This window comes from Leeuwenhoekiella sp. ZYFB001 (genome assembly GCF_011784865.1).
GTDB classification, from domain to species: domain Bacteria; phylum Bacteroidota; class Bacteroidia; order Flavobacteriales; family Flavobacteriaceae; genus Leeuwenhoekiella; species Leeuwenhoekiella palythoae.
Map to the genome: position 1 here is coordinate 957,501 of NZ_CP050460.1, position 57,671 is coordinate 1,015,171.

The following is a 57,671-nucleotide window of genomic DNA, read 5'->3' on the forward strand; positions in this document are numbered from 1 at the left end:
CGCGACAAAAACTCTAAAAGTATTTGAAATAAGAGTCCGGCCATAATGAATAGCCCCACATGCTTAGAACCCGAAGCATACAATTCAGGTAGAAATTCAAAAATGGTTATCGATAGCAAGAAGGCCCCGCTAAAGGCTAAAAGCAGTTTAATTGCAGCATTCACTTTTGGTTTAAACCACAAAGCAATCAGGAAACCCAGCACAACTGCTGCAATTGGTAAAATAAATATCATAGATGATTTGACTAGAATTCGTTAGTCGCAATAAGCCGGTAAAATTAACCTATTTTTGCAATCTAAAATTTTGTGATGGCAGAGAACTTTAAAATGCTGGCAAAAACCTTATTTGGTTTTGAAGATTTATTGGCAAGAGAATTACGTGAATTAGGTGCAGGAGATATAGAGATAGGTACACGCAGCGTTGGCTTCTCAGGAGATACAGGATTTATGTATAAGGCAAACTTATGCTGTAGAACGGCTATTAAAATTTTAAAGCCGTTACGCTCTTTTGTAGTAAAAGATGAGAATGCGCTTTATGCTGCTGTAAAAAGTATAGATTGGAGCCAATATATGCGTGTGAATGATACATTTGCGATCAATGCGACTTTGAGTGGCGAGCAGTTCACACACTCTTTATTTGTGGCTCAGAAGGCTAAAGATGCGGTTGTAGATCAATTTAGAGAAGCGACTGGAGAACGCCCTGATGTAGATTTGAAATTTCCAGATTTAAGTATTGATATACACATACGTCACAATAGGTGTACTATTTCTTTAGATAGTAGTGGGGTATCGCTGCATCAGCGTGGATATCGCCTCAATACTAACGTAGCTCCCATTAATGAAGTGCTTGCTGCAGGGTGTTTGATGCTTTCAGGATGGAAAGGTCACAGTGATTTTCTTGACCCAATGTGCGGTAGTGGAACGATGCTGATCGAAGCTGCGATGATCGCTTGTAATATTCCGCCTAATTTGAACCGAAAGCAATTTGGTTTTGAGAATTGGCACGATTGGGATCCTGATTTGTTTGATATTATTGAAGCTTCTGCCTTAAAGAAAATTAGAGAATTTCATTTTACAATTCAAGGCTATGACAAGGATCCTTCGGTGATCGAAAAGGCCAAAGAGAATATTAAAAATGCTGAACTCAGTGAATTTATTTCAATAAAGGAAGCTGATTTTTTTAAGACTGAAAAAGAGCGCGAGCGTCATTTGCAAATGGTTTTCAATCCGCCCTACGGCGAAAGAATTCCTGTAGAGATGGAAACATTTTATAAGAATATAGGAGATACTTTGAAACAAAATTATAAAGATACCGAAGCTTGGTTTATCACTTCAAACCTTGAATCTTTAAAACACGTAGGTTTACGCACCAGCCGAAAAATTAAACTTTATAATGGTTCTTTAGAATCCCGGTTAGTGAAATATGATATTTATGCTGGCTCCAAGAAAGCGAAATATCAGAATAACGATTAAAAGAACGGTTTATAATACTAAAAACGCGAGAAGATTTTTTCTCGCGTTTTTTTTATATAATCCTTTTTATAACTCTTAGCTTATGGGTGTGGGTGCGGCGTTCTGCGTTGTAAATTCCTGTGTGGTCTATACGATCTATGCGCACTTCACCGTGGCAATGTATAATGTAATTGTCTTGGAGCATAATACCCACGTGCACAATAGCGCCTTCATCATTATCAAAAAAAGCAAGATCCCCAGGCTCGCTTTCTTCAATAAAACTAAGCGGTTCACCTTGAGTAGCTTGTTGTGAGGCATCTCTAAATAGTGCATGTCCATTGAGGCGATAAACCATTTGGGTAAAGCCGCTACAATCTAAACCAAAGGGCGTTCGGCCACCCCATAAATACGGACTTTTCAAATACAATAATGCGGTATTGATAAAGGTTGCTTTTTCCTTTTTCTCTGCTACCGAATTGCCTTCGTAATGATCTCCCGTCAATGCTAAATTAGCCAGCTGCGCCCCTAATGGAATGCTCAGCACATGTTCATCAGAAGATGTTGCCATTTGCAAAAGATCACTCGCCAGAATAGGAGTACGCTTTTCGGCATCATCATAATCTTCTGCGGTAATCTCTTTGTATTGCTTATTGTCAATCCAGCCCTCATATTTATCGTGAGCAAGACGAATGCGGCTCCATTTTTTACGAATTTCGAGCACTTTAAAATGCTCACCATAAAGTACTTGGTTTATCATCTCGGCTGCATCAGCAGGCTCTAAACGCATAGGTACAATACTTAATGGGCAAATGCCGTAATTCATCAGGCGGTTTTGAAATTTTGGTAAAAGTAATTCAAATGATTTTTACGCACCAAAATGATTATTAACAAGACGTGTATAACTTCTAAAATACTTATCTCGAGATCACCATTGCCGATGCGCCACCACCACCATTACAGATTGCCGCTGCTCCCAGCTTGGCGTTATTCTGTTTTAAGACATTGATAAGTGTGATGAGTATACGCACACCACTGCACCCTAAAGGATGGCCTAATGAAACAGCTCCACCATTGACATTTACTTTATCTGTAGATAAGCCCAAAATTTTCATATTAGCAAGACCCACAACAGAAAAGGCTTCATTAAACTCAAAATACTCAATCTCACCTTGACCTACACCGGCTTTTGCGAGCGCTTTAGGTAACGCTTTAGAAGGAGCGGTGGTAAACCATTCAGGGTCTGTGGCAGCATCAGCATAACCTTTAATACTGCATAAAATGTCTAGGTTAAGTTCTTCAGCTTTTTCTCTGGTCATGAGGATCACTGCTCCGGCGCCGTCATTAATAGTCGAAGCATTTGCTGCGGTAACCGTACCATCTTTGGAAAACGCAGGTCTTAAGCTGCTTATTTTTTCCATACGAACATTTTTAAATTCTTCGTCTTCACTAACCACAACCGGCTCTCCGCGACGCTGAGGAACTTCTACAGGAATTACTTCGTCTGCAAACTTCCCACTTTCCCAGGCAGCAGCTGAGCGTTTGTAACTCTCAATTGCAAAAGCATCTTGATCTTCGCGTGAAAAATTATACTTGGTAGCACAAGCATCGGCGCAAACACCCATCGCATTCCCATCATAAGCATCTACCAGTCCGTCTTTTTGCATACCATCTATAAGAGTGGTAGGACCAAATTTCTGCCCGTTGCGCATATGTATATAATGCGGGATTTGGCTCATACTTTCCATTCCGCCGGCAACGACAATGTCATTGTCTCCGAGTGCGATAGATTGAGCCGCAAACATCACGGCTTTCATACCTGAAGCGCATACTTTATTTACCGTTGTACACGGCACATTTTTAGGAATACCGGCACCCAAGGCAGCTTGGCGCGCAGGAGCTTGTCCTACACCGGCCTGAACTACATTACCCATAAATACTTCGTCAACAAGCGAAGGGTCTAAATTAATTTTAGTTAAAGCGCCTTTTATAGCAGCCACGCCAAGGTCAACAGCAGTTAGTGAAGATAAACTTCCTAAAAAACTACCTATTGGGGTACGTACTGCAGAAACGATTACAATATCTTTTTTCATCTTTATTTGTGTGTTTTTTGATAGAATTCAAAAATAACAAATAGCTAACGAAAACGTTATCATTTGGCCTATACTTAACACCTCAAGCTTCCCGTTTTATTTTAGTACTTTTACTTTCATGTCAAGGATTAAAAATGAATTTCCTTGAAAAAGGTCAAGACTATTTTTAATGGGTAAGTCTTCGATTTTTGAAGCCTCACAAGAGTTATATGAGTAGTATTTTAAACCGATTTTATAAAAATCAAGGTGCGCTTTATAAGGTATTGCTGTGTATTGCAAGCACCATTCTTATCGTTTATCTTTTTCCTAAAAGTGGAAAATTTCAATTTGATTTTCAGCAGAATAAGCCTTGGCAGTATGATAATTTATACGCACCGGTAGACTTTGCCATTTTAAAGAGTGAGGATCAATTAGAGCAGGAGCGTGCCGAAGCAGAAAACTCTATAATTCCTTATTTTAATTACGATCAAGATATTGCTAACGAGGCAAAGGCAGCTTACGAAAACCAATTTTCTTCGGTTTTTACAGATTCAATTTTTAGAGATCGTCAGAGCGAACTGAAGAAATTTGGCTCTCAAATTTTAGAGGATATTTATAAATATGGGGTGATTAGCGATTTGGCCGCCTTTCAAGAAGGCCGAAAAATATATTTGCGTCGCGGAAATGAGATCGAAGAAACTTCCATAGAAAATCTGAATACTACAGATGAAATTAGCGCTTTGATCAACCGTCGACTTGTAAACGGACCATACGTACAGGCGGTCAACCGTTTTAAGGAGCTGTTTTATGATGTGGTGCAACCTAACGTTACCTATGATGAAAAGCTCACCAATAAGGAATTAAATGCTGAGTTGAGCAAGATCGCTCCTACCAAAGGCGTGGTGAATAAAGGAGGCCGAATTGTCGCAAAAGGTGAAATTGTTGAGCAAAGTACGTATCAGATACTGAAGTCTCTACAAGCCGAATATGAGTCGCAATCCTGGACTGCCAGTAAATATAATTGGGTTGTTTTTGGTTATGTTTTACTCGTTTCGGTGGCACTGACGATGTTGTTGCTTTTTATAAAAACGTATCGCGAGCACGTTTTTGAAAATAATACGATGGTGACGTTTATTTTCTTCAATATCATTTTAATGGTATTGTTCACCACACTTATCGTGAAATATGATGCAAATTATGTTTATGTGGTTCCGCTCTGTATTTTGCCGCTTGTGATAAAAGCCTTTTTTGATTCTAGATTGGGTTTGTTCACACACGTGATCACGCTACTCTTATTGGGGTTCATTGTGCCTAATACTTCAGAATATATGTTTCTGCAAGTGATTGCGGGGATTGTGACAATTTTGACCGTTTCAGAACTGTATAAGCGAGCCAATCTGTTTATTTCGGTAGGGCAGATCACTTTTATGTATATCATAGGGTATTTTGCTTTTCACATTATCCACGAGGGAACCATAGACAATTTGCAATGGGAAACCTTCAGTCTTTTTATAATTACCGGTTTAGCGACGCTTTTTGTGCAGCCGCTTATCTATGCCTATGAAAAGATCTTTGGTCTTGTAAGTGATCTTTCACTTCTAGAGCTTACGGACACAAATTCTAAGTTACTTAAGAATCTTGCTAATAAAGCACCGGGAACTTTTCATCACAGTTTAAATGTGGCAAATTTGGCCGAAGCAGCAGCTAACGAGATTGGAGCAAATGCGATGCTTACTAGGGTAGGAGCACTGTATCATGATATTGGCAAGATGTTGAATCCTACTGATTTTACTGAAAATCAATCTACCGGAATCAATACACACGAAGACCTTTCACCTAAAGAAAGCGCTAGAATTATTATTGATCACGTTATTAATGGAATCGAGGTCGCCCGGAAAAACAACCTGCCAGATCGCGTTATTGACTTTATACGCACGCACCACGGGACAAGTACGGTATACTATTTCTATAAAAAAGCGCAAGAACAAGATGAGGATGTCAATATTGACGACTTTAGATATCCAGGGCCCTTACCGTTTAGCAAAGAGACTGCGATCTTAATGATGGCTGATAGTGTAGAGGCGGCGAGTAAAAGTTTGAAATCACCAACTTCGGTATTGATCGATTCTTTTGTAGAAAAAATCATCAATAAGCAAATGGAGGAAAATCAGTTTTTAAATGCTACGATTACTTTTAAGGAAATACAGATAATTAAGAAGGTTTTGAAGTCAAAACTGAATAACATCTACCATTTGCGCATAGAATATCCGGAATAGTGATTTTCTGAAAATCTTGTTTTCAGGGAGTTAAAAAAAGATTCAAAAAAAGTTATAGAAATTCTCTAAAAAGCTTTGGTTGATCAAAAACTTAGATATATATTTGCACCCGCGTTTTGAGAGAGACGCCAACGTTCTTAGGAGAGGTGCCAGAGTGGTAATGGAGCAGATTGCTAATCTGTCGACGGGTAACCGTCGCCAGGGTTCGAATCCCTGTCTCTCCGCAACTTTTTTAAGAAAACACCTCGGGGTGTAGCGTAGCCCGGTCATCGCGCCTGCTTTGGGAGCAGGAGGTCGCAGGTTCGAATCCTGCCACCCCGACACTTTTTTAAAGCCTTGCATTTTTGCAAGGCTTTTTTATTTTCTGTCTTTTCCGATATTCAACTAGCGCTTAAAGTACTATTCTACAAGTACTTTTACTATTTATCTACACTAAACTACCATTCGTCTATACTTCGTATTGCGTTCACCGCTTTTAAATATATTTTTTAGGCATTATTGAGACTTTTGTACAGATCATTAATTTTCAGAGTTATGCTTTGGAATTTTTTAGAAGTAAAATGTTTTAGGTCTAGTGAACCTAAAGGGTTTTTCTTGTAAAATAAAATTAATAGGTAATTACCCAATTCAAACAAGATTGAAATGAAAGGAAGAGTCTTAACCATTTTGTTAATCGAAGATGACCGTATTGAGATTATGAAACTCAAACGCGTGCTCGCGCAGAGTGCCCTGAAGCATCATTTGATAGAAGCAAAAAATGGCGAAGAAGCATTGCAAATTTTAGAAGATAAAAGCGCCTTACCAGATATAATTCTACTTGACCTCAATATGCCTAAGATTAATGGGATCGAGTTCTTAAAGATCTTGAAAGCGGATGCTATGCTTAAATATATTCCTACGATCATTTTGACCACTTCTAGCAATCATAATGATGTAAAGCAATGTTATGAAATAGGAATCGCGGGTTATGTGCTTAAACCTTTAAAATATGAAGATTATGTGAGTAAAATCACTAATCTACTTAATTACTGGAGTCTTAACGAATTAATTCATATGTGATGAAAGGTGTTGTGTTTACTGAGTTTTTAGAGCTTGTAGAAGATAAATTTGGTCTTGAGATGGTAGATGCGATCATTCAGGCGTCTGATCTTGAATCTGGCGGAGCTTACACTGCGGTAGGCACTTATAAATTCGTCGAGATGGTGAGCTTATTAACCGCTTTAAGTGAACGCACACAGCTGAGTATAGACGAACTCTTATATGTTTATGCACAGCATTTTTTTAAAGTCATCGAGACGAGCTATGCAGTGCTTTTAAACAGTTACACAGATCCTTTAGAATTATTGGCTTCTATTGAAGATCACATTCACGTAGAAGTACGCAAAATTTATCCGGACTCCCAGTTACCCACCTTTAAAACCATAAATAAAACAAACCAATCTTTAATTTTAGACTACCATTCTAGTAGAGCTATGTATAGCTTTGGTCTTGGCCTTATGCACGAGACCTTTACTTATTTTGGTTTTGATTCTAAAGTGCGTTTTCAAAAGTTAAAATCAGATGGTACGCACGTACGGTTTTTTATAGAAAAAGGTCATGGAAACAGAAAACGTAGCGCTATATAAAAGACTTATCGCTCGCGAGCGCAGTGCACGTAAAGCTGCAGAGGCTATTTTAGAGCAAAAGTCTACTGAGCTCTACGCGCTTTCTGAAGAATTAAAAAAATCTAATGATCAACTTCAATCATTAATTTATCAGAAAAATTCTGAGTTACAAGGCGTTTTTGAAAATCTGGCTGATGCCTATGTCGTCATTGATATTGATGGTCGGGTATTAAAGATGAACGATGCTGCCGTTACATTAATGGGCTATGATGCCACCAAAGAACCCGTTTTTTTACCCTATTTAGTATTAGAGGAAGAACAAAAATCTGTTGAAACGGCCTTTAAAAAATTGCTTATACAAGGCAGTATCACAGATTTTAAAGTGAGTATACGCACCAAATCTGGTGAGATCAGGCGTGTTCATATAAATGCCAGTACCATTCTTGATGAGAATAATAAAGCAATTGTCGCGCAGGGCATTGTGCGCGATATAACTTTAGAAGAGAGCAAAGCCACAATCATTGAGGAGCAAAAACAACAGCTTGAATTTATTGTAAACAACTCTCCATTAGGGATAGCGCTTGCCATAAATGGTAAGATTCAAAAGTGTAACACAAGCTTTAAAAATATTCTCGCTTTTACCGAGGATCAAATCTTAGGAAAAGACCTAAAAGCCCTAACCTTTGCTGCTGAAAAATCGGATTATAAAGAGCAGCTAGAGGCTTTGCAAGAAGGAGCGGTAAATGCTTTTGTAAGTACACAAAAGTACATCACAAAAAGCGGCCAGATCATTACTACAAAGATCAATGGGACAGCTATAAAAAATCCTGAAAACGGGATGCAGATTCAAGAAGTGATCACTGTTGAAGATGTGACTAAAGAACTGCTGGCGCGCGAGCAATTGGTAGAATCTGAAAACCGACTTTCTGCCCTTATTTCCCGACTGCAAAACGGAATTTTACTAGAAGATGAGCAGCGCGACATTGTACTTACCAATCAGATGTTTTGCGATATGTTTGGTATTTCGGCAAAGCCGGAAGCATTAAAAGGCCTAAGCTGTATTAATGCGACGGAAGAAAATAAACCACTATTTAAAGATCCTGAAGCATTTGTGGCGCGTATAAAGGAGATCATTTCTGCGCGCGAACTCGTTACCGGTGATGAGCTTGAACTCAAGGATGGCCGCATTCTAGAGCGGGATTTCGTGCCTATTTTTACTAACGGAAATTATAAAGGACATCTGTGGAGCTACACAGATGTTACGCTTCAACGCCGTTATAAGAATGATTTACAGCAGCAGAAAGAGAAATACAGCAGTATTATCGCTAATATGAATTTAGGCTTGCTCGAAGTAGATAATGAGGATCGTATTCTACTAGCCAATCAGAGTTTTTGTGAAATTAGTGGCTTCAGTAAAGAAGAGCTTATAGGTAAAAAGGCTGCAGCGCTTTTTATGAAGCCTAAAAGTCAAGAGATCATTCACAGCAAGACTAAAGTTAGAGCACGAGGAGTATCTGATTCTTACGAAGTTGAGGTGCTCAACAAAGCCGGGCAGAAGCGTAATTGGTTAATTAGTGGAGCTCCCAATTTTGACATCAATGGAAAGCTTGTTGGTTCTATAGGAATCCATCTGGATATTACCGAAATTAAAAATCTAGAAGCTCAAAAAGATTTGCTTTTTGCCAATCTAGAAAAGAGTAATCGCGAACTTCAAGAATACGCACACGTGGTTTCTCACGATTTAAAAAGTCCGTTGAGAAGTATCAATGCTTTGGCCAATTGGATCAAGGAAGATAATTTGCAGCATCTTGACGATCAAAGTCTTGAGAATTTTGAAAATCTAGAAAATACCTTAGAAAAGATGGAGGCTTTAATCACAGGTATTTTAAATTACAGCAGTATTCAGCGCGATCATACTCAGGATGACGCTACGGATATAGGTAGTGTGATAGATGGCGTTACAGAGCTTATTCACATTCCTGATCATATTAAAGTTAAGAAAGGCCCTATGCCTGTTATACCTATTGACCGTATACGCATTCAGCAGGTGTTTCAGAATTTGATTAGCAACGCAGTGCGCTATTGTGATAAAGCAGAAGGCTGGGTGGAGATCAGGTATACCGAAGAAGCGCATCGCCACGTTTTTGCTGTTGAAGATAATGGTATGGGGATCGAACCGGCATATCACAATAAAATATTTAAAATCTTTCAGTCTTTGACTGATCACGAAGATTCTACAGGTATTGGTTTATCAATTGTAAAGAAAATAATTGATCTTTATCATGGCGATATTTGGTTAGAGAGTACGCCGGGTGATGGAACAACGTTTTATTTCAGTCTAAAAAAGTAAAAAAATGAAAATACAACAAGGCACACGCGATGCATCGGGCAAGTGGCAACATACTGATGTAGCAACGTCTCTCAAAGCCCCGCTTGTACTGGTGTTTTCAAACCGGTTTTTACTTGAAGATGAATCGATTTTCACACAATTGAGAGCGCAGTTTCCTGACGGGCATCTTGTTTTAGGATCAACTGCTGGTGAAATTACAGGGACTAATGTGCTTAGTGATGGTTTGGCGTATACCGCTATAGAATTTGAAAAGTCTGCTTTTGAGATCGTAAGCGCATCCATTTTAGAACAGAATAAAGAAAGTTTTGCTACCGGAAAAGTTCTTGCAGAGCGTATTAATAAAAACGGACTTAAACATGTTTTTGTTCTTTCTGAAGGAAGTTTTGTAAACGGGAGCGAACTCATTAACGGCTTGTCATCGGTTTTAGACGCTGATATTGCAATTACTGGAGGTTTATGCGGAGATGATGCTCGTTTTGAGAAAACCCTTTGTGGTTATAATCAGCCGGCTAAGGAAGGAGAAGTAGTGCTTATAGGCCTTTATGGCGACTCGCTAGAGATCAGTTTTGCCAATTATGGGGGTTGGTTTTCTTTTGGCCCAGAGCGGCTTATAACAAAATCTTCGGGTAATGTGTTGTACGAGCTTGATCATAGACCTGCGCTGGATCTCTACAAAAAGTATTTAGGCGATAAAGCTTCAGAATTGCCTCAAGCGGCATTGCTTTATCCTCTTAGCGTTCAGTTTGAACATAAAAAAAATCCGCTAGTACGTACGATTCTCAACATAGATGAAGACACGAATGCGATGGTTTTAGCCGGTGACGCTCCAGAAGGTTCACGGGTAAATCTAATGATGGCTACCGTAGACGGTATTGTAGACGGAGCTTCTGAAGCGGCGAAGCGCGCGGTAGAACACCGAAATTCACCACCTGAATTAGCCATTTTAGTAAGCTGTGTTGGCCGAAAGTTAGTCATGCATCAGCGGGTAGAGGAAGAGATCGAAGAAGTATGCGAAGTGCTCGGAAAAAATACCACGCTCACAGGATTTTATAGTTATGGAGAGCTCGCTCCATTTGCTGATGATCGCATCTGCGAATTGCACAATCAAACGATGACACTAACGCTTATAAGTGAATAGATGAATAGGCTTTTACAACGACAGATACGGAAGCATTTATTAGAAAAAGGTGTTGAGCTTGATGAGCAACTTCAGGTATTTTTAGATGCTGTGAGCAGTTCGTATACCAATTACGAAGAGCAGTTGACTATGGTGCAACGTGCTATGTCTTTAAGCTCTGATGAGTTGTTTGAGGCGAATAAAAAATTACAGAAAGAAACCTCGCAGCAGAAAAATATAATTGAGAGTTTGACGCAGACCATTGCGGCACTTTATAAGTACAATAATCAGCTTGAGACGCCTAAAAAAGACAGTATCAATCTGGATGCGTTAGAACTTGCACGTGTGATTGACAACCAGACACGCGAAATTATAGCTACCAATAAACATCGTGATGAATTACTCGCTCAACTCGAAAAGCAAAATGAGGAACTCAATGACTATGCACATATTGTTTCGCACGATCTAAAATCGCCTCTCAATAATATCAATGCGCTTACTAATTTTATTATTGAAGATGACCGCTTATCTGAGGAGAGTATAGAAAATCTAGATCTTATTTTAGAGCACGTTGAGCATATGCACAACCTGATTCAGGGGATTTTAGAATATTCGGCTATTGATAAGGCGGTAGACGACAAACACGCTATTGATCTCAATCGCTTAGTGACAGATCTGCTGGCGACAATGCATACACCTAAACATATTGAAATTAGCGTGCTAAAGCACTTGCCTAAAGTTTATGGAAATTCGTTTAGGTTTCAGCAGTTGTTTCAAAATTTAATTCAGAATGCGATTAATTACAATGATAAAGCGCAAGGCGTCGTACGTGTAACTTTTGAAGAGCGCGATGAATGCTATGAATTTAGTATTGCTGATAATGGTAGAGGTATTGATCCTGCCTATCACGATAAGATTTTTCAGGTTTTTCAAACTTTAGAACAAGATGCTAAACACAAGGGAATTGGGCTTTCAATTGTATTAAAGATCATAAAATTCTATGGTGGAAAGATTTGGTTAAGTTCAAAACCCAAAGAGGGAACCACCTTTTATTTTACCTTGCCTAAACACTAAAATGACAAAGCCAAATTTAGATAAGATCAAAGAGATCGCCGGCGGAACTGCTAGCTTTGAACAGGAAATGATCAGCATCATTAAAGAAGAGCTTCCTGCTGAGCTTGAGCAGTATCAATTTCATTTAGAGCAAAATAATTTTAAACAAACTGCCGAAAGTGTTCATAAGCTAAAACATAAAATTAGTATCTTGAATATGGAAGAAGCTTATTCAACCGCAGCGGCTTATGAAAATGAGCTTAGAGCCGAAAACCCAACTTCTGCTCCAGCCTTTAAAAAAATCATTGATGAACTTAACGCTTTTGTCAGGAAGCTTTAAAACCTACTTATGAATTGCATTATAATCGACGATGAAGCTTTAGCACGTTCTATAATTCGCAACCACTGTGATAAAACCGCAGATGTTGAAGTGGTAGCTCAATTTGAGAATGCGATTAGTGCGATAAAATACCTGAATCAAAACGAGGTAGACCTTATCTTTCTTGACATTCATATGCCTGATTTTACAGGATTTGATTTTATTCAGACCTTAAAAAATCCGCCTAGAATTGTTTTGACTTCGTCTGATCGCAATTTTGCTATTGAAGCTTTTGAATACGAGTGCATCGTAGATTATTTAGTAAAACCTGTGGCGCTTCCGCGTTTTTTAAAGGCTGTTCAAAAAGCGCAACAATTTGTGGCAAGCACAGAGCCTATTCAGGATACTTCAGTACAAAGCCAGCCGCAACAAGAAACTGAGAACGATCTGTATATCAACATCGATCGTCGTTTGATCAAACTTAATTTTGACAGTATTTTGATCATTGAAGCTAAAGGCGATTACATCTTAATTAAAACCGAAGGTAAAAATTACACCGTACACTCTACGCTCAAGAAAATAGAAGAAAAACTGCCTGAAAGTAAGTTCTTAAAAATACACCGTTCGTATGTGATCAATTATCATAAGATCATTGATATAGAAGACAATAGTGTATTGATCGCAAAAGATGTGATTCCTATCAGCAGATCCAATAGACCTATTTTGATGAAGCGGCTTAACTTGCTTTAACGCAACAGTTTTTCCATTTAACTATACTTAAAAGCCATCTACCGAAAATCGATAAATTGGCTTGAGGTGGTCCTTTAATTTTGGATTCAAATCCAAGATTATGAGACTGCTACACTTACTTTTTGCGTTGTTGATTGTGACAGGCGCTGCTGCCCAAAACTTTAATTTTTTAGGAAATTATACAGCAGACGGAACGCCGCTTTACTTAGAACCTCAAGACGATTTCGTTAGCCCGGAAACGCTTCAAATGGTATCTAATTCTCTACCGGAATCTTTTCCTGTGCCTATTTATAATCCGCATTATATTTCTAGTGGATACGACACAGATATCATCGTGCAGGAAGATGCTGAGGTTTTTGTAACCTTTGTCGCTGAAGGTGCAGGATATAAAAACGTACTTGGTTTTTATACTTATGATGTCAATAACCCTTTAGATCGTGCACCTTATGATCACGAGATCACGATTGTTTTTCCTAATGTTTCGGCAAAATGGTCTGGAGGTAGCCTCGTTGCAGGTAACAAAGTAAAACTAGGATCGTTTGAAGCAGGAACCGGTATTGGCTGGGTGTTGTTAGCAAATGCCTGGCAGTCTGAAGTGACTTGGGGATTATGGCAATTATATTCAAATCCTGATTTTAATCCCGAGGCGCAAGAAGATTTACGGTATCATAATGTATTGCTCAATGACCCCGTCAATGAACGTATTATTTTGGGTTTTGAAGATATACGCCGCGATTACGGTTCCTGCGATCAGGATTTTAACGATGCCCTATTTTATATTTCAGCAAACCCATATAGTGCTCTTGAAACCCGAAATTACGCCGATGTAGATTCGGCTACTAAGGTCAATTCTGCTTATGATGGAGGTTTAGAGAGTAATGGAGATCTTTCAACATTGATCGCAAAGCGAAATCTCAAGCGAACTCAAACGGCTGATCATAAAAATACTAAAGCTGCGCAGCGTAAATTCAATAAAAGCAAGTTTCCCTCAAAAAATGGAAATTCAAATCTGGCAAGCTATTTTGGGGAATCGGCACTTTTTGGGACTGAAGAAGCAGCGATTGCTAGTCCGTCTGATTTACAAGAAATAACAAATGCTTCGAGCGTTTTTGCGATCGACTATTATCAGGAAGCAGACCGTGTTGCAGCAGGCTTGTTGTTAGAAACGAAAGATGGCGTTTATGATCACGCAAAAACCATTTGCGATCGCTTGAATGGTTCTTCCTTAGAAGATATTAGAACGTTTCAATTACGCGGGCATACGCTCATTTTGGCTAAGATCAAACGCGCCAATGGTAATCTGGAATACGCCGTTAGTTTTTCGGTAAATCATAAATCGAACAATCCTACGGTTTACAGTTTTTGGAATATAGATCAATATCCTGAAGGTGATTATCTCAATTTTCAATTCTGGGGAAAGTCAGTAGGGCAGGTGAGCGCTTTAGTGAATTATACCCTTGATGTTTTTGAGCAATCGCAACCTTTAGCGGCAGATACTACGGTAGATAAACTTCCACAGGTTTTTGTAAAAAGTGGGTACTATTATGACGGAAAATTAATGCTTAACGTACAAAATAAAACCGGCGTTACGGGCATTAGCACACGTGCAAATATTCATCCTACAGAAACTGAAGCTTTGCAAACTCAAGAGCATTGGGTGGCTTTGAGCGGGGCTTATGAGGAACAGATCGAAATTACTACGGGGCATCTTTTTGACGCGGGGATAGCGCTTTATGATACACAGAATCCAACCTACGATGCCTTATATCTAGCTGATGGACCTTGGGGCATTGATTACAAAGAAGAGGAAGTTTACGTGAATGATTTTAAGGTGATGCAGCCTCAGGAAGAAACTCAAGATGCAGAATATCTTGTGGAGCGAGAAGTAACAGTCAGCGCTGAGGTTAAAGGAACTTTAAACATTTTTAGACATCTTTTAGCAGGCGAACTTGCGTTAGATGTGCACGATCTTTCTGCTTTAGAATTTAGTGTTAAGGCTAACGCTCCTATTGAAGTTATCTTGGTTCCGGCACAGCTTGAGGATTGGGATCAGCGGTTACGCTACGTGATCCCCGAAACTTCGACCGAGCAGCATTTTATCATTCCGTTTGATGCTTTTGAAGACGGCTCGGGAGCTTCTCAGTCGCTTACCGCGATCCGTAGTGTGGTCTTTTCAATACAAGGAGATTTTGTAAATAGTACTTCGGTACAAGTAGATTTAAAAAACGTGGCGTTCAGTACCAATCGCACCTTGTCTAACGAAGCTTTTCAAGAAGAAACTCAGCTTGCGGAAGTACATAATTTCCCTAATCCTTTTACAGCGTACACATTGATCAAATTGCCTGAGCCGGCAAATGAGGCAACGCTCGCTGTAATAGACTTAAGCGGAAGAGAAGTACTGCGGAAGAAAGAAAACCCTACCGGAAATAATGATGTTTTGCGCCTGGATCGTAACGGACTATCCACCGGGATGTATACGTATAAAGTCATCACCAAAGCAGGTCAGACTTATAAAGGAAAATTACTCGTGAATTAAAAATATAGTAGTTGTTTAGTTTGAGAAAAGGATGGTGCTTTCGGTATTATCCTTTCTTTTTTTGTTTAAATAGTTTCAATTGGTTTCTTGCGTATAATCGCAAGCGGCATCAATACTCAACTTTAGGTCTATCTTCTGATAGTTGAGTAACTGCCATTGCGCATCCTTTCGATGATAATAATCTATAAAGTACTTTTGGTAGAAGATTCCGTTAGGAAGGTTTTGCGTAGCTTTCCATTCTTCAAAAGCGGTAGCTTGGGTCAGTAGCGGAAAATGAAAAGATGTTTCAGGAGCTATAATGTAAAGCAACGTTCCGGTTTTTTTCTTCTTAGCCCTTCTGGGATTGTTTGCGGCTAGCGCGTAATATTGATATTGAAGACCATCTATCAAGGTATCTTTTGCACGGCTGAAATCATAATGTTTAGTCTGATAGGTATACGCATTGCGATAACTGCGAACAAATTTACACGGAATTTTAACCGCAACTGCCTGATCAAATTCCGCCTTAAGAAAACTCACCTCAAACTGAAGTCCGTTCTCGTCTTTAAAATTTAATAGGTAGTGCAAACTGTCAAGTGCTGTAAGCACTCCGTGATAGCTGTTGTCTTTAGAGTTGGTTAGGTACGTAATCGATGCAATGCTGTCCTGTGTATAAAACGGACGATTTTTTACAGGGATCGAATCTTTAAAAAAGGTTTGCTGATACTCCAGGCGATAGTCAAAAGTGTAGTCTTTCTGCCCAAAACAAAGGCCGGTACACAGTAAAAGGAAAAATAACGTATAGTGCATTGAAAGTAAATCGTTTACTTTCTCAATATACACATTACGATTAAAAAGTCGGTAGTTATTTTATTTAGCAGTTTGTCTAAATAAAGGCTTCGCTGAAGGAATCCAGCGCAGTTTAAAGCCCAATTCTCCAAATTCAAATCCGCTGGCAACTGCCGAAGCAATATTGCTGTATTTGCCGTAGCAGCCCAGTTGAAACTGCTTATTTATAGAATAAGTCGCATTAAGCTCAGCTCTGAAAATAGAGGTAGCTTCTTGATCCTCCACATATTGCAGTCCGCCTGCTGCCACGCTATGAATGCTAAAATGATCACCAACTTTTAGCATCAGATCTGCAAAAACCTCAGCCGCTTGGTACTGCTTCGGGCTAAAATACAATTCACTAACTTGATTTTTATAACTCAGATTTTGATAGTTGAATCCCATTTTTAAAGCAGGCTTTCGGGTAAGGCTGTAATATAAAGAAGTAAATAACAACTTGCGGTTATTAGCATCAGATTGAGCCGTGTAGATCATTGAGGTGTACCATCCTAAACGTGTAGTAAGGCCCCAGTTATAATTGACAAAATAGTCATTTAAAGCTATTTTTTCTTCTAAAAGCGCAGCGTTAAAATTTTGAAGCGCACGGCGGTATCCTAGATCCAGATGCAGTCGTTTTACCGGTTTAGTCTTAAAAGTAAGCGCTCCCTGAACATCGGTATATTCTTTATCTGTGGTGATGGCTTTGATGAGTCCGGCTTGGGCTTCTAAAGCATAGCCGGGAGTGAGGCGATAGTGCACTTGAGACCCTAACTGATACGATTGCGCTTCCTGACCGCTAAGTGCATTGCGCGTGATACGATACCCATAATTTGCGCTCACCTTTAGTGCTGTAGATAACGGAATCGTCGTCGCTACACCATAACTGTAAGCGATGTTCTCGCCATTATCTTTGGTGGTGCAGGCCATTGCATCGACAGTAGGCGCATACTCTAAATCTAGCGCTTCTACCAATCCTTGCGCATCCTTTTGATCCTCATAATAGTTTAAGGTTTGCTTTGCATAGTGATAAGCTTTTTGAGGATCGTCAGCGGCACGATAGGCATTGGCGATCCCTAGGTTTCCGTCAAAAGAGGTGCTGTCTTTCGCTAAAATAGTTTGATACGCAGTTATCGCCTTTTTAAAATCACCGGTGTACATCCCAAACATTGCATTCAAAGCAAGTACCTTTGAATTGCTTTTATAAACAGAATCTAAATGTTTTAGTTCACGTTTAGCTTCGGTGTATTTTGCATTCCAAATTAGGGCTTGCGTATAGCGTTCGGCTGCAGCCAAAACAAGCGTAGAATCGGTTACGGATGCAGATTGCTTTTTTGCTTCAAGAGCATAAGCTAATGCTTTTTTGTCATTTTCTTGTAAATGCGATACCAGCGCAAGACCAATTGTGCCTTCTATCTGTTCTTCTTTAGTCTGATTGAAATTTTCATATATGCTTGCAACCTGCTCGTAATTGTTAGTCGCTAGATAGATTGAAATCTTATTAAGCTGTGTATCTCGGTCTTTAGGGAAATCGATGAAGTTTGAATCTAAATAGGTCTGTGCAAGAATTGCCTTCCCCGCCTTTGATAACTGTGCAGCATAGCCCAGGCGTATGTATTTCTGAGAGGTTTTAGCACTTAAATTTTCAGGATCAATGGCTAAAGCTTTGGAGATATAGGTTAGAGCTTTAGGATATTTTTTTAAATTGGATAAGGTATTGGCATAACCTAAAAGCGTCCCGAAATTTTCGGGATATTCAGAGACTAAATTTTTATAAATAGGAGCCGCTTCTTCAAAGCGGTTATTCCACAGGAAGGCTTCGGCATAGTTTAATGTTATCTCGAGATCCCCGGGATATTCGGAAAGCATATTTTTAAAAAGGCCTAAAGCTTCGGAAGGATTTCCGCCTAAGCCCAAAGCGCGTGCGTAACACAATTGAGCGGTTTTATTCTGTGGAAATTCTTCTAATACTCGCTCAAAGAAAACTTGAGCCTCTTGATTTTTGCCTGTTTCCAATAGGTTAAAACCCTCTTGCATATCCTGCGCCTGAATGCTCACATATAAACTAAAGCTTAAACAGCATAAAAATAGTGTTCTCATAACTACGATTTGGTTAGAGCAAGTTAGCGGTGAAACCTATTTTTTTAATCTACAGGTATTTACCGCTTATCGAAGCTAAAGCGCAACTCACGGAAAACACTAAAACAGGAAGCCTCAAAGGGGGCAACTATACATGCTGTTTAAGGATTATTTCTTGTGAAATGCGTGACTTTTAAAAGTTTAACCCATTAAGCGCTGTTTGACTTATAAAAGGAAACCATTCATCTACAGTAAAATTCCAATTACCGAAATAGGGCATTTTTACAAAAAGCTTCCGCAGATATTTGCTTCATAATCTTTAAAATCTTTGTGTTATGTATTCATTTATCACTACCTCAGAAACTATTCAAATACGTGGAATTTTAAAAGTGCAGTCCGTTGGTGAATTGGCAGCAACGATCAATGAAGATTTTAGATCGCAGAAAAAGATCGTTATAGATCTGAGCCAGTTGGACGAACTCACTCTGCGCACGGTGATGAAATTGATCACGTTGCAAAATCATTACCGCAATAGCGGGAAACAGGTGCTGTTTAAAGGACTGAATAATAAGTCGGTGAGTGGCACATTTGGCCTTGCCGGTAAGCGTTACCTATTAGGAGTCGCTTAAACTAAAAATCTCTAAGAACTCGGTTATGATAGCGATACCTTTTGTACGATCAAAAATAAGTGCACAGCAGCTTTTTATGCTTAGTGCGCTAGTAGTAAACGGCGGAAACTACTTGTATAATTTACTTCTAGGCCGCTTGCTGGGACCTGAAGCATTTGCAGATGCAGCAATACTGGTAACATTGTTGCTAGTATTATCATTTGCCGCAATGACTTTTCAGTTGGGAACGGCACGTTTCATCGCTTTATTATCTGAAGAAAAACAACCGGTGTTTCTCAATAGAATCCAAAAATGGAGTTTACGTTTTGGGTTAGTACTAGGATGCATTTTTATTGTTTTTTCCAGCTTTTTGCAGGAATTGTTTCAAACATCATCTCAAGCCATGTTTGTTGTTTTTGGAATATCCGTTCCGCTTTATTTTGTGATGAGCATCAACCGCGGCTTATATCAAGGAAAAGAGCAGTTGATTAATATGGCAAAAACCTATCAGATCGAAATGTGGAGCAGGCTTGTGCTCACCCTGCTTTGCATTTTGCTATTCAAAACGCAACCTGCGATAGGAGTCGCACTAGGCGTTAGTTTATCGCTGATTGCGGCACAGTTTCCACGCGCGAAAGATAAAGCTAAGAATAGTAGGGTAGGAGTCTTGACCCAAACAGCACTGCGTGAAATTCTTCAGTTTTTTGTTATTACTGCGTGTTATGAAGGAACTCAGATTCTTATAAATAACAGTGATATACTTTTAGTAAAACACTATTTTGATTCCTATCAAGCTGGTTTGTACGCCTCTCTGGCTTTGATAGGTCGGGTGGTCTATTTTGTTGCCTGGATGTTTGTTATGTTGCTTTTACCCGAAGTCGTGCGAAAACACAAAGCAGGAGAATCTACCCAAACCATTCTTTTTAAATACGTAAGCTACATAAGCATTTTAGCACTCAGTATTGTGGCCGCATGCTTTCTGTTTTCCAATTTGATCGTACAAATGATGTTTGGTGAGGCATATGTTTCCGTAAGTCATCTTTTAGGGCCTTACGCTTTAGCTACCGGTTTGTTTGCTGTGGCCAATTTGTTTACCTATTACTTCCTATCCTTAGGGAAATATACGCCCGTCTATCTAAGTTTCATAGGTGGTTTTTTGCAAATAGGAGGAATCATTCTAATGCATAATAGCCTAGAACAGGTGGTTTGGGTTCAAATAGGAAGTATGAGCCTATTGCTAATCATTCAGGTTTTGTACTACTTAAAAGCGTATAAAGTACATAAAACCACTTAACTCTGTGGGAGTTCCATTCGTCGACAGTAAGCGGTGATCAAACGTTTTCTGGCATTTTAAGAGTGGTATTCTTCTCAAATTTGAATCATAATTAAACACCAAATCTTATGAAACTAGCCGTTGTTACTGCCTTTCCGCCCAGCAAAGTTACGCTTAACGAATATGCGTTTTATTTGGTACGTGCATTGAGAATGCATCAAGAGGTTGACGAGATCGTATTGCTTGCAGATGTTGCTGCCGACGTTGCCGAAAATCATCTGGATGTTTCAGGTTGTAAAGTGCGCGTGATCAAGTGCTGGAGTTTTAATGCGTATAGTAATCTGCCTAAAGTTTTAAAAGCGATCAGAGAGGAGCAGCCAGACGGGGTGTTGTTTAATCTTCAGTTTATGAAGTTTGGAGACAAAAAGATTCCTGCAGCTTTAGGCTTGATGCTTCCCGGTATGTGCAAATTGATGCGTATTCCTTCGGTGGTGTTACTTCATAATATTTTAGAGGAAGTTGATCTTTCCGCAGCCGGCATAACCCAGAACAAACTCTTACAACGAGCATATAATTTTATAGGAAGCCAGCTCACTCGGTTGCTGCTACGAGCAGATTATGTGGCCCTTACCATCAGTAAATATGTAACTATTCTACAGAAAAAATATAAAGCAACTAATGTAGGATTGATTCCGCACGGAACGTTTGAGTTGCCTCAAGCTCCTAAATATGACTTACCGCAAGGCCCCTTACAGGTAATGACTTTTGGCAAATTTGGCACCTATAAAAAAGTGGAGATGCTTATTGAAGCGGTACAACGCTTACGTCAAAGCACCGACTTAGATATTGAGATCGTCATCGCCGGAACTGATAATCCTAATGTGAAAGGATATCTCGAGGGTGTAAAAAAGCAATTTGCTCACGTTGCTCAACTTCGTTTTACAGGTTATGTCGCCGAAGAAGATGTCCCTAAATTGTTTGAAGATAGCGCAGTGGTCGTATTCCCCTATACGGCTACTACGGGAAGCAGCGGAGTACTGCATCAGGCAGGAAGTTATGGTAAAGCAGTGGTTATGCCAGATTTGGGAGATCTGGGCATTCTCTCACGCGAAGAAGGCTATGAGGCTCAGTTTTTTGAACCTAATGATATTGAAGATTTGGCAGAATCTTTAAAGATCGTTTTAGAAAATGAGACCTTGAGAACAGCTATGGGACGCGCAAATTATAAGGCTGCCACTGCCTTACCAATGACTACAATCGCTGATAAATACGTACAAGTATTTAAACGATTACAAAATATAGAGGAAAATGATCTAGACACCGAACTCGTGTCTGCTTAAGAAGCACCTCATTCAACTTCGATTTGGTTGCAAACCCCATTCGCTATCCCTAAAAGCGTCTGGGGTTTCTTTTTTTGTATTACCAAAGGGTTTATTATTCCAGATTGTTTTACTGCTTTAAAGGAGTTTAAAGGGATTCTTTAAAAACCTGAGCAGCTTTTTTATCGGAGGTGTTTTCTTTCAAGATACCGAAATGCTTCTGAGGAGCTTTGCGCCACGGAAGCCGGCCTACTACACTAGTGGGAACCTCTGTGTAATCATAAAGCGTCCATATCGCGAAGTGTAGATTTTTCTGTTTTAGATCAATTAAAAAAGTGTTGTAGTATTCGGCCTGTTTTTGCTCTGATGCTCCAAAAGGATTCCAGATACCACGATACGTTGAAAGTCCGAATTCTTGAAGCATTAGTGGCTTGTTAGTAGCTTCTTTTAACGTTGTGTAAGCAGTTTCAAAGTTTCCGAAGTCTCGATAATAATGAAAGCTTACCAGATCAAGCTTTTCTGCCAATGTAACAGCAGCTTCAGGAGTTGACCAGCCGATAGTTACCGGTGTTTCGGGATCTAAGCTTTTTATATGGTCCAACTGATTTTTCAACCAAAAGTTAACCAAGTCTTCGCCGCGATTTTTATAATCTAGATCGGGTTCATTTTTGATGTCCCAAGCCAGAAGCGCCGGGTGTGCTTTGAAGGTATTGATGATCGTTGCCGCGTGATTAAATGTGTTGGGCATATCTAAAACCGAATAATCGCCATAAAAGTCAAAAAGCGTAATGATCACCTTCAAATTGTGTTCTTGAGCGAGGTCTAGCAGTACGCGGAGTTTGTTGACTTTATCTTCAGTTACATCAGCAGCTCCAAAATCTTCATAACCTATAAAAATGCGAATGGTGTTGAGGAGAAGCGCGTTGATCTTTTTAAAATCTGCAGCAAGTGTTTCAGTGTTAAAAGAAGCTCCGAAGGTATCCCAGGCATTTTCTTGTGGATAGTAATTCACGCCTTTAATCCACTTCGGAAATTTTGTCTGCGGAATAGTAACCACTGAATCCTTTACCGATCTTTTAGGGATGCGCACCAATTGCCGAATGCGCCAAAACCCGTCTTCAAGTAACATAATGACTCTATAATCTGAAGTATCCCGGGTTTGAAGCATCAGTTGATCTTCAGAAAAAACACGTTGCACCTCCAGTACATTTTGATCTGTAAAACTGATGAGTTGTCCATCTGCGCTATAAAATTCTAAATGCAGTTCATGATTGAGCGAAGTACTTTCTACCCGAGTTTGTACAGCTTTATTTTCAGTAAGAATTCGGCTTATTTTTTCTCGAGCATTAGCGGTGTAATAATCTGCAATTCCTTTAGTTTCTCCAGTAGCTAAGGCAACCTCGCGCACATACCAAGCATTTAAATAATCCTGAGCAACTCGCATTTTTGTGGGTTTTTCAATAGGTCTGCTTGGGTTTATCGAGTCTTTCCAAACAAGCTGAGGCTTATAAACCGGTTCAGCGCCTAGAGCCAGATTGAGCATTGTACTCTTATCGGCACCTGTATTGAGATACGAAAGTATACTGCTGATCGCGGAAACCAACAGCAAATTCAATCCTATAAAAGAAAGAATCAACAGTGCACGATATATGTTTTTATTTTGATTTTTCAATGGATTGTAATAGGTTCTAGCGTTTGCTTTACACCCAAAACCTGTACTTTAAAAGTATAGGTTCCTGATTGATAAACAGCAGGATCCAGATAAAAAGATGCTGTCCCGGTCTGTGTTTTTTGTGTTAACGTGTAGGTTTGATTCTCGTTTTTAATGAGGAGCTTTACGCGAGTTCCTTCGGGCACAATTTGGTTTAATTTTCCGTTGAGCGGACCAACGGTTAAGATATTTTCAGTTGCATTCCACGCTGTGGGAATAGTATCAAGAGCTGTGAAAAAGCTAAGCGGGACTATGTTACTCGTAGCAATCCCGGTTATGAATGCTTGAATTTCCCACCGCTGCGGTTGTTCAGGATGTTTGATCTGGGTGGTGGCGCTTCCGTTTACCGTGTTTCCGGTGGCTTGTAAACTTCCGCCGGTATCGGTTTTGATTAGGAAGTTGACTAAAGTTCCATCAGGAATTGTATTTCCAAAACGATCTTTGATAACATCGGTTTTCAGAAGCGTAATTTGATCTGCATCTGCAAAGTGATGCGCACGCTGCGCACTTATACTGAAATCTTGCGCCAAATTTGCATCTACATAAATTGTCTGAAGTTTAGAAGAAACCTCTTGTAACTGGGCGGCGTTGAAGATGCGACCGGTCTCTTTAGTCGAGAAAATATTCTTCCACGCAATACTGTTTTGAACCTCAATTTTTTCGGTTTGTGTTTTACTTTTAAAACTTGTTGTGAATGCGAGTTCAGTATGATCGGGCAAAACATTGTCGTAACGATCGGTAGGAATTAGTGTGACTTGTGCATAATCGCTGCCCCCGGCAGCAATGCGTTGCGGACCAAGATACGATTCAATAGCGGTGATCTGGCTGGTATCTGCTACTATGGTGATCGATCCTTTTTGAAGTTCAGCAGTATTTTTGATCAATACCCAATTTAATTTTCCCGCGGATGTTCTTATAGCTTCGGGCACTGTGAATGTTTTGACGGCTTGTTCAGTTTCAGGACTTACGAGCATTGTTCCCAAATTGGAAGCTAACAGTAGTTTTAAGTCAGATGCTTCTGTTTTAAATTTCAGCTGAATCACTTCACCAGCTTGAAAAGTACTTTTAGTTGTAAGCAATTGTATTTGCGGGACAGGAGCAGTTTCCGGTTTAATAGTAAAACCGAAAACAGTAAAAACGAATATATATAAAACAGCTTTTTTCATCGCGGATTTCCTAAAAAAGTATTGATCTCTAACTTCACAAAGCTTCCATCCTTCAGTTTGACGTGCGCTGCTTTTTGTTGCTCGGTTTGGCGCTCGGGCACCACTTTACGAGCGATTTCTTGATTAGACAACCCATTTACATAAATCGCTTCCATAGCATCACTGATGAGTTTTCCTGATTTTTTATTCAAAGCTATCTGCACTTCTTGCTGGCGTTGCTGCCGGATTCCTTCCTGTAAAAAATGATGATCTACCCACGTCAAGTTGTGCTCACGATCATAATACGAAACTAGCACTTGAGGAATAGTCGCTTGCTGCGTCCCGGGATTGAATAAAGTAGTGTGCAATTGGGTTTCTTCTAATGCAAAATCATTTACAACAACTCGTTTGTACAAATCAGTATTTGCCACATTTGTCGAAACGTGTAAATCAAAAGTGACCGGTTTTCCGTCTAATTCCACCGGAGTAAATTGATCCGGATTAAAGGTAAGCGGTGCGTGCTCATCTGGTTTTAGCCAAGCCGTACCTTCAAAAGCAATTTTAAACGAAGTGATTTCTTTAGGCATTAGTTTATGCTTCATCTCATATTTTGCATTAAAGCTCGCAAGAGGCAAATTCTGAACGTCATAAAGCGTTCCCTTGATAGAAACATCAGCCGGAAGGTTATCTATATTCTGCAGCTCGCCCAGAATAATATAAGCGCCATCTACTTGAAGCAGTCGCGCCGAAAGCACCTCAAGCACAGGCTGCTTGAGAATATCTTCGTGATAGGTTTGTTCTGAAGTAATACGACGCCTGCCGTGGTTGTAAAAATCGGTTTCGTTTGTTATGATCAGTTGGTCAGGAGGTAAGTCAAGATCAGGATTTTTAGGAACAACATACCATTTTTGGTGTCGCTTAACGAGTTCAAAATCTTCCTGAGTTGGGATGAGTTCTAGCGGAGTGATCCATTTAGCATAAGCAGTAGCTCTTGCGGTGGAGTCGGTTTGATTGGTGATCTCAACAGCAATCGCATCGAGTTTTGCATAACTATTGAGGAGGCCATCTGTGACAGCAAATTCGAGCATAAACTGATCCAGACTTTTATCACTTTTGGGATCAAAGTAAGAATAAGCACGCTCCAATTCTTTAAAGTCTAAAGCGTCAAAATAAGCTTCAACCACATTTTCGGGCGAAAGCTGGTCTGCATTTTTTAAGTAAAACGAATAAATACCCAGACTGAAACAAACAAGGAGGAGCACACCATAAACGTGCGCGATATTAAAAAGCAGTTGGGTTCTTTTTTTTAAAGTTTTAGCCGAAATAGAATAGTCGTTTGACCATTGCATATACGCCGGAAGCTGAGGTTTACTAGACCGAAGGGCACGCAGCCAGATCGATTGAACATTAATGACAAACGCGATTACCACCGTAAGCAGCGGGATGATCCCCCACATTAATATAAGCACTAGAGGAATGTCATCTTTCGGTATGATCTCAGGCATCGGAGCGACACCTAATTTCTCCCAAACCATAATACCATTCTCAAGCAATCCTAGGCGTTGCCAACCTGAAAAGTAGAGAATAGGATCATAAAATTTATCGTTAGAGAACACATATTTAAGGTGATATTTTTCAGGAATGGTTAAAAACTGCTGCAACGAACCTATACCTTCAATTCCTCTGAATTTAGAATTCTCGAGTCGCTCGATCGCTCTGGTGGTAAGTTCAGGGAGCCTGCGCGCCGAATGGTAGTTACCATCAACCGTCATCGCATCTGTTTGGGCAGAAAGCCATGCGATTTGATCACCAAAACCTAGCGGCAAAAACCGCCATTTATAATGCTGATCCTGATTGAGGAAATTCACAATAGGCAACATATTTATAGGATCGGGTTGCGAGGGCCTAAAATTATTTAAGGTCATTGTGAAGATCATCGTTCCTAAAAAGAGCGCTGCGAGCAGACCAGCAAGAATGCGATGATACAGACCGCCTAGTTTGGTGCTCAAAAAGCTTTTGTAATCTCCTTCGGCAAAACGATAGGCAAACTCTCCAAACAAGGGTAACACCATAATACTTCCCCATAATGTGAACCGGTCTAAAGTGAGAATATTAAAGGCATTGTCACCTAAAATCATTTTAGGAATCGGCGTTGTTCCGCCGCTTCCCAATATCGTAAGCATCGTTAGGGAAAGGCCAAAAAACAAATAGCGTTTGCTATAATAGCGGTAAAAAAAGTACGGCAGTAGAAGCAACAAAACACCCCAAGGAATTAAGAAAAATACGAGTCCGCTAGAAGTAACTTCCAGAAAATTATCCCGTGAACCGTGGGGGATTGGTACTTGTGTAATGGGATTATTCTTGGTGTTTACCCAATACGGTAAAATGCACACAATTATTAAAGCCAGCGCAGCAAATCCAAAAGCGATCATTCGTTTTAATAGGCTGAAAAAAGCTTTCAGAAAAACCGCGAATGTAACTTCTTTCATTCGGTTTACTTGTGTACGCGCTTGATCCATTACCGCCATTCCGATCAATGGAAAAATGAAGAATACCATCCCAAAAATTGGAGTAACGTGATGCGAACACACCGTTACGGCTAATAAAGAAAGTGAGGTTAAAAAGTATTTTATGCGCCCGGTGGTCAGCCAAAGATAGATTTCGGGCAGCGCGTGCATAAGGATCGAAACACCAATGATGCTGGGCAACTGCCCAAAGATGTGTAGTGTTTCCACAAAAGATGAGGAAAACACAGCCAGAATAGCTGCATAGCCGGCTGCGTGTGCACTTGCGGTGATGAGTAAGGCAAAACGATAAACCCCAGTTATGAAAAGGATGACGCCAAGGATAGCGACGGTGAACATTCCAAATTTTAAACCGCCAGCCAAAGATAATATAGCGATAGACTGATGCACGAGAGGTGGATAGCCCATCACCGTAAAACCGGTGTACCAGCTGTAGTTCCACGGTTCAAACCAATGCGAGGCATAATGATCTGCAAAAAATAAATGAATCAGTGCATCGTAAGTTCCTTCTAGCGTAAAAAAGATGCTAAACCCATGAAAGGCAACACCGATCAACAGCGCGATAATCAAATATCTGTTTGGGGTGTTTTTCATGAATTTTAAAGCTATAGGAATGTTTGTATTTCTTACATAGCTAAGATAAAACATTCGATGAATGACTCATCTGTCGATGAATGGTTTTCAACTAAAGTAGGAGTTTAACCGTCGAAAATCAAGCTTTTAGCCTTCCGGACCCCGATATGTTTGTGGTGTATTTAATCTGAATCACCTAAAACAAATCTTATGAAAACTGCTATTATCATCCCGTGCTATAACGAAGAAAAACGAATTGACACCAAAGCTTTTGAAGCCTTTATTCAGTCTACAAATTCATATCATTTATGCTTTGTAAATGACGGAAGTAAGGACCAGACGTTAGAACTGCTTAAAAGCATTCAGCAAAGTAATCCTGATAAGGTTACTGTTATTGATATGAAGCGCAACAGCGGCAAAGCAGCAGCGGTACGCGCAGGAGCCCGATACCTATATAGCAAGACAAATGTGCGTCATATAGGTTTTATGGATGCTGATCTCTCAACAGATTTTGAAGATTTTACAGCTCTTGATCATACTCTAAAAACTAACGCACAGCTAAAAATGGTTTTTGGGAGCCGTGCAAAAGCAGAAGCCGGGATCGAGAAAGATCCTTTTAGAGCATTTTTTTCTAAAGTGATCAAATTTTGTGTGTTTTTGATCTTGGGCTTGCCCATTCAAGATACGCAATGTGGCGCTAAGGTGTTTAATCGAGAATTGGTTCCTGTCATCTACGGGAATCGGTTTTTAAGCAAATGGCTTTTTGATGTAGAAATGTTTATAAGACTGAAGCACTTTTTAGGCGGAAAACAAGAAGTAATGCGTGCTATTTATGAGCAGCCTTTACAACGCTGGGTGCACGTTGAAGATTCAAAATTGGGTATTAAAGATGCGCTTGAAATTCCGCTACGATTATTAAGCATTTGGTTTAACTACAGTATCTGGGCGCTTACCAATACGTTAGTTACTGCCGAAGAACAAGAAGTCTTAACTGAGGTGTATACGTTTCCGTTAGCTGCTTAACTTCAATTTATTTAGGCGCTGTTATAACAACTTAAATTTGTTTTTCAGATTTTCACGATACACGCGCCCCACGTTTAAGATTTTGCCATTACTGAGCTGAACTTGTGCACTAGAGAACTTCGTAATGCTTTTAATATTTACCAAATACGATCTGTGAATGCGTACAAAATTACTTGCTGACAGCTGCTCTTCCCAGTAGGCTAAGGTTTCATTTGATAAATGTGTTTTAGAGGTAGAAACCAGCTCTGTATAGTCCATATCTGCTTTGATGTAGAGCAGATGGTCAAGTTCTACTTTAATATGCTCATACCCACTTTTAATAAATATAAGCCGCTCTTCTGGGGTTGCTTCCGGTAGTTGCTCTGCCGGTTTCTGAACTTTATTCACCGCTTTGAGAAAGCGTTCAAATGAGAAAGGTTTCAGTAAATAGTCCACTACGTCAAGTTCGTAGCTTTCTATAGCATAATCAGAAAATGCTGTGGTTAATATAACTTGCGGAGGATTACTCAAGATTTTTAAAAAATCAATACCTGAAAGTTTAGGTAAATGGATGTCGAGAAAAATCAAAGAGACGTTATGATGCTTAAGAAACTCAAGCGCATCTATACCGTCTGTGAAACTTCCTTTTAAGGTTAAAACACCACAATCTTTAATATACTTTTCTAAAACTCTTTTGGCAGGCGCCTGGTCTTCTATGATTATACAGGATAAAGTAGATGCGGGCATAGCGTTAACTTTTGAGTTTCATAGTGAGTTGCACAACAAAGAGCTGCGCTCCTTTATCAATAGTAAGCGAATAATCTGTACCATAAATAAGGTCGAGCCGCTTTTTTACATTTTCTAGTCCGATGCCTTGTGCTAAGCTGTTTGTATTGGTTTGTTCAGAATAGCTGTTACTGCATTTAAAGTGCAAAACGCCGTCTTGAGAGGTGATGCTTACGTGAATCTTAATATTATCTTTTAAACTTGAAGAACTGTGTTTAAAAGCATTTTCTATAAAAACCGGTAAGATCAGGGGCGCGATTTGCTGCTGAAGATCTATGTTCTCAGAAACTTCAAAATCAACCAGCGCTCTACCTTCTAGCTGCAATTTGTTCAAATTAATATAATCAGCAAGATGATCAATTTCTTTAGACAATAATACAAAATGCGCTTTGCAGTCATAAAGCATATACCGCAGTACATTAGAGAGTTCTAAAATGATCTTTGGGGTGCGTGTGGAGTTTTCGATGGCATACGCATACAGGTTGTTGAGGTTGTTAAACAAAAAGTGCGGATTGATCTGCGATTTCAGGTATTGCAGTTCGCTTTGTTTTACAAGATCTTTAAGTTGATCAACCTCTTGTTGTTTCCGCAACGCATCCCAGGTGAATTTAAATCCAGAAAGTATAACTATGGTGGGCAGTATTGCAGCCAGACTGTAAAAGATTCCGGGAAAGTTGCTTCCACGTGTGTCCGGGTAGTAGATTTTTTCGATGACCAACTCTTCTAAGATGATGACCAAAGTGAGCAGCCCAACAATCCAAAGACCAAATTGTAAGTATCTTTTGGTATACAAATAACGCGGAGCCACCCAATAACTTATGAATAGCGCAACCACTGCATAATTCAGAAAAAATACAATTTCCGCAGGAATGATATCTACTTCAACCTGATCTTCTATTCGCTCAAACGAATAAAAAATAAACACCATAAAATAGATGATTATCTGAAATAAAATCTCCCAGATACCCAAGGGTCTTTTCAGTAAAAATTTAGCCATGAGCCAAATATAGTTTTATATAAAAACATCTTAGAATAAAATCTGGCGAACTTCTATTGTACCACCCTTAGCAACCTTAAAACCGGTGTAAACGGCAATTTAAGTTCATTCTAGGCCGCCCTTGTCGTTTACAGGTTTACTTCAGTCGTTTGCCAATATTAATGTGCTACTTCTCAATAGGTTTTGCTCTTTTGCAGTCAAATCTAAACAATCAATTTATGCAGTTTAATTATAAAATACTTCTTATAGGTATTGCGCTTTTTCTTTCTGCGCAAACTATAGGGCTGGCTCAAGAAACCACACTCTCAGGTATTGTTACCGATGAAAGTTCTGGCCAACCCATACCATACGCAACCGTACTGGTGAAAAACAAAACGACAGCGGCTGTGATTACCGGAAGCACTACCAGTGATGATGGTAATTTTAAGATTACTTATGAAGATCAACCGGCTGTTCTTGAAATCAGTTTTGTAGGGTTTCAAACTAAATTAATCAACGACGTACCTACAGGAGGTACACACGATTTAGGGACGATCGTTCTTGGGATGAGTACAGAATCTCTGGATGAGGTGGTAGTTACCGCTGAAACTTCTACGATGGAATTTAAACTGGATAGAAGAGTTTTTAACGTAGGTCAGGATTTAAGCTCTGCCGGAATGGGTGCATTAGATGTGTTGAGCAATGTGCCCTCAGTGAATGTTGATATTGAGGGTGCAATTAGTTTGCGTGGAAGCAGTGGTGTTCAAATTCTTATCGACGGAAAACCTTCGGTATTAGCAGATGAGTCGAGCAATGCGCTAGGGACGATCACGGCTGATATGATCGAAAGTATTGAGGTGATCACTAACCCTTCAGCAAAATATGAAGCCGAAGGTACCTCAGGAATCATCAACATCATTCTTAAAAAAGAAGAGAAACGCGGGTTTAACGGTTCAGCTTCTGTAAATACCGGAGTGCCTAATAACCATAGTTTAGGATTGAGCTTAAACAACCGTTCTGAAAAGTTTAATCTCTTTACGCAGTTGGGAGCGGGACATCGCACGCTTCCTATGGAAAGTAATAGCGTTAACCGTAATCTCGAATCAGGAACCAGTGTTATTACAGACGGAGGTGAAGATAAGAATGAGACTTTTTTCAATCTGACTTTAGGAGCAGATTATTATATTAATGATAAAAACATTGTTACCCTTTCTGGTAACTATGCTTTTGAAAAAGAAGATTCCCCTTCTGATTATCTCATCAGTTCTCTGGACGCTTCCGGAGATCTGGTTTCGCAGTATAATCGAGTGGGAGAAACTTCGGCAGATAATCCTAAATATCAATTTGATCTACAGTACAAAAGTCAGTTTGGGGACGATGAGGATCACACTTTATTAGCCAGTGCTACCGGAAATTTCTTCGGAAAAGATCAAAGCTCTACGTTTATCAATAATCTGGTAGCCGGGGAATCTATTGATCCCAATCAAAAAACAGAAACCGACTTTTATCAGTCTGACTACACGTTTAAAGTAGATTATACTAATCCGCTTAGTGAGCGTATAACCCTTGAGGCTGGTAGTATGTATGAGATCAACGATGTAGGTAATGACTATGCCGTTTATACCGAAGAAGATGGGGCGTTTATCATAGACACTGATCTAACCAATAATTTTGAGTTTAATCAAAAAGTACTTGGGTTGTATGCGACTGCCGCTTATGAGGGAGATCGCTGGGGTTTAAAAGCAGGTTTACGCTTTGAAGATACTGGTCTTACGACCTTGCTTACCAATACTAATGAACAAAATAACCAGGCTTATAACAACTGGTTTCCTTCGGTACATACCTCTTATAAAGTGTCTGACCGGGTTTCGCTGCAAGCAGGATATTCAAAGCGTATTTTTAGACCCCGTTTATGGGATTTGAATCCGTTTTTTACCATTCAGAATGTGTACAACGTACGCCAAGGAAATCCGTTCTTACAGCCAGAGTTTGCAGACTCTTACGAGTTAACGAGTATTATAGGAGTGGGCAAACTTTCATTAAACAGTAGTCTGTATTTCTTGCACACCACAGATGTGGTGGAAACGGTTTCGGTTTTTGAAGATAACGTCAATATTTCAACGCCGCAAAACATAGGTACACGTGATCAGTACGGTTTTGAACTTAACGGGAAATATTCGGGCTTATCCTTTATGACGCTTACCGGTGATTTTAATTACGGCTATTTTATTAGAGAAGGGACATTTGAAGATCAGAATTTTGATTTCAGCGGAAATCAATGGACAGCAAGAATGACCACTAAATTTGATCTTCCTGCCGATATAGATTTAGAACTCAACGGAAACTATGAATCTAAATATAAAACCGTTCAAGGCGAGATCTCTGGATTTGCATTTCTAGACGCCGGACTACGCAAAAAAATCTGGGATGGAAAAATGGTTGTAAACGCTAGCGTTCGTGATGTTTTTGCATCTCGAATTAGAGAAAATACCATCAATCAACAAACCTTTTCATTATATGACTTTTCTAAACGAGGGCGGTTTTTTACGCTAGGGGTTAGTTATAGTTTTGGTAAGGGAGAAGCGATGACGTATTCAGGAGGAAAACGATAAAAACAGGCATATGAGAGCGATACTCACAGTAAAACAGAAAACGTTTTTAACACCACATTACATCAGAGTAATTCTAGAAGGAGCTGCGCTGGAAACCTTTGCAGCCGCTAGAGTGGGAGATAATAACAAAATTATAGTGCCTCAAGAAGACGTTCCTCTAATGCTTCCTGATGATCCTAGGTTGTTGACACAAGAGCAAGCGCAACGCCCTATTATGCGCACCTATACAATGCGCAATCTAGATTTGGAGAAAGGGGAAATGACTATTGATTTTGTGGCACACGGAGAAGAAGGTCCTGCATCTCGGTGGGCGCTACACGCACAAAAGGGAGATGAGCTCTTGGTGATGATGAAAGAAAAGACAAAACCGCTGTTTATACCTTCTGATAGGTATATTTTAGTTGGTGATCACACGGCGTTGCCGGTAATCAGTGTACTTTTAGAAAGCCTACCCAAAAATGCGCAAGGAACGGCCATTATTGAAGTCTATGGAAAGGAAGATATCCTTGATCTTACGAAGCCGGAAGGAATGGACATACAGTGGCAGTTTAATAAAACACCGGGTCAAGGTTCAGCCTTAGCCGAAGCGTTGATAAATATTGTTATTGAAAAGGACCAGACGCCTTTCATTTTCGCTGCCGCGGAATATACCATAGTCGATACCATACAACAACATATTAGAACAGCATACACCCTTGAGCGCAAGCAGTGGCACGCCTATTCCTATTGGAAATATGGATTAGCCGAAGATGCTTCAGCAGCAAAGCGAAGAGCGCAAACTAAGTAAAACTATTTTTTCTTATTATCTCTTAAAAGAAAAGCCCCGTCATCAGTGCGATAACGGGGCTTTTTAGTTTAATAATGTTGTTCAATTGAGTTCGTGAACGAGAGCTTGTAATATTTTTTAATATTTTAATAAATAATATTAAACTTTATTTAAAGTCATATTTGGAGTGATGTGGAATGGTTTTCATCTACTAATTTTAAAATAAAAACGATATCTTGAAAACTTCTCCAAACAGTCATTTTGCTAATTTGATAGCAACAATTCTAAAACGTTATCGCTGCACTGAGTCAGAAAAACAATGGTTATCTACTTTGTCTATAGATCAAATCATACAGATCTCACAGACAGAGTTTGGCGGCTTTGATAAAGTGACCGGTCAGTTTAATCCTGAAATCAAAAGTGGGACGTACAAGGTTAAGATAGATTACAACGATATGAATGAGGGGCGATGTAAACGGGAATACTTGGTTTCTAATCAGATCAATTAAATCTTATAAAATACTAAGTTGTGAAGGGTAATCATCAGCATATAACGAATTTTAAAACTGTGCTCTGGGTGTATCGTTTAGACATTGCTGAGTATTATGCTTTAGCACTTAGTGCAACTGATTGCTATCACAAACATATTTATAAGCGTTTAGGAGCACTTAAAACAGCAGTTATAGCTAGTATTTGTCATCAAGAGAAAGATATATCCAGTACTAATGAACATGCTGATGTGAATCTTAAAAATCAACTGTATTTTCCAAAACCTACTACAACCAACCACCTACGAAGCTTTGAGGCAAAACAGTTTAATAAAATAATCCAATTGCTTGAAGGATGCAGTAAAGCTTCAAAAGATACAAGTCCACAATTGGAATCAAATATGCAGCGATTGCAAGGCTTTTTAAATGCTATGAACTAATTGTTTTCTTGATGATACCAGTAGGATACGGTAAAGCAGTATGGTCGCTTAAAAGATCAATTATACGGTAGCTGCTAGGATTTAGATAAAAACAAACTAAAATTTTTCAATTATGGGTGATAAAAGTAAAAATGATAAAAAAGAGGATAAAAAGGATATAGATAAAGGTCCTATTAAAGATGATCACAAAAACCAATACGGAAGTACTAAAGACCGTAAAAAAAAGAGAAGGGCGTAGATACGCAACTTGCTTATACTCTACGGTAATAAGCAGACTCTTTTCCATTAAATATTGCTTTGCAACTAACCAATCAATCTATAAAAATGACAAAGCCCAAACAATTTCCAGAACAAAGTCAAGAACTTTCAGGAAGTGAAGCTCAAATGAATCCGCAGCCTGAAATAGTTAGAGAAAACTATAAAGGTTCAGAAAAATTAGTAAATAAAATTGCATTGATCACAGGGGGTGATAGTGGAATAGGACGAAGCGTAGCGGTCCATTTTGCAAAAGAAGGTGCTGATGTGGCTATAGTCTATAAATCAGAAACCGAAGATGCTCGAAATACTCAAGAACTCGTAGAAAAAGAAGGTAGAACATGTCTTCTATTAGAAGGAGATGTACGATCCCAAAAATTTTGCGAACAGGCTGTAGATCGAGTAGCGCGAGAATTGGGACCAATCAATATATTAGTAAATAATGCAGCAGTTCAATTTCCTAAAGACCATATTAGCGAAATTGACCAAGATCAACTTGCAGAAACATTTGAAACTAATATTTATCCTTACTTCTACTTTGCCAAGTATTTAGAAAACAAATTCGCTAAAGGGGATTGTATTATTAACTCGACCTCCGTAACTGCTTATAGAGGGTCATCACATTTAATTGATTATAGCAGCACCAAAGGCGCTATTACTACTTTTACACGCTCATTGAGTAAAGCCTGGGCAAAGAAAGGAATTCGAGTAAATGGTGTTGCTCCGGGACCTATTTGGACTCCCTTAATTCCGGCGACCTTTGATGAGGTGGCTCAATTTGGACAAGACGTACCCTTAGGCAGAGCAGGCCAGCCGAGTGAAGTGGCTCCAGCTTATGTATTTTTAGCATCGCAGGATGCTAGCTACATCACCGGGCAAATCATACATGTGAATGGGGGAGAGGTAGTGGGTGCGTAATACGCCTCCAAAAATATCTAAATAAAAAGGCTGTCAATGACAGCCTTTTTTTTATGGAATAATTGGATAAGCTAAACGGCAATACCATCAACCTTATCTTTACGCTCCCAGTTTCTGTGTTGCGCTATTGCATCGATAAATGCTTTTGGCTTAGCATCTATAAATACGGCTTTATCTTTGTCATAGTGTTTATATGCACTGTGTTTTAGAAGTGCTTCGCCTTCGCCCAAAGCAGCAACAGCTTTACAATGTTTCAAAGCTTCATTGACAAACTTTTGAAATTTAGCTTTTGCTTGCAAGTTTTTTACTGCTTTTTGACCTCCCGTAATTAATACCGCATCAAAAAGCACACTTTCTGTTGTTAAAATGGCCGCATCAACCTCGTGTTTCATACCTTGATCACAAGTTATTGAACCTCCGTGCGGTGCTATTATTTTAACCATTGCTCCAGCTTGCTCTAAAGCAGTTTTGTAAGGTTCAAAACGTTTCATATCGAACTGGTCTGCAGCTAAAAATGCTATTTGTCGTGTTGCAATACTGTCAAATTTAGTATTGGCTTGACTTAAACTTGAATCTTTATCTAGATATTGTTTTTTAGAATTAGGCTGAAATTTTTCAATGTCTGCATCTGCACCAATCGCTAGATTGACGGGTTCATCTATTTTCTTCGGTACGGTCAATCCTAAGCCGTCAGCAACTTTCTTGGCCAATTCTTGGTCAATCTGGTTGATGATCCATAACATACGCTCTTGAATATGTTTATGATTGCATTTACCAAGTTCAAAAGTATAGGCATCAGCTACGTGTTGTTGCTCCCAAGAAGATAAACTGCGGTAGAAAAGAGCAGGTTGAGAGTAGTGATCGCTAAAGCTAGCACTGCGTCCTCGTATCTTGTGCGCATCAATACGCTCTTGGTGGTGTGTGTATCCGCCTTCGGCCATTTTAGCCAAATGCGGACAACCCATACTTAGGGAATTAGGGAAGTACGCAGTTTGACCTTTAGGGATTTCGGTTTGCATATGTCCATCCCTTTGATTGTTATGATGTGGTGCTACCGAACGATTGATGGGAATTTGATGAAAATTAGGACTTCCGAGTCGCGATAATTGGGTGTCTCTGTATGAGAACAAACGTCCTTGTAATAACGGATCATTAGTAAAATCGATACCCGGGATTATATGACCAGGAAGAAAAGCTACTTGCTCGGTTTCTGCAAAGAAATTTTCAGGATTTTTATTTAAAGTCATTTTCCCAATTATTTCTACCGGAACCAATGCTTCTGGAATCAATTTGGTAGGGTCGAGCAGGTCAAAATCATATTTGTGCTCATCTTCTTCCGGAACCACTTGAATTCCAAACTCCCATTCAGGATATTGACCGGCCTCGATAGCTTCCCAAAGATCTCGACGGTGAAAATCTGAATCAGCACCATTAATTTTAATGGCTTCATCCCAAGTTACGGAATGAACTCCTAGCACTGGTTTCCAATGAAACTTCACAAAATGAGATTTACCGTCTTTATTAATAAATCTAAACGTATGAATACCAAAACCTTCCATCATACGATAACTTCGAGGAATGGCCCGATCACTCATTACCCAAATATGATTGTGTAAGGTTTCAGTCGCCCTAGAAACAAAATCATAAAACGTATCGTGAGCCGAAGCTGCTTGAGGAATTTCATTATTGGGTTCTGGTTTTACCGAATGAATTAAGTCAGGAAATTTCATCGCATCCTGAATAAAGAAAATGGGCATATTATTTCCAACTAAATCCCAAGTTCCTTCATCAGTATAAAATTTTACAGCAAAACCTCGTACATCGCGAGCTAAGTCTGGAGAACCCTTAGAGCCTGCGACGGTAGAGAATCTTACAAATACTGGAGTTTTGCGTTTAGTATCGGTAAAAAGTCCGGCCTTGGTATACTTCTCTATACTCTTATAGAGTTCAAAATACCCATGAGCTCCGCTACCGCGTGCGTGAACAATTCGTTCTGGAATTCGCTCATGATCAAAACTGGTGATTTTTTCGCGTAATAAGAAATCTTCCAGTAGCGTAGGGCCACGTTCTCCGGCCTTTAGTGAATTGTTTGTGTCATTGACTTTAAGCCCTTGGTTGGTGGTCATGACCTGATCCTGATAATCCTTGGTGGATTGCTCGAGTTGATCAATTTTTTTTGATTTAAACTCGTTAGTTTGCTTTTTACTCATAGCATCAATATTGGTTAGTAACTGTTTAAAATTAGACAGTTGCATCAATACATATGCTATCTAAAAGGTTAAAGTATTTTTATAAATTAATTAAAATTATCTTAAATCATAAGCTTGCAATCATAATTTATAATAGAGCTAAGGCAGTAGCTGCAAAAAGAATATGTGCGATCAATAAATTGAGGTAATAACGTTGTCTATCAAAAGTTTTTGAAGGCTTGGAAAACCAAAAAAGAAGTATCCACATCAAGATTCCTAACCCACCTTCTAACCCTCCGAATATTAAAATTTCTAAATACTGAGGAAACGAAAAATAGTTCCTAAGCAGATCGATTAAGTATAGAAAACCAATTCCGGTAATATAATGGGTGATCCATCCGTAAGGGGAACGCCAGCCATCTCTTTTAAAAAGCAGTCGGTTTAGCCAATAAGGTTCCACTAAATTTTGATGCACTAAACAACTAAAGCCATAGCTGAATAAAGTCATTACTGTAGTACTTGCTAAGGTGATCAAAAATAAGGAGACGATATTCATAACTAGGTTTGTTTTTCTTCCTCTTCAATTTCCTCCTCAGATATCAGGTAGTGATCCTTACCCAAACCTACAATTGTTATAATATTGGTGACAGTGGTATAGAGTAAGAGCACAACAGTAACCATCATACCGCTTAGTAAAGAGGATGAAAAGAGTGTTGCCCAATAAATATATTTAAACCAAAAGGTGGGTACTTGCTCAGATTCAGTAATTGGAATATTAAAAATCTGAAAAAGCACTAAGGCAAAAATAAATAGTACAGTATCTAATTTTGCAATATTCGCGACCTGCTTATAATGTGCCTTTTTTAAGGTAGATCTTGAACTCGTACTGATTCCCAAGAGCGTGAGCAATAAGGTTAAAATGGTAGCTGAGCCCAAAACGATGGTATTGCACAGCATGTTAATACCAGAAAGAGAGGCTTCAATAAGCACTTTACCTTTATAACCGCTTATATTTCCTAATACAAAAATTGCAACTAAAAGAAATACAAAGGTGATAAAACCACCCATTAGAGCACGTTTGTTTGTACTGATAAAGTTTTTCATCTTGTATACGATTTATCGTATTTCAATTTGGTGTAAACCATCATTCCATTAAATAGAAAAGACAGCCCATTTGTTATAATTATAGGCCAATCTTCTTTGAGTATGCCATAGATGGTCCAAGACCCTACACCTATTAATAGGCACATAAACATAGGTAAGGATATATCTTTGGCAGATTTAGTGCGTAACACTTTATACACCTGAGGGAGTACTGCTATTGTCGTAAAAATGCTAGCTGTCGTTCCTACAATTGTTTCCATGACCTTGTCTAATATTCCTGATCAAAATTCTTAAAATGATAATCCTCTTGGTACTCAGCAATACTTAAATTTTGAGCACGCTCAAACAAATGGGCTTCAGTTTCAAAGAAATGCATCATATAACCAGCGGTATTCACAAATAGGACCGCATCTCCAATTTCCGGAAGCTGTGGTAACATGATTTTGCGTTTCAATAAAATATCCCGCTCCAGACAATAGGCTCCAGTAAAATATACAGGAACAGATTCAGCATTAGATTTTTGATGTTTATAGCTTACAAAAGGATCTAAAAGAAAATCGGCACTTGAACTTTTTAATTGGGACATATTCATTTCCAAACCTACAAGGTGATTTCCTTCTGCATCTATTTTGCGATGCGCTACACGGGCTACGGTAATTCCTACTTGATCCAGTAAACTACGCCCCGGTTCTAGACGTAATTCAATACTATTAGCTTGCAGTCGTTGAACAACAGTTTTATTATTTTGATTAGGCGTTTCCAAAATTTCTTTGAGAAAATTAGCCTTAGTATTCTCGTTGTAATATGGGTACGTTTGCAAATGTCCTTCGAGTTCCCCGTTGCGCATAGTAAAACCTAGACCGTCGTTATTGTAAGTAATAGAAGGATGCTGTTCTAAGACAGCCTGTTTTAATACGTGTTGAAACGCATCCCATTCTTGTTGAGATTGCAGATAGTTCATCAATATTCCTCCACCTATATCAATAAAAGAAATAGGTAATTCAAGAGGTTTCAATATTTCGATAAGATCTAGGGTTTGATGAAGCGCTGTTCCACGTTGAGCGGTACTATAACCATCTAAATGAAAATGAAAACCCTCTAAACGAATTTTACCTAAAACTGTAGCATCTTTAAAGTAACGCTCTATAAATTGAGTAACGGCTGTGATATCAAACCCGAAACGACTTTTTAATTTAGACCCTTGAAAATCAAATCCTGAAATGCGTATACCAATTTTTACTTTTTTATTAAGTTGAGTAGAGAGCGCCAGAACCTGATCGAATTCATCTTGATTATCTATGATAAGTAAAACCTCTTGCTCAATAGCAGTTTGCAACAATTTTTTATTCTTAATGGCAGCAGTAGAGATAAGTTTGTCTGAGCTGATATTAAGATCTAAACATTGTTGAAGTTCGGGGTAGCTGGCGGTATCAATACCTATATTCATTTGGGCTGCGGCAGGGATGAGATTCTTAAATTTATTTGCTTTTCTGGCAAAAAACAATTGATACTTGATCTGATAGGTATCTAAAATTTTCTGATACTCTTCTATATTTTCTTGAAATGCTTTTAAATGATGCAGATTTATTGGCGAACCATATGCCTCTAAGAGGTGCTCTAGAAGGTCAAAATTGCCTATAAGTTGATGCATCCATTGAGAAGTAATAGGAGTTAGTGCAGGTAAATTAGGATTCATAAGTAAGGTTGTAATTTTTGATTTCTTGAACGTTTTTTACAGTGTTACGCGCCCAGGCACTTGACGTATCGTTATGTGCTCTAGAAAGCGAGTCATTATCAAATAGTATATGTTCTGTGGGTGTACCATATAAAACGATGTTTTTTTCTATGGATCCGGATGATGAAATTGGGTGCCCTTCAATGGTGCAATGTAAATCTATCCAATCTTGCTCTTGAGGGGAAGAGAACAAAGAGGTCGTGCTATTTCCATTAAAAAGTATTGCGGATGATTTGGTGAATTTTCGGGGTATTCGCGCATCAATCATAAAGTCTGCATCCTGCTTATGATTATTTAATGTAACCGTCCACCCACGTTTGGTAGATACTGTACTCGGATGTTTTGCAAATGAAAAATTGAGAATTCCGGCCTGATGCAGAGCGAGCATTTTTTTAATATTTTCAATTGGAGGCCCATATGCAATACGGTTGAAAAGTCCGAAATAAGTATCTTGAAACCGTTTTCTTGATTTAGAAGTTAAAAGCGCTGTTTGGTAAAGTCTATTGAACTCTTTAGAAAGATTCCTCCACGCACTTGCCGCAGCTACCCATGGACTTTGAGCTTGATCTAATTCTTTAATCCAAAAATTCCAATAGTTTTCAGGTGAATTAGCGTAGTCTAGATTGGAATGTGCTTCGGGGTAGAGGAGTTCATCTGCCTTAAAGGGAGCTATTGCTAAATTCAATCTATGAAAATCAGTCTTTGCTGCATTAAAGTGTGCTACATCAGAAGGTGTATACTCAAACCCATACATTTTAAAAAGCATCTGATAATACGCTAATTCAATGTCTAGTTTGATCCAAGGCAGTATGTCCCTCTCAAAATCAACATGAGTATGCGAATTTAAAATTGAATCGATCTTATTTTTTAGAAAATGGCTAGTTGAATTTAGCATATCTGATTGATCCCCTCTTGGTACAATAGGAATACCAGAACGTGAATATGCAATTATCAATGCCGGCTCATTTCCAGATTTTAAATAATCGAAAGCCCCTGATGTATTTTTTTTAAATACCCCTCGACGCCCTTCAGTCAACTCAAGAATGGCATCTATGGCTGTAAGTCCCATACCCTTACACAACACGGTGGATTGAGGGGGAATAGGATTAAGGTTTTCGCAAAGTGGATAGACAAAGGGGATATAGCATTGTGATTCTTTCTTTTGCTGCTTACAGCTTTGAATTGCAGGGCTGTGGCCTGTTGTAATTAAAAGCGATTGAAAATGTATATCCTTGCAACAAGTGTTTTCTGTCAGCAATTTATAACCCTCTGTTTCTTTCAGGATATCAGTGACACAAGTAGTGTGTAGTTGAATATTAATTTTAATACGTGCAGCGCTAAGAATACGTTCAAAATAATACTGTAAATACCTTCCCACTACTGCTCTAGGAGCTACCTGTGAATCAACTTGCTCTTTAGGGAGATTATACGTTGAACTTAACCAATCACTAAAAGATTGAATAGGGATAAGCGGTTGCAAGGCATTTGAAGGACTACAAGAAATATATTTATTGGGATAGTTCATCAAAAGATATTCGGGCTGATTAGGATCATAGATCCACCCACTTGCAAAATTTTCAGTTTCGTTGAACAAATGAATAGTTATAGCACTACAATTATCGCAATGATCAAGTTCAGCTACGAGCCTTTCAAATCCATAAAAGCCTTTAGGTCCTAAACCTATGATTCCTATGTGAAAATCAGCGAACTCCATTATTTTAGATGACTTTGAACCCAGTTTTGATTATATAGCGTATCAAGATAACGCTCTCCTCGATCGCAAAGAATTAATACGCTTTTACTATTCTCAGGCAGCTGCTGCTGTAATTTTAAAAAGGCGCTTAAGACTGCTCCTGAAGAACCGCCAGCAAGAATACCTTCGGTATCTAAAAGCTTATGACATCCTTCAACACATTCCATATCTGAGATATGACACGCACTTTCAATAGCTTCTCTTCTCAAAAAATGGGAGGGTAGTCCTGCACCATGGCCTGGAATATGACGTTCTTGAGGTTTATGACCAAAAAGAACGCTTCCGACCGCATCTACCGCAATCATCTTTGTATTCAGTCCGTGCGCTTGAATGTAATTGGCACACCCCATCAGGGTACCGCAAGTGCTGGTTGCGGCGAAAACATAATCTACTTCCGGCAGATCGTGATATATTTCTCGCATCGTACGATGATGCGCTTTCGGATTGGATTCATTTTGATATTGATTCGTCCATACCGAATTCGGGATTTCCAGAAGTAACTCCTGAATTCGAGCAAGTCGTGCCCCCAGATAGCCGCCATTAGCAATAGGTTTTTTTACTTTATTGATTTTAGCCCCATATGCGTTTAATATCTTCAATGTATGCGGATTGGCTTTTGGATCAACTACGATAATCAGAGGTATGTTATAATAACAACATACTTGTGCCAAACCTACAGCCATATTTCCGCTACTACTCTCAATCAAGGTAGTATCTTTTGTAAAATGACCTTTGCGAATTCCTTCTTCAACTATTGCTAAACTAGTGCGATCTTTAATACTTCCACCAGGATTGGCCATTTCCATTTTAGCGTAAACTTCACGACCTGTAATAGAAGATAGTCGCTTGAGGTGTATGAGTGGAGTGTTCCCGATAGTATCAAGCACGGAGGATTTCTCAATTCGACGTAGGGGCTGTGTGGGTAATTGCGTGTACATAGGAATTATGGTTAGTTATATGGTTGTTTACTTAAAATTATATTTCGCATATTTTGTGAACTAGCAGAATAACAAAAATTAACATTAACCCGTTAAAATGCTCTAAAACCTAGAATTAGCAATCATTAAGAACTCTAATGTTTATAATTTTTAGCAATAATTATTAAAATGGAATGTATATGGAAAATTGGCTTGTTGTTTCAGAGACTACAATAATCAAAGTGGTACTGTCAGTAATTTCTATTTTTACTGTGATGATTGTAATTACGCGTATCAATGGACTGCGTACATTTGCCAAAATGTCGAGTTTTGATTTTGCTGCGACCATTGCGATTGGTTCCGTACTCGCCTCAATTGTTTTAAATACAAATCAATCACTAGTTAAGGGGACAATTGCGCTCGCTTGTATTGTGGCTTTTCAGAGTATTTATTCGTGGTTAAGGCGAAAATCGAAAACGATGCAACATTTAATATCTAACGATCCTGTGGTATTAATGTATCAAGGAGAGATTTTCTACGAAAATTTAAAGAAAACTAATGTTGGTGAAGATGACCTTATTGCTAAATTGAGAGAGGCCAACGCATTAAATTTTAAAGAAGTGTATGCCGTGATTTTAGAAACTACAGGTGATATGTCTGTATTACACGGACCCGATCATCAAAGCATCGATAAACGAATTTTAAAGGGGATTAAAGGTTGGCCTACTTCTAGTTCTGATGATACTGTAGCTAAGCCAAATAAAAATTCAAATTTGTAGGAAGCCTTATAAGTTACCGATTTAGTCCCTCAATGTTTTATTAGTTGACGAAAAGTCAAACTTATACGAGGGGTTGTTACCTTTTTAGTTTTGGAAATGTTGTGTTTCCAAAACTGTTGTGTTTCATCTTTCATCACTAACAGACTCCCAGCGTGCAGCTCAAAACTCACTTTATTTTTGGTTTTATTATGCTTCAGATTGAATTTGCGTGTAGCTCCAAAACTTAAGGTTGCAATAGTACCGTTTGCAACCAAATCACGCTCATCATCACTATGCCATCCCATAGCAGTAGTTCCATCAGGGTAATAGTTTAATAGGCAACTGTTAAATGTTTCGTGAAGCTGATCTTCCAATTTGGCTTTCAAATTCAGCAAATCTTGATTCCATATTTCGCACTGGCGCTTGGTACCTGAATAGGTATAAGTTAAGCCTGAATCTCCAAATAAAGCAGTTTTTCTTTGGGTGTAAATTGTCTTTCCAAAAATTACAATTCGATCAGATTGCCAAGGAATTGCGTTGGAGAAAACATCCATATAATATGCTTGCATTGTGACGTCAATGAATGAAGGATCAAATGCCACGCAACCATCATAAGGCAATAGGTTTTCTGTTTTATTTCTTGGAAGCATATTGGAATCTGAATTTACATAGTTTGATTTAAAGTTTAAAGAAAGGGCAACCTATAATTTAGAAAATCCTAAGCTTTTAAAGCTAGAGATAAGTTTAGCATTATAAAAAATTTAGACAAAGAATAATAGAAATGTAGAAACAACCAGGTTTAGCCTTTGCTATTGAAGATAAAAAAGGGAATAATATAGTTTAACCTATAAAAACAAAGCCCCGTCATCATTATGATAATGGGGCTTTTTGCGGAGAAAGAGGAACTATCCGAATTTGCAGTTTTCAGCGTTATTTCTGGCTTTAAAAGCGCTCTATATATTTATATCCACCGAATTAGTCCCTTTTTAACACTAGACAATTACTTTAGGTGTTTTTTACTTGTTAGTTTTAGAGTACAGCATTAAAACTTCATAAAAAATTGATGTTATATATTTTACTTTAATAGTTGTAAGCACATCACATATTTAAGGAATAAAAGGTTACTCTTCTCGGGTAACCCTCAACTAATTTTCGTTTTTAAAATTAGTTGAGTGAATCCATATCGATCAAAAAGAGATATTTCACAACCCCTTTTTCTAAGCGTTCAAAAGCTTCATTTACTTCTGACATCGTAATGATTTCTGACTCGGCGACACTATTGTGCTCATAGCAAAAATCTAGTATTTCTTAAGTTTCAGCGATACCATAAATATTAGAGGCAGAGAAGCTTTTGCGTCCCATAACTACATTAAAAGCAGCAACTTCTAGGGCTTCAGGAGGTAAAACAACTAAAACTAAGGAACCATCTATTTTCAACACTCCCAAGTATTGACTTATATCATGTTTTGCCGAAACGGTTTCGATAATGATGTCTTGAGACCCCCATAGGAGCCTTCATTTACGGCTCATCTATAAAGAGCACTGCTTTATCCTCACCTAGATGTTTTGCGTATTCAACTTTAGCAGGAGAAATTGTAAAAACAGTGACTTAAGAGCCCATTACTTTTGCTATCTTAATGGCAAGGTGACCTAAACCACCTATTCCTAAAACGCCTACTTTTTTGTCTGGTCCGGCGCCCCAATGTTCTAACGGCGAGTACACAATGATTTTTTAGCAATAATGTCTTACAAGCTATGGGTAATAAATATCAAAAAGTGTAGCGCAGGGGGCTTTTCGCTTTATGATAGAAAAGAATATTGTAGTGATTCCAAAATCAGCGAATGAAGATCGAATTAGAAAATTTTAATGTTTTTGATTTTGAACTTTCTGCAGATGATATTCACGAAGCCTTGATACTAATAAAAGTTTATTCTTTAGTTACAGAGACCCGAAGATCATCAAGTGGTTCTCAAAGATGATTGAGTAACATTTATCTTAAAATGATTTAATTATAACCCAAAGAAAGGTTGTAATAACTAAAAGCCCTATCATTATTTCGATGATGGGACTTGTTTTTTATTGACTCGCTTATATATGTTAGACTATAATAAATTAATTCCCCTTCTCAAGTTTTAAAACTTCCCTCGTTAGCTTTTTGAATTCCCTTAAGCAGCATCGCTGTACTTCTCTTTTTTTGAAAGCAAAATACCAATAGTTTGAAGTTAGCTGGACAGCATAACCGCTCGTGCCTCGCTTTTATATGTCCTTACTAATTCAAACTCTTGAAAATGTATCAGCAACAAAAAAAGGGAACAGCGATAGGCACTAATGGAAGTAAATCAAAAAGAAATCTTATGAAATCAGTTCAAAACATACAAAAAGAAGCGGAATCAAAAACCTTAAAAACAAAAAAGGGAAACGCTCAGGATAACATAAGTAAATCATTTTTTGAAGGTATAAACGCAAACTGTCCAAAGGGTTTGGGCAGCATTTTTAATCATCTAAATTTTAGAGTTATGAGTACACTAAGAAATCAAGTTCAATTAATCGGAAACGTAGGGCAAGAGCCTACACTAACAACCCTAGAAAGCGGTAAAAAAGTAATGCGCTTTTCATTGGCAACCAATGAGTTTTACAAAAATGCCAAAGGCGAAAAAACACAGGATACCCAGTGGCACACCATTGTGGCGTGGGGCAAAACGGCCGAGCTTATTGAGAATTATGCACCCAAGGGCAAAGAACTGGCATTAACCGGAAAACTTAAATCCAGAAGCTATACCGATACTGCCGGGCTTAAGCGCTATGTTACTGAAGTAGAAGCTTCCGAAATTGTATTACTGGGTAGCAAATCCGAGTAAATCACTTAAAAAAGAGGGCGAAGATGTTCCACTATTAACGCCCTCTAATTATTCACTTTAAATAACTTAAAATGAGCGCACAAAGTAAACAATTAATAGAACAGCTACAAGGGTTTTGTGGGAGTACAACTTATTATAAAATACCCCTTGTAAAAGCACGATATACCGAGGGGATTAAATACCTCACAGAACAAGCCCAATGTCACTGGCTAGTTACGGACACCGCAGTAGTGTGTAAAAGCCTTAAAAACAAGAGCAACTTTATTGTGATTCTTTTCAAACGCAATCCAACGAGCGTACAAGAGCGGACTCATAAAGAGGCGAAAATCACCTATGCTGATGGGAACGGAACCATTCTATTGGAACAGGAATACGAGTACACCGACTTTCCTTTAGATGAACTACGACTGTTTTTTGTAGATGATATGTTGATGCTCCCTAATGAATATTAAATCCTAGAAACTATGGAAACACGTATCAATGAAATAAGTCTTAGTTATAGACCAAAACGCAAGGCGGAGCATTGGCCACAAATTAGTTCTTCTTCACTGGCCGCCCACGTGATTTATCAGAACTGGGACCAAAACACTATTGCCGTTTATGAATCCTTTAAAATCGTATTGCTTAATAATAGCAACAAAGTAAAAGGTATTTATCAGATATCTGCAGGGGGAATCACAGGCACCTTAGTGGATCTTAGATTACTTTTCGCAGTAGCCTTGAAATCTTTATCCGTAGCACTAATCTTAGTACACAACCACCCGAGTGGAACCCTAAGACCTAGCGAAGCCGATAGGCAATTGACCCGTAAAATAAAAGCAGGTGCCGACTTTTTAGACATCAAAATTTTAGATCATATCATCATCAATCCCACAGGAGACTATTACAGTTTTGCTGATGAAGGGATTTTGTAAAACAGCTAACCGTATCAAAGGCCTCTAACTATTTAGAGGTCTTTTTTATGCGAACCCACCTTTTTTTTGCAAAATAAATTATATTTAAAGGGCTGGAGCACAGCAACTAAATTATGTAGGTATATCCCTTTTTTGACTTTCGCTGATAACCTACCTATACCATTTTACATACTTGGAATTATTTCCTCGATGCAAGCAATGGACCATTTTATGCAATCGAAAATGGAATCCGTTGGTTTGAAATTTTGTTCGCCTGGGGCGAACGAAAAGGAAAAGCAAGAGGGTAACCCGCTACGCGAGGTTACAAGACAATCTTATCTGCACCAACCCCAATGAAAATAGGAGGTAAGCGTGTTTTATTAGCGTTGTATTCTAAAGGTCAACCGGGTGTTTTTAATGGAAAAATGCAGTGACCCCAATAAACACCACAAAAAATTCACGGAAAAATGGATAAAGGATATGAAAAAGAGCGGTTTGTCAACTTGAGCATCAAGGAATCTGTAGCACGAGATTTTCGAGTCTTCAGTAAAAAGTTATCCAGATCGCAGTCGATGGCCTTACGAGAAATGCTTGATTTTTTTCAAGTCAATGAGCTCTCGCCAAACGAACGTTTAGGTCCTTCAGGAAGAACCCTAGAAGCCAACCTTAAAAAGCGTATTAATGCAGTTATTGCCATTATACGCGATATCGAAAAGACCCAAACTAAACCTACCAACGCGATGCTGCAGTCCCTTTTTGAATTGGAGACGGAAAAAGAAAAGCCCCTGATTGTGGAAAAGAAATATGCCTTTTAGAATGTAGTCTATAGAGTAAAACATTTATAAATGAACAAATCTATCAAAATGGAAAAAGTAAATTATATCATACAGCTTAATGAAATTTTTAAGCGTTTCAATGATGACCCAAAAGTTAAACAAGGGCACATATCCTTGTACATCGCTTTTTTTCAAAAATGGAATCGAGAATTTTTTAGGAGGAAAATTTCAATCAATAGCAAGGAGATAAGAAAATGGGCAAAGATCAAATCAAAAACAACCTACCACGGCCATCTAAAAGATTTGGTGAAATGGGGTTATCTAAAATACTATCCTTCTTCAACTCCAAAAAATCCCTCTCAAGTTGAAATGATAATTCTTCATCCCAAAATTGATACAAGCAATGGTACAAGTTCAGTTCAGAAATTGGACTCGACCCCACCATTGGGAGTCCAAAAAATGATACCTTCTATAAAACAAAAAAATAAAAACATAAATAAACAGGCCGAGCCAATTTTTCAGAAATCTATTATTGACTTTTTTGAGCAAAACAACTGGCCGGAAATTGAAGCGAGGAAATTTTATATTTATCTAAAATCAAAAAAATGGAAAATGGATAATTGGCAAAAGATTGCCCAGATCTATGCCAAAAATGATTTTAATTTAAAAGAGCCGACTATGAGAAGTCCATTTTTTGAATATGTTCAAAAATTAGAGCGGAAGCACAAATGGGATGACTAGATTTTAGATTTAAACTTATCTCTCAAAATAGACATATCACGTGATACTTTCATATCTAAAATTTTCGCATAATGCTGGGTTGTTTTTAAATTAGTATGTCCCAACATTTTGCTAACAGATTCAATAGGTACACCATTAGTAAGAGTTACAGTAGTGGCAAAGGTATGTCTTGCCAAATGAAAAGTAAGATTTTTAGTAATGCCTGCTAAGGTTGCTATCTCCTTAATATATGCGTTCATTTTCTGATTGCTAAGTACTGGCAGCACTAATTCTTTTTCTTTCAGCAGTTCGTTGTCTTTATATTTTTCAATAATCTTTTTCGCAATTGGCAAAATTGGAATATTACTTCTTGTATCTGTTTTAGAACGCTTTGTTTTTACCCATTCTTCACCATCAGCTCCTATGCTAACATCAGTTCTATTCAGCTTTTTTACATCCGCATAGGCGAGGCCTGTAAAGCAGCAAAAGATGAAAATATCACGTACTTGATCTAGTCGTTCCATTTTCAAATTAAGATCGATGATTTTTTGAATCTCCTCTTCCGTCAAAAATTCACGGTCCACAGTTTTAAGTTTAGCTTTCCAGTTTAAAAAGGGATCTTTATCAATCCAGTCGTTAGCGTGAGCAATACGAATTATCTTTTTGAAATTGGTAATATATTTTATGGCTGAGTTGTGCGCACACTTTCGAGTCGTTTTTAGATAGTATTCCAGGCCTGTAATGAATTTATGATCTACTTCTTGAACAGGTATATCACTTTTCTTGTATTTGTATTTTATAAATGCTGCTACGTGTTTTTTGCAAGTGCGATATCGCTCTGCAGTTCCAGCGGCGAAATCTTTTCCTACTAAGTTGTCCACTTTGTTATTGTGGTCCTGAAAAATCTCAAGAAGCATCTTTTGGGATTTGTCTTTACCTAAGTATGAATCTCGAAGATTCAAAGCAGTATAAGATTCCCCTTCACGTTGAAACTGATGCTGAATACCATATATCTTATCTGTGATTATGCTTATTTCTCTATTAATCTCTTGCGAATTTTGGGAATTACCTAAAGCGCGTTGGGTTTTGGAGTGCCAATCGTCAACTTTGACTTTCCTATGAATACTACATTCAGCCCTGCGGCCATTGAGCGTTATCCGTAGATAAATAACAGCTTTACCGTATTCATCGGCTTTACTTTTTTTGATGTAGAACAGAAGAGAAAGAGAATGTGACACCGAATACTATTTTAAATTCTCTTCAATGTAATCAAAAATATTTAATGAAACACGAAATTAAAACATTGAAATACAGTGTTTTAAATGTTATTCGGTGTCAGTTGGTGCACATAAAAAAGTGACACCGAATTGTCCACCTTTTCTTTGTACTTATTTAATATCAAATGAAATCAATAAAAATAAAAAACCCTGTAAATCAACTATTTACAGGGTTTTTATTGCCTATTAAAGGGCTTTCCGCGGAGAAAGAGGGATTCGAACCCCCGGAGGTGTGACCCTCAACGGTTTTCAAGACCGCCGCATTCGACCACTCTGCCATTTCTCCTTGAGTGTCTCATCAGCTATTTGCTGATTGCGGGTGCAAATATAGAAACATTTTTCTATTTGACAATGCACTTTTTTAAGGATTTTTTCGCTTAATTGTTTTTTCCGGTGATGGGGATTTTATCTCCCTTAAAATGAGGCTCTTTATTGATCAAAAGTTCGAGCCAGGCTTTTACATTCGCTGCAACTTCTCTAAATCTATTGCGAGATTCCAACTCATATTCTCGGCGATCACCGTTGTAACCATAAAAATTAAGGTTCATACGACGGGCAATGTAAACAGCTCGCGGCAGGTGAAAGCGCTGCGAAACAACAATTGCATTATCTACCTCAAAAATATACGATGCGCGGTACACCGAATCATAGGTGTCAAACCCGGCAAAATCCATAAAAATGTCTTCTTCGGGAACGCCGCGATCTAAAAGGTAGTTCTTCATAGCAACGGGTTCATTGTAATTGGTTGTTCGGTTGTCACCAGAAACTAGAAAGCGTTTTATTTTTCCGCGTTTGTAGAGTAGTAGGGCAGACTCTACACGGTCTCTAAGCATTGTAGATAGTTCGCCATTACGTCGCACACTGGCACCCAAAACAAGACCGGTATAGGTTTCAGGCAATGCATCTACCGAATCATAAATATAAGCTTCGGTTTCGTCATTGATATGATAGGCGAGAAAAGAGGTGAGCAGTAAGATCAATAATCCTAAAAGGACTAGATAGCGCAACACACGTAAAGCAAGTAATTTCTTAATCGGCATAAATAAAAAGCATAGCAACTTCTAAACTGTAAACTTATCATTTGTTTTAATGCAAACGTAATCTAGAGGTAACAACGTATGTAATAAATGAGGTAAAGTCTCTTAAATAGTTGAGATTTTTAATGGTTAGATAAGAATTCCTTAGCTTTTTATAAGCCAAGAGCAAAAGTAAGGCAGTATCTTTACAAAAAATTGTACCCAAATGAATGTGATCTCCAGTCTAAAATGGCGCTACGCAACTAAAAAATTCGATGATTCTAAAATCCTTTCGGAGGATAAGCTTGATGTCTTAAAGGAAGCATTCAACCTTACAGCCACATCTTACGGATTGCAACCGGTGCGTTTGGTAGTAATTTCAGATAAAACACTTCAGCAGCGCTTAAAAGAAGCCGCAATGAATCAAAGTCAAGTGCTAGATGCCTCTCACGTATTAGTGATTTGCGTTGAGCGTAAAGTTGAAGCACCTTTTGTAACAAACTATTTTGACAGGGTGAAAGAAGTGCGAGAAACTCCCGACGCCATTCTCAAACCCTTTAGAGAAATGCTGGAGCAAAAATTTGATAAACAGCCTATGGCTGATACTCGGGAATGGGCTATTCGTCAGGCTTATTTAACCTTAGGGAACTTACTCACCGTTTGTGCATTAGAAAAGATAGATGCCTGCCCTATGGAAGGCTTTGAACCAGAAAAATTTGACGAAATCCTCGAACTCAAAAAACACAATCTTGCTTCTGCTTTAGTGTTGCCTGTGGGATACCGCGCCACTGACGATATGTTTGCCGATTTCAAAAAGGTGCGCCGTCCTCAAAAGGAAACTATAATCCATTTATGATTGATAAAATCTGTTGATCATAATTGGTTCTAAAATGGGCATATTGTATTGATAGGGATCTTCGCGATCTAAATAGCGCATTTTGTTTTCAAAAGAATCATCAGGCTTTATAATGGGCATTAATGGTTTAAATCCGTTGGGTTTTTGTGGAAGGAATTCAAAAGCTTCAAACCGGTCTTCAAAATCATTTAAAACAGAAATTGAAAAATCCTGTTCATTAAGATTTAAAGGTTGATTAGTGACCAAAGAATCAGGCTCGGTCAGATGCATTTGAGATGCTATCTGGGCTTGCATAAAACTTCCGAAGCCAAAAATGAGTAAAACCGAAGCGTAACGTTGAGTGCTCATAAAATCGTTTTTTGAATGCTTGATATTCAAAATACGAAAAAAGAGAAGCGGCGTGACAGTTCTTTCTGAAAATTAAGCGTTTAATAATGTACGCGATCGGCAATTTCAAGTCCGTAGCCTATCATACCTACGCGTTTGTGCTCCTCGCTGTTGGATAATAATTTGATCTTAGAAATACCTAAATCGTGTAAAATCTGCGCACCTATACCAAAATCTTTCAAATCCATTTTAGGATGTGGATTGGGTTGGCGTCCTGATTCTTGACGTTCTTTAAGATCAGCAAGACGATACAAAAGTTTACTTGCAAAGTTTTCCTGATTGATGAACACCACAGCGCCCTTTCCTTCTTTATTGATCACTTCAAAAATCTGATCTAGTTTGGTGTCCGGTTGTTCGGTAAGTGTGCTTAGGATATCATTGTTCACAAAAGTCGAATTAACGCGTACAAGCACCGGCTCATCATTAACCCAGGTGCCTTTGGTAAGCGCAATATGAATTTGGTCATTTGTGGTTTGCTGGTACGCACGAAGTCTAAATTCACCATAATGCGTTTGAATCGTAAAATCTTCTTTCTTAACAATCAGCGAATCGTGCTGCATACGATAGGCAACCAGATCAGCAATAGAAACGATTTTTAGATCAAATTTTTTTGCGATCTCTGCGAGTTGAGGCAATCTAGCCATCGTCCCATCTTCATTCATCACTTCGACAATCACCCCGGCAGGAGCAAATCCTGCTAAACGGGCAAAGTCAATTGCAGCTTCGGTATGACCGGTCCTGCGTAAAACGCCGCCTTCTTTGGCTTTCAACGGAAAAATATGTCCGGGTTTTGTGAAATCCCAGGGTTTCATTTCAGGATTGGTAAAGGCTTTAACAGCTTTTGCCCGATCTAAAGCACTTATACCTGTGGTAACGCCGTGACCCTTTAAATCAACCGAAACCGTAAATGCAGTTTCCATAGGGTCGCTATTGGTGCCTACCATCATTTCGAGTTTCAGTTCTTTACAACGTTCTTCGGTAATAGGTGCGCAAATAAGGCCGCGGCCGTGCGTCGCCATAAAGTTTATAGTTTCGGCAGTAACCATTTCAGAGGCAGCTAGAAAATCACCTTCATTTTCCCGATCTTCATCGTCAACGACAATGATTACTTTTCCCTTTTTGATATCTTCTATCGCTTCAGGAATGGTATTTAATTGTATTTCTTTGGTAAGCGTTTGCGCTGCCATAATTGAATTTTTAATGGTAAAAGAATACTACTTCTATTTTTAAAAACGAAGTATTTCTTATCAATTTATACATCGTTAGGCGCTAACTTAACGATAACGTAAAGGTACGATTTAGGCTGCTTTTAATTGGCACCGCCAAAGGGTTTAATACCTTCGTCCCGATAGCTATCGGGATGCCTCGAAATTGAAAATATGTTTCCAACTAATGCCTCACGGCCTAACCCTGAGGTAGTTTACTGAAAATCATAAGCAAATTTAATACTGCTTAAATGTTCTTGTGTAAGGTTTCTGCTGCTTCTTTAAAAGTGGAAGAGTAGCCGTATGCTTTGTAGTTAGCGATAATATCTTCTAATTCCCGTTTTGTTTTTGTTTTAAGAATCGCTTTTTCTGAATTGCTTAGATTGAAATCAGCCAGCGGTTGCTCAGGATCAACTTTTTGATCTTTTTTCTTTTGGAATAATTTTTTAACCGGATCTAAAAATCCGTCAAGGTCAAAGAGTCCTTGGTCAGTTGTAGCTCTATACGTTAAATAAACGCCTAACGGAAATAGAATTAAGGTGCTTAACCAACTTGCCAACCAAGCGGCAACGCTGCCGTCTTCGGCGCTGTTTTTGGCGAAAATTCCAATGAAATGATAGGTGAGGAAGAGCACCACTCCCACAACAATAGGAAGTCCAAGACCACCTTTTCTGATAATTGCACCTAGCGGAGCTCCCACAAAAAACAAGATCACGCAACCAAAAGCTAGCACAAACTTTTCGTGCAGTGCGATCTCATATTTGCTCAAGGTTTTCACCTTAACCGAATTATCGGTTTTTCGATTTTTAATAGAAGTGATGGTGTTCTTAACCGTGGTTTTTGCATAATCTAACACTTGAATTTGCTCAGAAAACTCAAAATTTTCAATAAGATCAGGATTGAGCGTTCGCGTAGTATCCCGCGGAATATTTTTAAGATATGAAGTGTCTAGTTTGCGCAACTGCATTTCGCGTACCTGAGCTTTTCCTAACGAAGCTAGATAGGTGTTGTAATTTTTTGAAATATCAACGAGAGTATCATTAAGCTGCTTTACCGTAAGCATAGTGTAGGCATTGTCTATACTCTTTTCATCCATATCTACGTTATCAATCTCAGAAAGGTCAATATTGATCGTGTAGGTCTCAAAATAACTTTTGACGAAAGGTTCGCGTTTTTGTTTTCTAAAATCTTTTTGCTCGACCTCGTCATAGTAATTTCCGTCAATCAGTTTTAACGAAAGCACGTTGTCACCCTCAGCGCTAATGAGTTCGCCTTCACGCGCTTTGATCACCGTGTAATTACCCACGCGGCTGGGATCTTTTTGGTAGATGATCACATCTTTTAAAAACTGACCTTTGTCTCCTTGTTTATCGGCGACTTTCATCACATAATCTTCACCAATCGTGGTGTATTGCCCTTTTGTGATCGCCATCGCAGGTTTTACCTGAGCGATGTTTCGGCGGAGGTTAAGCGACTCAAACTCTGCAGCAGGAATCACATAGTTTGCAAACAAAAAGGAGATTCCTGCCAGAGCTAAAATGAAAATTGTAAGACTGCGCATAGCGCGCTGTAATGAAATTCCGGTAGATTTCATCGCGGCAAACTCATAATTCTCAGCAAAGTTTCCGAAGGTCATAATACTGGTAAGCAAAACCGTTAACGGCAGTACCAATGTAACCAGGCGAGGAGAGAAATAGAGCAGGAATTTTACGATGATCACGAGATCAAGATCTTTGCCGGCCAGCTCTTTTATATAAAGCCATACCGTCTGAAGCACAAATATGAACATCAAAATGATGAACGTGCTTAAAAAATTCTTGATAAACGTGAGTAGTATGTACCGGTCAAGGATCTTCAAGAGAAAACTAGTCTAAATTATTGATGTAATAATCTCCGTATTTTGAAGCGTCAAAGGTAAAAAGATTACCCGGTAAAGGTTGGTTTGTCTTAAACGAGTTGACAGTAATGGTGATCTTACTTCCGTTGTTTTGGGTCATAATCAAGCGATAAATGTGCTTGGTTTGTGCGTCAACACCCAATAAAGCCGATTTTAATTCGCTGTTAGAATCCATGGGCGTAAGCTTCACATATTGAATTTTACGACCATTTACATTTTGCTCAATATCCCATTTATAAGTGTAGCCTTCGTTAAAAAATGTAAGCATTTTAGAAGGCGTTATGGCATCGTCATCTCCCGGATCTTGAGTAGAAATGGTGATCTCTTCATCTTCAGGAACGATAGTGTATAATTTTTTACCATCATACATTTGCGTAGTCCCCATCAAGTTTAATTTGTATTTATCACCATCTAAGGTCACGTCACCACGTGTTTCCTGATTGATTCCGGCGGCATCATTAGACAAACCGTACTTAAAATCAATAAACATATTGTCATAGGTTTTTACCTTAGCAGAAACCTGATCTAGAAGTTTTTTGGCTTTAGCATCCTGTGCAAATGCACTGCTTACAGAAACCAATGCAATTAGGGCAAGCGTAAAAATCTTTATTTTAGAAAAATTCATGTTATTCATTGTTTAATTGTTGATGTAATGCATTCATATCAGACACGAGTACCTGTCTTGCTTTACTACCTTCAAACGGACCAACAATACCGGCAGCTTCTAGCTGATCTATAATTCTACCGGCTCTGTTATATCCTAATTTTAATTTTCGTTGTAATAAAGACGCGCTTCCTTGTTGCGCTGTTACAATAACTTCGGCAGCTTCCATAAACAAGGCATCCCGGTCACTTGCATCTATATCAAGACTTGTGCCACCTTCTTCACCTACGTATTCAGGAAGTTGATGTGCCTCAGGATACGCTTTCTGCGAGCCGATAAAATCTGTGATTTTTTCAACTTCAGGAGTGTCTACAAATGCGCACTGCACACGTATTAAACTATTTCCTTGGGTAAACAGCATATCACCTCGACCTATTAACTGATCTGCACCCTGACTGTCAAGAATGGTACGCGAGTCAATCTTTGATGTCACTCTAAAGGCAATTCTGGCAGGGAAATTGGCTTTAATAATCCCCGTGATCACATTCACCGAAGGTCTTTGGGTGGCTACAATCAAGTGAATACCAATAGCCCGTGCCAGCTGTGCAAGACGTGCAATAGGCGTTTCAACTTCTTTACCGGCGGTCATAATTAAATCGGCAAACTCGTCAATTACCAAAACGATATACGGTAAAAATTTATGTCCGTCATTAGGATTGAGTTTACGTCGCTTAAATTTGGCGTTATATTCCTTAATGTTACGCGCCATCGCATCTTTGAGCAGGTCGTAACGTTTATCCATCTCAATACACAACGAGTTGAGCGTATTGATCACTTTAGTATTATCAGTGATGATCGCATCTTCAGAATCTGGTAATTTCGCCAGATAATGACGTTCTATTTTATTGAATAAGGTAAGT

The 57,671-nt window shown here is 38.7% G+C and carries 53 protein-coding genes and 3 tRNA genes (2 of these 56 cut by a window edge); 30 read left to right on the forward strand and 26 right to left on the reverse strand.

Features of this window, described 5'->3' with window-relative positions:
* Nucleotides 1-233 carry the start of a ZIP family metal transporter gene (locus tag HCN54_RS04235; RefSeq protein WP_167596675.1) on the reverse strand. It extends 436 nt beyond the left edge of the window, so the window shows 233 of its 669 coding nt (coding positions 1-233); it begins with the start codon at nucleotides 231-233; the stop codon falls past the left edge of the window.
* Nucleotides 234-308: 75 nt separating this feature from the next.
* On the opposite strand from HCN54_RS04235, the gene HCN54_RS04240 reads away from it, so the two are divergent.
* Nucleotides 309-1,472: a class I SAM-dependent RNA methyltransferase gene (locus HCN54_RS04240; protein ID WP_167596676.1), complete on the forward strand. Its 1,164-nt coding sequence runs from the start codon at nucleotides 309-311 to the stop codon at nucleotides 1,470-1,472.
* 52 nt (nucleotides 1,473-1,524) lie between these two features.
* On the opposite strand, the gene HCN54_RS04245 is transcribed toward HCN54_RS04240, so the two are convergent.
* Together HCN54_RS04245 and HCN54_RS04250 are read right to left on the reverse strand one after the other, a co-directional pair.
* Nucleotides 1,525-2,274 (reverse strand): C40 family peptidase, encoded by a 750-nt coding sequence (locus tag HCN54_RS04245; protein ID WP_072985203.1) that lies wholly within the window; start codon nucleotides 2,272-2,274, stop codon nucleotides 1,525-1,527.
* Nucleotides 2,275-2,365: 91 nt separating this feature from the next.
* A complete protein-coding gene (locus HCN54_RS04250) occupies nucleotides 2,366-3,541 on the reverse strand; it encodes an acetyl-CoA C-acyltransferase (protein ID WP_167596677.1) in 1,176 nt (391 codons plus the stop codon).
* Nucleotides 3,542-3,750: 209 nt separating this feature from the next.
* Between HCN54_RS04250 and HCN54_RS04255 the strand changes: the two genes are divergently transcribed.
* The 11 genes from HCN54_RS04255 (at nucleotide 3,751) to HCN54_RS04305 (ending at nucleotide 15,525) form a co-directional block, all read left to right on the forward strand.
* Nucleotides 3,751-5,796: an HD family phosphohydrolase gene (locus HCN54_RS04255; RefSeq protein ID WP_167596678.1), complete on the forward strand. Its 2,046-nt coding sequence runs from the start codon at nucleotides 3,751-3,753 to the stop codon at nucleotides 5,794-5,796.
* 140 nt (nucleotides 5,797-5,936) lie between these two features.
* Nucleotides 5,937-6,020 (forward strand) — tRNA-Ser (locus tag HCN54_RS04260).
* Nucleotides 6,021-6,042: 22 nt separating this feature from the next.
* A tRNA-Pro gene (locus HCN54_RS04265) sits at nucleotides 6,043-6,117 on the forward strand.
* Between the two features lie 321 nt (nucleotides 6,118-6,438).
* Nucleotides 6,439-6,855 carry a response regulator gene (locus tag HCN54_RS04270; protein WP_167596679.1) on the forward strand — a complete coding sequence of 139 codons (417 nt, stop codon included), beginning with the start codon at nucleotides 6,439-6,441 and terminating at the stop codon, nucleotides 6,853-6,855.
* Entirely contained in the window at nucleotides 6,855-7,421 is a 567-nt protein-coding gene (locus HCN54_RS04275; protein ID WP_167596680.1) for a heme NO-binding domain-containing protein, read from the forward strand. The genes HCN54_RS04270 and HCN54_RS04275 overlap by 1 nt, the downstream gene beginning before the upstream one ends.
* Nucleotides 7,393-9,750 (forward strand): PAS domain S-box protein, encoded by a 2,358-nt coding sequence (locus HCN54_RS04280; protein WP_167596681.1) that lies wholly within the window; start codon nucleotides 7,393-7,395, stop codon nucleotides 9,748-9,750. The genes HCN54_RS04275 and HCN54_RS04280 overlap by 29 nt, the downstream gene beginning before the upstream one ends.
* Before the next feature lie 4 nt (nucleotides 9,751-9,754).
* Nucleotides 9,755-10,888 carry an FIST signal transduction protein gene (locus tag HCN54_RS04285; RefSeq protein ID WP_167596682.1) on the forward strand — a complete coding sequence of 378 codons (1,134 nt, stop codon included), beginning with the start codon at nucleotides 9,755-9,757 and terminating at the stop codon, nucleotides 10,886-10,888.
* The gene (locus HCN54_RS04290; RefSeq protein ID WP_167596683.1) at nucleotides 10,889-11,941 is read left to right on the forward strand and encodes a sensor histidine kinase; all 1,053 of its coding nucleotides are present in this window, start codon (nucleotides 10,889-10,891) and stop codon (nucleotides 11,939-11,941) included.
* A gap of 1 nt (nucleotide 11,942) precedes the next feature.
* Entirely contained in the window at nucleotides 11,943-12,260 is a 318-nt protein-coding gene (locus tag HCN54_RS04295; RefSeq protein ID WP_167596684.1) for an Hpt domain-containing protein, read from the forward strand.
* Between the two features lie 9 nt (nucleotides 12,261-12,269).
* Complete coding sequence (locus HCN54_RS04300; protein WP_072982763.1) at nucleotides 12,270-12,989, forward strand: LytR/AlgR family response regulator transcription factor; 720 nt, start codon at nucleotides 12,270-12,272, stop codon at nucleotides 12,987-12,989.
* A 100-nt stretch (nucleotides 12,990-13,089) separates the two neighbouring features.
* Nucleotides 13,090-15,525, forward strand: a complete 2,436-nt coding sequence (locus HCN54_RS04305) for a DUF4114 domain-containing protein (RefSeq protein ID WP_167596685.1) — start codon at nucleotides 13,090-13,092, stop codon at nucleotides 15,523-15,525.
* A gap of 75 nt (nucleotides 15,526-15,600) precedes the next feature.
* On the opposite strand, the gene HCN54_RS04310 is transcribed toward HCN54_RS04305, so the two are convergent.
* Both HCN54_RS04310 and HCN54_RS04315 read right to left on the reverse strand, forming a co-directional pair.
* Nucleotides 15,601-16,314 carry a hypothetical protein gene (locus tag HCN54_RS04310; RefSeq protein WP_167596686.1) on the reverse strand — a complete coding sequence of 238 codons (714 nt, stop codon included), beginning with the start codon at nucleotides 16,312-16,314 and terminating at the stop codon, nucleotides 15,601-15,603.
* Nucleotides 16,315-16,374: 60 nt separating this feature from the next.
* Nucleotides 16,375-18,429 (reverse strand): tetratricopeptide repeat protein, encoded by a 2,055-nt coding sequence (locus HCN54_RS04315; RefSeq protein WP_167596687.1) that lies wholly within the window; start codon nucleotides 18,427-18,429, stop codon nucleotides 16,375-16,377.
* A gap of 314 nt (nucleotides 18,430-18,743) precedes the next feature.
* Between HCN54_RS04315 and HCN54_RS04320 the strand changes: the two genes are divergently transcribed.
* The 3 genes from HCN54_RS04320 (at nucleotide 18,744) to HCN54_RS04330 (ending at nucleotide 21,629) form a co-directional block, all read left to right on the forward strand.
* Nucleotides 18,744-19,037: an STAS domain-containing protein gene (locus HCN54_RS04320; protein WP_167596688.1), complete on the forward strand. Its 294-nt coding sequence runs from the start codon at nucleotides 18,744-18,746 to the stop codon at nucleotides 19,035-19,037.
* A 25-nt stretch (nucleotides 19,038-19,062) separates the two neighbouring features.
* On the forward strand, nucleotides 19,063-20,310 hold the full coding sequence (locus HCN54_RS04325; protein WP_167596689.1) for an oligosaccharide flippase family protein: 1,248 nt from the start codon (nucleotides 19,063-19,065) through the stop codon (nucleotides 20,308-20,310).
* Between the two features lie 107 nt (nucleotides 20,311-20,417).
* A complete protein-coding gene (locus HCN54_RS04330) occupies nucleotides 20,418-21,629 on the forward strand; it encodes a glycosyltransferase (protein ID WP_167596690.1) in 1,212 nt (403 codons plus the stop codon).
* 127 nt (nucleotides 21,630-21,756) lie between these two features.
* Here HCN54_RS04330 and HCN54_RS04335 read toward each other — a convergent pair whose 3' ends face one another.
* From HCN54_RS04335 to HCN54_RS04345, 3 genes are read right to left on the reverse strand one after another with little or no spacing between them, the layout of a single operon-like run.
* A complete protein-coding gene (locus HCN54_RS04335) occupies nucleotides 21,757-23,280 on the reverse strand; it encodes a glycoside hydrolase family 2 TIM barrel-domain containing protein (RefSeq protein ID WP_167596691.1) in 1,524 nt (507 codons plus the stop codon).
* Nucleotides 23,277-24,485 (reverse strand): hypothetical protein, encoded by a 1,209-nt coding sequence (locus HCN54_RS04340; protein ID WP_167596692.1) that lies wholly within the window; start codon nucleotides 24,483-24,485, stop codon nucleotides 23,277-23,279. The genes HCN54_RS04335 and HCN54_RS04340 overlap by 4 nt, the downstream gene beginning before the upstream one ends.
* A complete protein-coding gene (locus HCN54_RS04345) occupies nucleotides 24,482-27,583 on the reverse strand; it encodes a hypothetical protein (protein ID WP_167596693.1) in 3,102 nt (1,033 codons plus the stop codon). Before HCN54_RS04345 ends, HCN54_RS04340 begins: the two co-directional genes overlap by 4 nt.
* 189 nt (nucleotides 27,584-27,772) lie before the next feature.
* Here HCN54_RS04345 and HCN54_RS04350 point away from each other — a divergent pair, with 189 nt between their 5' ends.
* On the forward strand, nucleotides 27,773-28,585 hold the full coding sequence (locus tag HCN54_RS04350; RefSeq protein WP_167596694.1) for a dolichyl-phosphate beta-glucosyltransferase: 813 nt from the start codon (nucleotides 27,773-27,775) through the stop codon (nucleotides 28,583-28,585).
* Between the two features lie 21 nt (nucleotides 28,586-28,606).
* Here the strand turns inward: HCN54_RS04350 and HCN54_RS04355 are convergent, their stop codons facing one another.
* A complete protein-coding gene (locus HCN54_RS04355; RefSeq protein ID WP_167596695.1) occupies nucleotides 28,607-29,311 on the reverse strand; it encodes a LytR/AlgR family response regulator transcription factor in 705 nt (234 codons plus the stop codon).
* A gap of 4 nt (nucleotides 29,312-29,315) precedes the next feature.
* Nucleotides 29,316-30,347 (reverse strand): sensor histidine kinase, encoded by a 1,032-nt coding sequence (locus HCN54_RS04360; RefSeq protein ID WP_167596696.1) that lies wholly within the window; start codon nucleotides 30,345-30,347, stop codon nucleotides 29,316-29,318.
* Nucleotides 30,348-30,565: 218 nt separating this feature from the next.
* Between HCN54_RS04360 and HCN54_RS04365 the strand changes: the two genes are divergently transcribed.
* The 6 genes from HCN54_RS04365 (at nucleotide 30,566) to HCN54_RS04385 (ending at nucleotide 35,805) form a co-directional block, all read left to right on the forward strand.
* Nucleotides 30,566-32,938, forward strand: a complete 2,373-nt coding sequence (locus tag HCN54_RS04365; protein WP_167596697.1) for an outer membrane beta-barrel family protein — start codon at nucleotides 30,566-30,568, stop codon at nucleotides 32,936-32,938.
* 10 nt (nucleotides 32,939-32,948) lie between these two features.
* Nucleotides 32,949-33,725: a siderophore-interacting protein gene (locus HCN54_RS04370; protein ID WP_167596698.1), complete on the forward strand. Its 777-nt coding sequence runs from the start codon at nucleotides 32,949-32,951 to the stop codon at nucleotides 33,723-33,725.
* 215 nt (nucleotides 33,726-33,940) lie between these two features.
* Nucleotides 33,941-34,213 (forward strand): hypothetical protein, encoded by a 273-nt coding sequence (locus tag HCN54_RS04375; RefSeq protein WP_072982750.1) that lies wholly within the window; start codon nucleotides 33,941-33,943, stop codon nucleotides 34,211-34,213.
* Nucleotides 34,214-34,233: 20 nt separating this feature from the next.
* Complete coding sequence (locus HCN54_RS04380) at nucleotides 34,234-34,632, forward strand: hypothetical protein (protein WP_167596699.1); 399 nt, start codon at nucleotides 34,234-34,236, stop codon at nucleotides 34,630-34,632.
* A 112-nt stretch (nucleotides 34,633-34,744) separates the two neighbouring features.
* Nucleotides 34,745-34,870, forward strand: coding sequence for a hypothetical protein (locus tag HCN54_RS17525; protein WP_262887886.1), 126 nt, complete (start codon nucleotides 34,745-34,747; stop codon nucleotides 34,868-34,870).
* An 86-nt stretch (nucleotides 34,871-34,956) separates the two neighbouring features.
* Nucleotides 34,957-35,805 carry an SDR family oxidoreductase gene (locus tag HCN54_RS04385; protein WP_167596700.1) on the forward strand — a complete coding sequence of 283 codons (849 nt, stop codon included), beginning with the start codon at nucleotides 34,957-34,959 and terminating at the stop codon, nucleotides 35,803-35,805.
* Nucleotides 35,806-35,876: 71 nt separating this feature from the next.
* Here the strand turns inward: HCN54_RS04385 and HCN54_RS04390 are convergent, their stop codons facing one another.
* The 7 genes from HCN54_RS04390 to sbnA form a co-directional block, all read right to left on the reverse strand.
* Entirely contained in the window at nucleotides 35,877-38,015 is a 2,139-nt protein-coding gene (locus tag HCN54_RS04390; protein WP_167596701.1) for a catalase, read from the reverse strand.
* 127 nt (nucleotides 38,016-38,142) lie between these two features.
* Nucleotides 38,143-38,550: a hypothetical protein gene (locus HCN54_RS04395; protein ID WP_167596702.1), complete on the reverse strand. Its 408-nt coding sequence runs from the start codon at nucleotides 38,548-38,550 to the stop codon at nucleotides 38,143-38,145.
* 2 nt (nucleotides 38,551-38,552) lie between these two features.
* Nucleotides 38,553-39,098: a hypothetical protein gene (locus HCN54_RS04400; protein ID WP_167596703.1), complete on the reverse strand. Its 546-nt coding sequence runs from the start codon at nucleotides 39,096-39,098 to the stop codon at nucleotides 38,553-38,555.
* Complete coding sequence (locus tag HCN54_RS04405) at nucleotides 39,095-39,358, reverse strand: SemiSWEET family sugar transporter (RefSeq protein ID WP_167596704.1); 264 nt, start codon at nucleotides 39,356-39,358, stop codon at nucleotides 39,095-39,097. The genes HCN54_RS04400 and HCN54_RS04405 overlap by 4 nt, the downstream gene beginning before the upstream one ends.
* Nucleotides 39,359-39,366: 8 nt before the next feature.
* A complete protein-coding gene (locus tag HCN54_RS04410; RefSeq protein WP_167596705.1) occupies nucleotides 39,367-40,794 on the reverse strand; it encodes a Y4yA family PLP-dependent enzyme in 1,428 nt (475 codons plus the stop codon).
* Nucleotides 40,784-42,547, reverse strand: coding sequence for an FAD/NAD(P)-binding protein (locus tag HCN54_RS04415; protein ID WP_167596706.1), 1,764 nt, complete (start codon nucleotides 42,545-42,547; stop codon nucleotides 40,784-40,786). Before HCN54_RS04415 ends, HCN54_RS04410 begins: the two co-directional genes overlap by 11 nt.
* On the reverse strand, nucleotides 42,547-43,524 hold the full coding sequence (sbnA, locus tag HCN54_RS04420) for a 2,3-diaminopropionate biosynthesis protein SbnA (RefSeq protein ID WP_167596707.1): 978 nt from the start codon (nucleotides 43,522-43,524) through the stop codon (nucleotides 42,547-42,549). The genes HCN54_RS04415 and sbnA overlap by 1 nt, the downstream gene beginning before the upstream one ends.
* A 179-nt stretch (nucleotides 43,525-43,703) precedes the next feature.
* Here sbnA and HCN54_RS04425 point away from each other — a divergent pair, with 179 nt between their 5' ends.
* Entirely contained in the window at nucleotides 43,704-44,282 is a 579-nt protein-coding gene (locus tag HCN54_RS04425) for a DUF421 domain-containing protein (protein WP_167596708.1), read from the forward strand.
* Between the two features lie 29 nt (nucleotides 44,283-44,311).
* Here HCN54_RS04425 and HCN54_RS04430 read toward each other — a convergent pair whose 3' ends face one another.
* A complete protein-coding gene (locus tag HCN54_RS04430) occupies nucleotides 44,312-44,911 on the reverse strand; it encodes an alpha-ketoglutarate-dependent dioxygenase AlkB family protein (RefSeq protein ID WP_167596709.1) in 600 nt (199 codons plus the stop codon).
* A gap of 1,192 nt (nucleotides 44,912-46,103) precedes the next feature.
* Here HCN54_RS04430 and HCN54_RS04435 point away from each other — a divergent pair.
* From HCN54_RS04435 to HCN54_RS04460, 6 genes are all read left to right on the forward strand, one after another.
* Nucleotides 46,104-46,241 carry a hypothetical protein gene (locus HCN54_RS04435; RefSeq protein WP_167596710.1) on the forward strand — a complete coding sequence of 46 codons (138 nt, stop codon included), beginning with the start codon at nucleotides 46,104-46,106 and terminating at the stop codon, nucleotides 46,239-46,241.
* A gap of 537 nt (nucleotides 46,242-46,778) precedes the next feature.
* Entirely contained in the window at nucleotides 46,779-47,120 is a 342-nt protein-coding gene (locus HCN54_RS04440; protein WP_167596711.1) for a single-stranded DNA-binding protein, read from the forward strand.
* Between the two features lie 71 nt (nucleotides 47,121-47,191).
* Nucleotides 47,192-47,572: a DUF6876 family protein gene (locus HCN54_RS04445; RefSeq protein ID WP_167596712.1), complete on the forward strand. Its 381-nt coding sequence runs from the start codon at nucleotides 47,192-47,194 to the stop codon at nucleotides 47,570-47,572.
* 12 nt (nucleotides 47,573-47,584) lie between these two features.
* On the forward strand, nucleotides 47,585-48,034 hold the full coding sequence (locus tag HCN54_RS04450) for a RadC family protein (RefSeq protein ID WP_167596713.1): 450 nt from the start codon (nucleotides 47,585-47,587) through the stop codon (nucleotides 48,032-48,034).
* A 446-nt stretch (nucleotides 48,035-48,480) separates the two neighbouring features.
* Nucleotides 48,481-48,828 (forward strand): BfmA/BtgA family mobilization protein, encoded by a 348-nt coding sequence (locus tag HCN54_RS04455; RefSeq protein ID WP_167596714.1) that lies wholly within the window; start codon nucleotides 48,481-48,483, stop codon nucleotides 48,826-48,828.
* Between the two features lie 30 nt (nucleotides 48,829-48,858).
* Nucleotides 48,859-49,530 carry a hypothetical protein gene (locus tag HCN54_RS04460; RefSeq protein ID WP_167596715.1) on the forward strand — a complete coding sequence of 224 codons (672 nt, stop codon included), beginning with the start codon at nucleotides 48,859-48,861 and terminating at the stop codon, nucleotides 49,528-49,530.
* On the opposite strand, the gene HCN54_RS04465 is transcribed toward HCN54_RS04460, so the two are convergent.
* The 3 genes from HCN54_RS04465 to HCN54_RS04475 all read right to left on the reverse strand — a co-directional run bounded on the left by HCN54_RS04465 (nucleotide 49,527) and on the right by HCN54_RS04475 (nucleotide 51,826).
* On the reverse strand, nucleotides 49,527-50,747 hold the full coding sequence (locus HCN54_RS04465; protein ID WP_167596716.1) for a site-specific integrase: 1,221 nt from the start codon (nucleotides 50,745-50,747) through the stop codon (nucleotides 49,527-49,529). The genes HCN54_RS04460 and HCN54_RS04465 overlap by 4 nt on opposite strands.
* A gap of 240 nt (nucleotides 50,748-50,987) precedes the next feature.
* Nucleotides 50,988-51,072 (reverse strand) — tRNA-Ser (locus HCN54_RS04470).
* Nucleotides 51,073-51,163: 91 nt separating this feature from the next.
* Nucleotides 51,164-51,826: a vancomycin high temperature exclusion protein gene (locus HCN54_RS04475; protein ID WP_167596717.1), complete on the reverse strand. Its 663-nt coding sequence runs from the start codon at nucleotides 51,824-51,826 to the stop codon at nucleotides 51,164-51,166.
* A 202-nt stretch (nucleotides 51,827-52,028) separates the two neighbouring features.
* Here HCN54_RS04475 and HCN54_RS04480 point away from each other — a divergent pair, with 202 nt between their 5' ends.
* A complete protein-coding gene (locus tag HCN54_RS04480; protein WP_167596718.1) occupies nucleotides 52,029-52,658 on the forward strand; it encodes an NAD(P)H-dependent oxidoreductase in 630 nt (209 codons plus the stop codon).
* Here HCN54_RS04480 and HCN54_RS04485 read toward each other — a convergent pair.
* From HCN54_RS04485 to HCN54_RS04505, 5 genes are all read right to left on the reverse strand, one after another.
* Nucleotides 52,653-53,006, reverse strand: a complete 354-nt coding sequence (locus HCN54_RS04485) for a hypothetical protein (RefSeq protein WP_167596719.1) — start codon at nucleotides 53,004-53,006, stop codon at nucleotides 52,653-52,655. The two genes, HCN54_RS04480 and HCN54_RS04485, sit on opposite strands and share 6 nt — an antisense overlap.
* Nucleotides 53,007-53,086: 80 nt before the next feature.
* Nucleotides 53,087-54,232 (reverse strand): 3,4-dihydroxy-2-butanone-4-phosphate synthase, encoded by a 1,146-nt coding sequence (ribB, locus tag HCN54_RS04490; RefSeq protein ID WP_072982717.1) that lies wholly within the window; start codon nucleotides 54,230-54,232, stop codon nucleotides 53,087-53,089.
* A 265-nt stretch (nucleotides 54,233-54,497) separates the two neighbouring features.
* Nucleotides 54,498-56,108: an LptF/LptG family permease gene (locus HCN54_RS04495; protein WP_240924944.1), complete on the reverse strand. Its 1,611-nt coding sequence runs from the start codon at nucleotides 56,106-56,108 to the stop codon at nucleotides 54,498-54,500.
* A gap of 7 nt (nucleotides 56,109-56,115) precedes the next feature.
* On the reverse strand, nucleotides 56,116-56,781 hold the full coding sequence (locus tag HCN54_RS04500) for a LolA family protein (protein ID WP_167596720.1): 666 nt from the start codon (nucleotides 56,779-56,781) through the stop codon (nucleotides 56,116-56,118).
* Nucleotides 56,774-57,671: the final stretch of a DNA translocase FtsK gene (locus tag HCN54_RS04505; RefSeq protein ID WP_167596721.1), read on the reverse strand. The gene runs 1,490 nt beyond the window's last position; only the last 898 of its 2,388 coding nucleotides appear in the window; its start codon lies beyond the right edge, outside the window; the stop codon is at nucleotides 56,774-56,776. Before HCN54_RS04505 ends, HCN54_RS04500 begins: the two co-directional genes overlap by 8 nt.

Bases quoted from the DNA above. Each gene is read 5' to 3' on its own strand.
- HCN54_RS04240 (WP_167596676.1), top strand. From the start codon at position 309: ATGGCAGAGAACTTTAAAATGCTGGCAAAAACCTTATTTGGTTTTGAA.
- HCN54_RS04245 (WP_072985203.1), bottom strand. From the start codon at position 2,274: ATGAATTACGGCATTTGCCCATTAAGTATTGTACCTATGCGTTTAGAG.
- HCN54_RS04250 (WP_167596677.1), bottom strand. From the start codon at position 3,541: ATGAAAAAAGATATTGTAATCGTTTCTGCAGTACGTACCCCAATAGGT.
- HCN54_RS04255 (WP_167596678.1), top strand. From the start codon at position 3,751: ATGAGTAGTATTTTAAACCGATTTTATAAAAATCAAGGTGCGCTTTAT.
- HCN54_RS04270 (WP_167596679.1), top strand. From the start codon at position 6,439: ATGAAAGGAAGAGTCTTAACCATTTTGTTAATCGAAGATGACCGTATT.
- HCN54_RS04275 (WP_167596680.1), top strand. From the start codon at position 6,855: ATGAAAGGTGTTGTGTTTACTGAGTTTTTAGAGCTTGTAGAAGATAAA.
- HCN54_RS04280 (WP_167596681.1), top strand. From the start codon at position 7,393: ATGGAAACAGAAAACGTAGCGCTATATAAAAGACTTATCGCTCGCGAG.
- HCN54_RS04285 (WP_167596682.1), top strand. From the start codon at position 9,755: ATGAAAATACAACAAGGCACACGCGATGCATCGGGCAAGTGGCAACAT.
- HCN54_RS04290 (WP_167596683.1), top strand. From the start codon at position 10,889: ATGAATAGGCTTTTACAACGACAGATACGGAAGCATTTATTAGAAAAA.
- HCN54_RS04295 (WP_167596684.1), top strand. From the start codon at position 11,943: ATGACAAAGCCAAATTTAGATAAGATCAAAGAGATCGCCGGCGGAACT.
- HCN54_RS04300 (WP_072982763.1), top strand. From the start codon at position 12,270: ATGAATTGCATTATAATCGACGATGAAGCTTTAGCACGTTCTATAATT.
- HCN54_RS04305 (WP_167596685.1), top strand. From the start codon at position 13,090: ATGAGACTGCTACACTTACTTTTTGCGTTGTTGATTGTGACAGGCGCT.
- HCN54_RS04310 (WP_167596686.1), bottom strand. From the start codon at position 16,314: ATGCACTATACGTTATTTTTCCTTTTACTGTGTACCGGCCTTTGTTTT.
- HCN54_RS04315 (WP_167596687.1), bottom strand. From the start codon at position 18,429: ATGAGAACACTATTTTTATGCTGTTTAAGCTTTAGTTTATATGTGAGC.
- HCN54_RS04320 (WP_167596688.1), top strand. From the start codon at position 18,744: ATGTATTCATTTATCACTACCTCAGAAACTATTCAAATACGTGGAATT.
- HCN54_RS04325 (WP_167596689.1), top strand. From the start codon at position 19,063: ATGATAGCGATACCTTTTGTACGATCAAAAATAAGTGCACAGCAGCTT.
- HCN54_RS04330 (WP_167596690.1), top strand. From the start codon at position 20,418: ATGAAACTAGCCGTTGTTACTGCCTTTCCGCCCAGCAAAGTTACGCTT.
- HCN54_RS04340 (WP_167596692.1), bottom strand. From the start codon at position 24,485: ATGAAAAAAGCTGTTTTATATATATTCGTTTTTACTGTTTTCGGTTTT.
- HCN54_RS04345 (WP_167596693.1), bottom strand. From the start codon at position 27,583: ATGAAAAACACCCCAAACAGATATTTGATTATCGCGCTGTTGATCGGT.
- HCN54_RS04350 (WP_167596694.1), top strand. From the start codon at position 27,773: ATGAAAACTGCTATTATCATCCCGTGCTATAACGAAGAAAAACGAATT.
- HCN54_RS04355 (WP_167596695.1), bottom strand. From the start codon at position 29,311: ATGCCCGCATCTACTTTATCCTGTATAATCATAGAAGACCAGGCGCCT.
- HCN54_RS04360 (WP_167596696.1), bottom strand. From the start codon at position 30,347: ATGGCTAAATTTTTACTGAAAAGACCCTTGGGTATCTGGGAGATTTTA.
- HCN54_RS04365 (WP_167596697.1), top strand. From the start codon at position 30,566: ATGCAGTTTAATTATAAAATACTTCTTATAGGTATTGCGCTTTTTCTT.
- HCN54_RS04370 (WP_167596698.1), top strand. From the start codon at position 32,949: ATGAGAGCGATACTCACAGTAAAACAGAAAACGTTTTTAACACCACAT.
- HCN54_RS17525 (WP_262887886.1), top strand. From the start codon at position 34,745: ATGGGTGATAAAAGTAAAAATGATAAAAAAGAGGATAAAAAGGATATA.
- HCN54_RS04385 (WP_167596700.1), top strand. From the start codon at position 34,957: ATGACAAAGCCCAAACAATTTCCAGAACAAAGTCAAGAACTTTCAGGA.
- HCN54_RS04390 (WP_167596701.1), bottom strand. From the start codon at position 38,015: ATGAGTAAAAAGCAAACTAACGAGTTTAAATCAAAAAAAATTGATCAA.
- HCN54_RS04395 (WP_167596702.1), bottom strand. From the start codon at position 38,550: ATGAATATCGTCTCCTTATTTTTGATCACCTTAGCAAGTACTACAGTA.
- HCN54_RS04400 (WP_167596703.1), bottom strand. From the start codon at position 39,098: ATGAAAAACTTTATCAGTACAAACAAACGTGCTCTAATGGGTGGTTTT.
- HCN54_RS04405 (WP_167596704.1), bottom strand. From the start codon at position 39,358: ATGGAAACAATTGTAGGAACGACAGCTAGCATTTTTACGACAATAGCA.
- HCN54_RS04410 (WP_167596705.1), bottom strand. From the start codon at position 40,794: ATGAATCCTAATTTACCTGCACTAACTCCTATTACTTCTCAATGGATG.
- HCN54_RS04415 (WP_167596706.1), bottom strand. From the start codon at position 42,547: ATGGAGTTCGCTGATTTTCACATAGGAATCATAGGTTTAGGACCTAAA.
- sbnA (WP_167596707.1), bottom strand. From the start codon at position 43,524: ATGTACACGCAATTACCCACACAGCCCCTACGTCGAATTGAGAAATCC.
- HCN54_RS04425 (WP_167596708.1), top strand. From the start codon at position 43,704: ATGGAAAATTGGCTTGTTGTTTCAGAGACTACAATAATCAAAGTGGTA.
- HCN54_RS04430 (WP_167596709.1), bottom strand. From the start codon at position 44,911: ATGCTTCCAAGAAATAAAACAGAAAACCTATTGCCTTATGATGGTTGC.
- HCN54_RS04435 (WP_167596710.1), top strand. From the start codon at position 46,104: ATGAAGATCGAATTAGAAAATTTTAATGTTTTTGATTTTGAACTTTCT.
- HCN54_RS04440 (WP_167596711.1), top strand. From the start codon at position 46,779: ATGAGTACACTAAGAAATCAAGTTCAATTAATCGGAAACGTAGGGCAA.
- HCN54_RS04445 (WP_167596712.1), top strand. From the start codon at position 47,192: ATGAGCGCACAAAGTAAACAATTAATAGAACAGCTACAAGGGTTTTGT.
- HCN54_RS04450 (WP_167596713.1), top strand. From the start codon at position 47,585: ATGGAAACACGTATCAATGAAATAAGTCTTAGTTATAGACCAAAACGC.
- HCN54_RS04455 (WP_167596714.1), top strand. From the start codon at position 48,481: ATGGATAAAGGATATGAAAAAGAGCGGTTTGTCAACTTGAGCATCAAG.
- HCN54_RS04460 (WP_167596715.1), top strand. From the start codon at position 48,859: ATGAACAAATCTATCAAAATGGAAAAAGTAAATTATATCATACAGCTT.
- HCN54_RS04475 (WP_167596717.1), bottom strand. From the start codon at position 51,826: ATGCCGATTAAGAAATTACTTGCTTTACGTGTGTTGCGCTATCTAGTC.
- HCN54_RS04480 (WP_167596718.1), top strand. From the start codon at position 52,029: ATGAATGTGATCTCCAGTCTAAAATGGCGCTACGCAACTAAAAAATTC.
- HCN54_RS04485 (WP_167596719.1), bottom strand. From the start codon at position 53,006: ATGAGCACTCAACGTTACGCTTCGGTTTTACTCATTTTTGGCTTCGGA.
- ribB (WP_072982717.1), bottom strand. From the start codon at position 54,232: ATGGCAGCGCAAACGCTTACCAAAGAAATACAATTAAATACCATTCCT.
- HCN54_RS04500 (WP_167596720.1), bottom strand. From the start codon at position 56,781: ATGAATAACATGAATTTTTCTAAAATAAAGATTTTTACGCTTGCCCTA.